48 protein-coding genes and 1 pseudogene (2 of these 49 cut by a window edge) are annotated in these 57,671 nt (G+C 60.2%); 27 read left to right on the top strand and 22 right to left on the bottom strand.

The genetic code is table 11. The features are described 5' to 3' along the window. The 11 genes from alg8 to JJD74_RS02390 all read left to right on the top strand — a co-directional run. Positions 1-383, top strand: partial view of a mannuronan synthase gene (gene alg8 / locus JJD74_RS02340; RefSeq protein WP_390896409.1) — the 3' end only. It extends 1,102 nt beyond the left edge of the window; the window shows 383 of its 1,485 coding nt (coding positions 1,103-1,485); its start codon lies off the left edge, out of view; its stop codon occupies positions 381-383. A 35-nt stretch (positions 384-418) separates the two neighbouring features. After that, positions 419-1,588 (top strand): alginate biosynthesis protein Alg44, encoded by a 1,170-nt coding sequence (locus JJD74_RS02345; RefSeq protein WP_042557754.1) that lies wholly within the window; start codon positions 419-421, stop codon positions 1,586-1,588. A 9-nt stretch (positions 1,589-1,597) separates the two neighbouring features. Continuing rightward, positions 1,598-3,106 (top strand): alginate biosynthesis TPR repeat lipoprotein AlgK, encoded by a 1,509-nt coding sequence (gene algK, locus JJD74_RS02350; RefSeq protein ID WP_200611014.1) that lies wholly within the window; start codon positions 1,598-1,600, stop codon positions 3,104-3,106. Beyond that, complete coding sequence (locus tag JJD74_RS02355) at positions 3,103-4,590, top strand: alginate export family protein (protein ID WP_042557753.1); 1,488 nt, start codon at positions 3,103-3,105, stop codon at positions 4,588-4,590. Before algK ends, JJD74_RS02355 begins: the two co-directional genes overlap by 4 nt. A gap of 26 nt (positions 4,591-4,616) precedes the next feature. Then, the gene (gene algG, locus JJD74_RS02360; RefSeq protein ID WP_200611017.1) at positions 4,617-6,188 is read left to right on the top strand and encodes a mannuronan 5-epimerase AlgG; all 1,572 of its coding nucleotides are present in this window, start codon (positions 4,617-4,619) and stop codon (positions 6,186-6,188) included. A gap of 10 nt (positions 6,189-6,198) precedes the next feature. Next, positions 6,199-7,659 carry an alginate O-acetyltransferase gene (locus JJD74_RS02365; RefSeq protein ID WP_200611020.1) on the top strand — a complete coding sequence of 487 codons (1,461 nt, stop codon included), beginning with the start codon at positions 6,199-6,201 and terminating at the stop codon, positions 7,657-7,659. Between the two features lie 8 nt (positions 7,660-7,667). Further along, a complete protein-coding gene (locus JJD74_RS02370; RefSeq protein ID WP_042557750.1) occupies positions 7,668-8,792 on the top strand; it encodes a mannuronate-specific alginate lyase in 1,125 nt (374 codons plus the stop codon). Positions 8,793-9,005: 213 nt separating this feature from the next. Next, positions 9,006-10,571, top strand: a complete 1,566-nt coding sequence (locus JJD74_RS02375) for an MBOAT family O-acyltransferase (RefSeq protein ID WP_200611023.1) — start codon at positions 9,006-9,008, stop codon at positions 10,569-10,571. Positions 10,572-10,581: 10 nt separating this feature from the next. Then, positions 10,582-11,757 carry an alginate O-acetyltransferase gene (locus tag JJD74_RS02380; protein ID WP_042557748.1) on the top strand — a complete coding sequence of 392 codons (1,176 nt, stop codon included), beginning with the start codon at positions 10,582-10,584 and terminating at the stop codon, positions 11,755-11,757. Between the two features lie 14 nt (positions 11,758-11,771). Next, the gene (locus tag JJD74_RS02385; RefSeq protein WP_042557747.1) at positions 11,772-12,428 is read left to right on the top strand and encodes an alginate O-acetyltransferase AlgF; all 657 of its coding nucleotides are present in this window, start codon (positions 11,772-11,774) and stop codon (positions 12,426-12,428) included. Positions 12,429-12,530: 102 nt separating this feature from the next. Continuing rightward, positions 12,531-13,982, top strand: a complete 1,452-nt coding sequence (locus JJD74_RS02390; RefSeq protein WP_200611026.1) for a mannose-1-phosphate guanylyltransferase/mannose-6-phosphate isomerase — start codon at positions 12,531-12,533, stop codon at positions 13,980-13,982. Between the two features lie 83 nt (positions 13,983-14,065). Here the strand turns inward: JJD74_RS02390 and JJD74_RS02395 are convergent, their stop codons facing one another. Continuing rightward, the gene (locus JJD74_RS02395; RefSeq protein WP_200611029.1) at positions 14,066-16,888 is read right to left on the bottom strand and encodes an RHS repeat domain-containing protein; all 2,823 of its coding nucleotides are present in this window, start codon (positions 16,886-16,888) and stop codon (positions 14,066-14,068) included. A gap of 182 nt (positions 16,889-17,070) precedes the next feature. Between JJD74_RS02395 and JJD74_RS02400 the strand changes: the two genes are divergently transcribed. Beyond that, a complete protein-coding gene (locus JJD74_RS02400; RefSeq protein WP_200611042.1) occupies positions 17,071-17,535 on the top strand; it encodes a multidrug transporter in 465 nt (154 codons plus the stop codon). A 34-nt stretch (positions 17,536-17,569) separates the two neighbouring features. Continuing rightward, a complete protein-coding gene (locus JJD74_RS02405; protein WP_200611044.1) occupies positions 17,570-18,394 on the top strand; it encodes an SDR family oxidoreductase in 825 nt (274 codons plus the stop codon). A 26-nt stretch (positions 18,395-18,420) separates the two neighbouring features. Here JJD74_RS02405 and JJD74_RS02410 read toward each other — a convergent pair whose 3' ends face one another. Next, entirely contained in the window at positions 18,421-19,302 is an 882-nt protein-coding gene (locus JJD74_RS02410) for a LysR family transcriptional regulator (protein ID WP_200611047.1), read from the bottom strand. A gap of 109 nt (positions 19,303-19,411) precedes the next feature. On the opposite strand from JJD74_RS02410, the gene JJD74_RS02415 reads away from it, so the two are divergent. Both JJD74_RS02415 and JJD74_RS02420 read left to right on the top strand, forming a co-directional pair. Beyond that, positions 19,412-20,782, top strand: coding sequence for an MFS transporter (locus JJD74_RS02415; RefSeq protein WP_200611050.1), 1,371 nt, complete (start codon positions 19,412-19,414; stop codon positions 20,780-20,782). Further along, positions 20,779-21,177 carry a DUF4440 domain-containing protein gene (locus tag JJD74_RS02420; RefSeq protein WP_200611053.1) on the top strand — a complete coding sequence of 133 codons (399 nt, stop codon included), beginning with the start codon at positions 20,779-20,781 and terminating at the stop codon, positions 21,175-21,177. Before JJD74_RS02415 ends, JJD74_RS02420 begins: the two co-directional genes overlap by 4 nt. Before the next feature lie 144 nt (positions 21,178-21,321). Here JJD74_RS02420 and JJD74_RS02425 read toward each other — a convergent pair whose 3' ends face one another. From JJD74_RS02425 to JJD74_RS02440, 4 genes are all read right to left on the bottom strand, one after another. After that, positions 21,322-22,188, bottom strand: coding sequence for an efflux RND transporter periplasmic adaptor subunit (locus tag JJD74_RS02425; protein WP_115146319.1), 867 nt, complete (start codon positions 22,186-22,188; stop codon positions 21,322-21,324). Positions 22,189-22,198: 10 nt separating this feature from the next. Next, a complete protein-coding gene (locus tag JJD74_RS02430; RefSeq protein WP_042557739.1) occupies positions 22,199-22,399 on the bottom strand; it encodes a DUF1656 domain-containing protein in 201 nt (66 codons plus the stop codon). After that, positions 22,389-24,581 (bottom strand): FUSC family protein, encoded by a 2,193-nt coding sequence (locus JJD74_RS02435; RefSeq protein ID WP_047299818.1) that lies wholly within the window; start codon positions 24,579-24,581, stop codon positions 22,389-22,391. The genes JJD74_RS02430 and JJD74_RS02435 overlap by 11 nt, the downstream gene beginning before the upstream one ends. Positions 24,582-24,723: 142 nt before the next feature. Then, entirely contained in the window at positions 24,724-26,223 is a 1,500-nt protein-coding gene (locus JJD74_RS02440) for an efflux transporter outer membrane subunit (protein WP_200611056.1), read from the bottom strand. A 292-nt stretch (positions 26,224-26,515) separates the two neighbouring features. On the opposite strand from JJD74_RS02440, the gene JJD74_RS02445 reads away from it, so the two are divergent. The 3 genes from JJD74_RS02445 to JJD74_RS02455 all read left to right on the top strand — a co-directional run bounded on the left by JJD74_RS02445 (position 26,516) and on the right by JJD74_RS02455 (position 30,446). Continuing rightward, positions 26,516-27,484 (top strand): LysR family transcriptional regulator, encoded by a 969-nt coding sequence (locus tag JJD74_RS02445; RefSeq protein WP_042557736.1) that lies wholly within the window; start codon positions 26,516-26,518, stop codon positions 27,482-27,484. A 411-nt stretch (positions 27,485-27,895) separates the two neighbouring features. Beyond that, on the top strand, positions 27,896-28,270 hold the full coding sequence (locus tag JJD74_RS02450; protein WP_200611059.1) for a DUF6124 family protein: 375 nt from the start codon (positions 27,896-27,898) through the stop codon (positions 28,268-28,270). A 1,201-nt stretch (positions 28,271-29,471) separates the two neighbouring features. Continuing rightward, positions 29,472-30,446, top strand: coding sequence for a 2-hydroxyacid dehydrogenase (locus JJD74_RS02455; RefSeq protein WP_200611062.1), 975 nt, complete (start codon positions 29,472-29,474; stop codon positions 30,444-30,446). 114 nt (positions 30,447-30,560) lie between these two features. On the opposite strand, the gene JJD74_RS02460 is transcribed toward JJD74_RS02455, so the two are convergent. Further along, positions 30,561-31,463: a DMT family transporter gene (locus JJD74_RS02460; protein WP_115146316.1), complete on the bottom strand. Its 903-nt coding sequence runs from the start codon at positions 31,461-31,463 to the stop codon at positions 30,561-30,563. Positions 31,464-31,602: 139 nt separating this feature from the next. Here JJD74_RS02460 and JJD74_RS02465 point away from each other — a divergent pair, with 139 nt between their 5' ends. Then, a complete protein-coding gene (locus JJD74_RS02465; RefSeq protein ID WP_200611064.1) occupies positions 31,603-32,478 on the top strand; it encodes an AraC family transcriptional regulator in 876 nt (291 codons plus the stop codon). A 95-nt stretch (positions 32,479-32,573) separates the two neighbouring features. On the opposite strand, the gene JJD74_RS02470 is transcribed toward JJD74_RS02465, so the two are convergent. The 6 genes from JJD74_RS02470 to JJD74_RS02495 form a co-directional block, all read right to left on the bottom strand. Beyond that, a complete protein-coding gene (locus tag JJD74_RS02470) occupies positions 32,574-35,003 on the bottom strand; it encodes a TonB-dependent siderophore receptor (protein ID WP_200611066.1) in 2,430 nt (809 codons plus the stop codon). A 286-nt stretch (positions 35,004-35,289) separates the two neighbouring features. Continuing rightward, positions 35,290-36,279: a FecR family protein gene (locus JJD74_RS02475; RefSeq protein ID WP_200611068.1), complete on the bottom strand. Its 990-nt coding sequence runs from the start codon at positions 36,277-36,279 to the stop codon at positions 35,290-35,292. Beyond that, on the bottom strand, positions 36,276-36,842 hold the full coding sequence (locus JJD74_RS02480; RefSeq protein WP_042557729.1) for an RNA polymerase sigma factor: 567 nt from the start codon (positions 36,840-36,842) through the stop codon (positions 36,276-36,278). The genes JJD74_RS02475 and JJD74_RS02480 overlap by 4 nt, the downstream gene beginning before the upstream one ends. Position 36,843: 1 nt before the next feature. Beyond that, positions 36,844-37,170, bottom strand: a complete 327-nt coding sequence (locus JJD74_RS02485) for a DUF3325 domain-containing protein (protein WP_200611070.1) — start codon at positions 37,168-37,170, stop codon at positions 36,844-36,846. Then, positions 37,170-38,756, bottom strand: coding sequence for a PepSY-associated TM helix domain-containing protein (locus JJD74_RS02490; protein ID WP_200611072.1), 1,587 nt, complete (start codon positions 38,754-38,756; stop codon positions 37,170-37,172). Before JJD74_RS02490 ends, JJD74_RS02485 begins: the two co-directional genes overlap by 1 nt. Next, positions 38,753-39,058, bottom strand: coding sequence for a DUF3649 domain-containing protein (locus tag JJD74_RS02495; RefSeq protein WP_042557726.1), 306 nt, complete (start codon positions 39,056-39,058; stop codon positions 38,753-38,755). The genes JJD74_RS02490 and JJD74_RS02495 overlap by 4 nt, the downstream gene beginning before the upstream one ends. 191 nt (positions 39,059-39,249) lie before the next feature. Here JJD74_RS02495 and JJD74_RS02500 point away from each other — a divergent pair, with 191 nt between their 5' ends. From JJD74_RS02500 to fecA, 3 genes are all read left to right on the top strand, one after another. Beyond that, on the top strand, positions 39,250-39,738 hold the full coding sequence (locus tag JJD74_RS02500) for a sigma-70 family RNA polymerase sigma factor (RefSeq protein ID WP_200611074.1): 489 nt from the start codon (positions 39,250-39,252) through the stop codon (positions 39,736-39,738). Beyond that, positions 39,735-40,667, top strand: a complete 933-nt coding sequence (locus JJD74_RS02505; RefSeq protein ID WP_200611076.1) for a DUF4880 domain-containing protein — start codon at positions 39,735-39,737, stop codon at positions 40,665-40,667. Before JJD74_RS02500 ends, JJD74_RS02505 begins: the two co-directional genes overlap by 4 nt. Positions 40,668-40,843: 176 nt before the next feature. Beyond that, on the top strand, positions 40,844-43,177 hold the full coding sequence (fecA, locus tag JJD74_RS02510; protein WP_200611079.1) for a TonB-dependent Fe(3+) dicitrate receptor FecA: 2,334 nt from the start codon (positions 40,844-40,846) through the stop codon (positions 43,175-43,177). Between the two features lie 420 nt (positions 43,178-43,597). On the opposite strand, the gene JJD74_RS02515 is transcribed toward fecA, so the two are convergent. Then, positions 43,598-44,002, bottom strand: a complete 405-nt coding sequence (locus JJD74_RS02515; protein ID WP_042557722.1) for an HPF/RaiA family ribosome-associated protein — start codon at positions 44,000-44,002, stop codon at positions 43,598-43,600. Between the two features lie 200 nt (positions 44,003-44,202). Further along, positions 44,203-45,150 carry a LysR substrate-binding domain-containing protein gene (locus JJD74_RS02520; RefSeq protein WP_042557721.1) on the bottom strand — a complete coding sequence of 316 codons (948 nt, stop codon included), beginning with the start codon at positions 45,148-45,150 and terminating at the stop codon, positions 44,203-44,205. A 135-nt stretch (positions 45,151-45,285) separates the two neighbouring features. Between JJD74_RS02520 and JJD74_RS02525 the strand changes: the two genes are divergently transcribed. After that, complete coding sequence (locus JJD74_RS02525; protein ID WP_200611082.1) at positions 45,286-46,662, top strand: L-serine ammonia-lyase; 1,377 nt, start codon at positions 45,286-45,288, stop codon at positions 46,660-46,662. Between the two features lie 245 nt (positions 46,663-46,907). Next, on the top strand, positions 46,908-47,225 hold the full coding sequence (locus JJD74_RS02530; protein WP_047299804.1) for a DUF3509 domain-containing protein: 318 nt from the start codon (positions 46,908-46,910) through the stop codon (positions 47,223-47,225). On the opposite strand, the gene JJD74_RS02535 is transcribed toward JJD74_RS02530, so the two are convergent. Continuing rightward, on the bottom strand, positions 47,222-47,722 hold the full coding sequence (locus JJD74_RS02535; protein WP_200611084.1) for a phosphate-starvation-inducible protein PsiE: 501 nt from the start codon (positions 47,720-47,722) through the stop codon (positions 47,222-47,224). The genes JJD74_RS02530 and JJD74_RS02535 overlap by 4 nt on opposite strands. A 326-nt stretch (positions 47,723-48,048) precedes the next feature. Between JJD74_RS02535 and JJD74_RS02540 the strand changes: the two are divergent. Then, positions 48,049-48,303, top strand: a pseudogene (locus JJD74_RS02540) (YebG family protein); the annotation flags it as partial. A 145-nt stretch (positions 48,304-48,448) separates the two neighbouring features. Here JJD74_RS02540 and JJD74_RS02545 read toward each other — a convergent pair. Beyond that, positions 48,449-49,468, bottom strand: coding sequence for a Leu/Phe/Val dehydrogenase (locus JJD74_RS02545; RefSeq protein WP_042557716.1), 1,020 nt, complete (start codon positions 49,466-49,468; stop codon positions 48,449-48,451). Between the two features lie 185 nt (positions 49,469-49,653). Here JJD74_RS02545 and JJD74_RS02550 point away from each other — a divergent pair, with 185 nt between their 5' ends. Beyond that, complete coding sequence (locus JJD74_RS02550; RefSeq protein ID WP_200611087.1) at positions 49,654-50,457, top strand: SirB1 family protein; 804 nt, start codon at positions 49,654-49,656, stop codon at positions 50,455-50,457. Positions 50,458-50,558: 101 nt separating this feature from the next. Here JJD74_RS02550 and JJD74_RS02555 read toward each other — a convergent pair whose 3' ends face one another. From JJD74_RS02555 to hmgA, 4 genes are all read right to left on the bottom strand, one after another. Then, positions 50,559-51,914 (bottom strand): MFS transporter, encoded by a 1,356-nt coding sequence (locus JJD74_RS02555; protein ID WP_200611090.1) that lies wholly within the window; start codon positions 51,912-51,914, stop codon positions 50,559-50,561. 147 nt (positions 51,915-52,061) lie between these two features. After that, positions 52,062-52,697 carry a maleylacetoacetate isomerase gene (gene maiA, locus JJD74_RS02560; RefSeq protein WP_042557713.1) on the bottom strand — a complete coding sequence of 212 codons (636 nt, stop codon included), beginning with the start codon at positions 52,695-52,697 and terminating at the stop codon, positions 52,062-52,064. Positions 52,698-52,709: 12 nt separating this feature from the next. Continuing rightward, on the bottom strand, positions 52,710-54,014 hold the full coding sequence (gene fahA, locus JJD74_RS02565; protein WP_200611093.1) for a fumarylacetoacetase: 1,305 nt from the start codon (positions 54,012-54,014) through the stop codon (positions 52,710-52,712). A gap of 3 nt (positions 54,015-54,017) precedes the next feature. Then, a complete protein-coding gene (gene hmgA, locus JJD74_RS02570; RefSeq protein ID WP_200611097.1) occupies positions 54,018-55,322 on the bottom strand; it encodes a homogentisate 1,2-dioxygenase in 1,305 nt (434 codons plus the stop codon). Positions 55,323-55,486: 164 nt separating this feature from the next. On the opposite strand from hmgA, the gene JJD74_RS02575 reads away from it, so the two are divergent. Continuing rightward, positions 55,487-56,266 carry an IclR family transcriptional regulator gene (locus JJD74_RS02575; protein ID WP_200611100.1) on the top strand — a complete coding sequence of 260 codons (780 nt, stop codon included), beginning with the start codon at positions 55,487-55,489 and terminating at the stop codon, positions 56,264-56,266. A 105-nt stretch (positions 56,267-56,371) separates the two neighbouring features. Here the strand turns inward: JJD74_RS02575 and JJD74_RS02580 are convergent, their stop codons facing one another. Next, positions 56,372-57,671: the 3' portion of a helix-turn-helix transcriptional regulator gene (locus tag JJD74_RS02580; protein ID WP_200611103.1), read on the bottom strand. Its footprint extends 1,256 nt past the window's final position; only the last 1,300 of its 2,556 coding nucleotides appear in the window; its start codon lies beyond the right edge, outside the window; its stop codon occupies positions 56,372-56,374.

Raw genomic sequence — 57,671 nt, forward strand, 5'->3', positions numbered from 1 at the left:
TCGACCAGCGCGTGTCGATGTGGACATCGCTGCTCGGCCTGACCGTGGCAATCATCGCCAGCTTCAAGTACGGCACCGCGTTCATCCTGGTGTACCTGCTGTGGATCGGCATCACCCGCCTGATTCTGACGCTGCTGCTGTCCTGCTCCGGTCACCGGATCGGCCCGGCCTACCCGGCGATTCTCTATTACAACCAGATCGTCGGTGCGCTGGTGAAGATCTACGTGTTCTTCCGCCTCGACCAACAATCCTGGACTCGCCAGCCCACTTCCCTGACCCGTGATCTCGCCAGCTTTCAACGTTGGTTCAACACTTGGTCGTCTCGGACCATGACCTTCTCCGCCGGCAGCATTTTCGTCGCCGTGCTGCTGATGATGGTCTGACCCGCCCCTATTGAATTAACAAGGAAATCGCCCCTATGAATACCGCCGTCAACGCCAACGTAGTGCATGAATCCGAAGCCCAGCGCCAACACGCCCGAGTGAAAATCCCGGCCAAACTGCGCTTCTTCGGCCCTGACCGGACGCCGCTGGAAACCCGCGTGCTGGATCTGTCCGCCGGCGGCCTGGCGTTCAACGCCGGGCAGATGCCGCTGACCATCGGCCAGGTGCACAAGGCTCGCCTGCAGTTTGTGATCGACAACCTCGGTCTGGCCATGGACGTCGAGCTGCAGGTGCGCTCCTTCGACCGCCAGACCGGCCGCGTCGGTTGCCAGTTCCAGAACCTTGAGCCGCAGGATATTTCCACCCTGCGCCACCTGATCACTTCGCACCTGGCCGGCGACATCGTCAGCATGGGTGAAGTACTGGCGACCCTGCAGCGCGACAACTTCACCAAGGCGCGCAAGGTCAAGGACGGCGGCCACGGCATGACCCCGTTCGGGCGTCTGAAAGCCGTGACGTTCAGCGCCGGGATCTTCGCGGTCGGCCTGGTCGCGGCGGGTTTCATTGCCAAATCGGTGTATGGCATGTACTTCGTCAGCCACGCGCAGGCCGGTCTGGTCAGCGTACCGGGCATGAACATCACCATGCCGCGTGACGGCACTGTGCAGAGCCTGATCAAGTCCGACGGCGTTGCGGCCAAAGGCGCGCCACTGGCGACCTTCAGCACCAGCATGCTCGACGTGCTCAAGGGCCACATGCAAGAAGATCAACTGTCGCCCGCCAAGGTTGAAGAACTGTTCGGCAAGCAAATGACCGGCACCCTGACTTCGCCGTGCGATTGCACCGTGGCCCAGCAACTGGTGGCTGACGGTCAATACGCGAGCAAGGGCGATGTGATCTTCCAACTGGTGCCGCGCAACACCGAGGCCAATGTGGAAGCACGCTTCTCCTATCGCCAGTTCGGCGACGTGCGTCCGGGCACCCCGGTGAGCTTCCAGATCGCCGGCGAAGACAAGATCCGCACCGGCAAGATCGTCAGCAGCACCAGCCTGAAAAGCGCCGACCTGTCTTCCGATATCCGCGTACAGATCAAGCCTGACGAGTCGCTCGACAGCAGCCTCGCCGGCCGCCCGGTGGAAGTGAACAGCGACCGTGGCCCGAACCTGAACTGGCTGATCGACAAAGCCATGGCTGCCGGTCTTTAAGTCGAGGACATGCCTGTGACTACTCATATCTTCAACACACCGCCGAACCTGTGGGAGCGAGCCTGCTCGCGAAAAGGTCAGCGCGGTTTGTCTGATGTTCCGGGTCGACCGATTCGCGAGCAGGCTCGCTCCCACATGGGGCTGGTGGTGTGCTCGCTGGCACTGGCAGTGTCTCTGGCCGGTTGCGCCGGCCTGCCCGATCAGCGCCTGGCCAACGAAGCGCTCAAGCGTGGCGATACCGCCACCGCTGCGCAGAATTATCAGCAACTGGCCGATCTGGGCTACAGCGAAGCGCAAGTGGGCCTCGCTGATATCCAGGTCGACAGCCGCGACCCAGCGCAAATGAAACAGGCCGAAGCGACTTATCGCGCAGCGGCCAGTGTTTCGCCGCGCGCTCAGGCACGTCTGGGGCGCCTGCTGGTGGCCAAGCCCGGTTCGACCGAGGCCGAGCACCACGAAGCCGAAACCCTGCTGAAAAAAGCCGCCGCCAATGGCGAAGGCAACACGTTGATCCCGCTGGCGATGCTCTACCTGCAATACCCGCGCAGCTTCCCGAACATCAACGCTCAGCAGCAGATCGATCAGTGGCGCAAATCCGGCTACCCGGAAGCAGGTCTGGCGCAGGTACTGCTGTACCGCACCCAGGGCACTTACGACCAGCATCTGGATGACGTGGAAAAAATCTGCAAAGCCGCGCTCAACACCACTGACATCTGCTACGTCGAACTGGCCACGGTCTATCAGAAACGTGCCCAGCCAGAACAACAGGCCGAGCTGATCAAGCAAATGCAGGCCGGTTACAGCCGTGGCACCGTCACCGCTCAGCGTGTTGATTCGGTTGCCCGTGTGCTGGCCGACTCGACCCTGGGCAAGACTGACGAAAAAACCGCGCAGTCGCTGCTTGAGCCAATCGCTCCAGGCTACCCGGCGTCGTGGGTCACCCTCGCGCAATTGCTCTACGACTTCCCGGAACTGGGCGACGTCGACCAGATGATGAAGTACCTGGACAACGGCCGCGCCGCCGACCAGCCGCGCGCCGAGCTGTTGCTGGGCAAGCTCTACTACGAAGGCAAAGTGGTCCCGGCCGACGCCAAGGTCGCCGAAGAACATTTCCAGAAAGCCGTCGGTCGTGAAGTGGCCGCCGACTATTACCTCGGCCAGATCTATCGCCGTGGTTACCTGGGCAAGGTCTATCCGCAAAAGGCCCTTGACCATCTGCTGACCGCTGCGCGCAACGGCCAGAACAGCGCCGATTTCGCCATTGCCCAACTGTTTTCCCAAGGCAAGGGCACCAAGCCCGACCCGCTCAACGCTTATGTGTTCAGCCAATTGGCCAAAGCTCAAAACACCCCGCAGGCCGATGAGCTGGCGACCACTGTCGCCGCCCAATTGCCGCCCGAGCGTCTGGCCGAAGCCCAGCGTCTGCTGCAACAGGAGCAGGCCAGCCGTGGCGCCCTGAACCCGAACACGCTGCAGCTGCACGCCCTGCAAGAAGAAGACGGCGAGGAAAAACTATGAAGCTCAATCCATTCGTGAAGGCCGGTATTGGCCTCACCTTCGCGCTGATCTGGTCTTGCCCGACACTGGCCGCGATGACTGAAAGCAAAAACTTCGGCCTGGAAGTGAAAGTCACCGGACAGTCCGAAGACGACCGTGACCTCGGTACCGCCAGTGGCGGCGACGTCAGCGGCGTCGGCCTCGACCTGCGTCCGTGGGTCTACGGCGAGAGCGGCGCGTGGAGCGCCTACGCGATGGGTCAGGCGGTGACCTCGACTGACATCATCGAGACCGACACCCTGCAGCAGTCCGACAGCGACGGCACCCAGACCACCGACAACGGTGATCGCAAGACCAAGAAAAACTACCTGGCGATGCGCGAATTCTGGGTCGGCTACAGCGGCCTCACGCCTTACCCCGGCGAGATGCTCAAACTCGGTCGCCAACGCCTGCGCAATGACGACGGCCAATGGCGCGACACCAACATCGAAGCGCTGAACTGGACCTTCGACACCACCCTGTTGCGTGCGAACGCCGGTGTTGCCGAACGCTTCAGCGAATACCGTACTGACCTCAAAGAGCTGGCGCCCAAAGACAAGGATCGCCTGCACGCCTACGCCGATGCCGCTTACCAGTGGACACCGGGCAACTGGGTCGGGATTCGCGGTCACCATACTCACGATGACGGCAAACTCGACTATCCAGAACCCGGCGTTGCCGGCGATTCGCTGGACAAGAAAGAGAATGGCGACATCAGCTGGATCGGCCTCACCGCCGACAGCGATGCCTACAACTGGCGCAACACCAACACCGTCAACTACTGGGGCAGCATCACCGGCATGAGCGGCGACCGCGACACGGTCAACGCGCTGAACGCCGATGGCAGCCGCCCGACGCAAGCCAAACGCAGCGATGACGTCAACGGCTGGGCCACTGACATCGGTGTGCGTCTGCGCCTCGATCCGCAGTGGCAAGTCGGTGCCGCCTATGCCCGCGCCAGCGCCGATTACGAACAGACCGGTCTGGAAAGCAACCGCTCGAACTACACCGGTACACGTTCACGCGTTCACCGTTTCGGCGAAGCGTTCCGTGGCGAAATGAACAACATGCAGACCGCTACGTTGTTCGGTTCGTGGATGCTCAATGACGAGTACGACGCCAGCCTGATCTACCACAAATTCTGGCGCGTCGACGGCAACAAGCCAGTCGGCAGCAACGGGATCAACGCCGTCGAGAACAACACCGACGACGTCACCGGCGCCATCTTGTCCAGCACCTCGTTGCCGCTTGAAGACGGCAACAAGGACATGGGTCAGGAGATGGATCTGGTCGTCACCAAGTACTTCAAGCAAGGCCTGTTGCCGGCGGCATTGAGCCAGTCGATCGATGAGCCTTCGGCCTTGGTGCGTTTCCGTGGCGGCGTGTTCAAGCCGGGCGATGCCTACGGCAAAGAAGTCGACTCGTACATGCACCGCGCGTTCATCGACGTGATCTGGCGCTTCTGATGCCAACCGCCAAGGGAGTGCCCGACATGAACAGTGCCCGCAAAGGCTCACTCAGCCTGCTGGCCGGCGCGATGCTGCTGGCCTCGGCAGGTGCCTTCGCCAGCGTGGAGCCGGCCAAGCCAGCGACCACGGCGAAAGAGCTGCAACAAGCCAAGACGTATACCGTCAGCAGCGCACCGACCGAGGCGCTGAACCTGGCCGCGCCGACACTGCCGGACATCTCCGGCTACACCGCCGAAGCCGCCGCCGCGAAGATCGTTCGCAGCAAAGCGGGCAAGGTCAGCGTGCGCCGGATGATGCAGGAAGACGCGCTGAAAGACTTTATCGGCGGCGACAACAAGATGGCCGAGTGGGTGGTGCGTCAGCACGGTATTCCGCAGGCGATCTTCGTCGACGACGGCTACATGAACCTCAAGGATCTGGCGAAGAAACTGCCCAAGCAGTACTTCAGCGAAACCTCGCCGGGCGTGTACCTGGCGAAGTTGCCGATCGTGGTTGGCCGCAAGGGCATCCTCGAAATCGACGGCCAGACTCAGGAATTGCGCCTGTCCCAAGAGGCCGGGTCGTTCCTGGTCAACGACGGTCAGCTGTTCGTGCGTGATACCAAAATCACTGGCTGGCGCGAGAAGGAAAACGGCCCGGCCACCTTCCGTTCGCCGAAAGAATTCCGCCCGTTCCTGCTCGCCTGGGGTGGCACCGAGACTTACATCGTCAACAGCAAGATGGCCAGCTTCGGCTACGCCAACAGTAAGTCGTACGGCGTCAGTATTTCCCAGTACACGCCGAACATGGCCAAGGTCCTCAAGCGCGCCGAGCCGACTGGCTGGATCGTCGGTTCCGAGTTCTCGGACATGTGGTACGGCTTCTACTGCTATGAAACCCGCGACTTCGTGGTCAAGGGCAACACCTACAAAGACAACATCGTCTACGGCATCGACCCGCACGACCGTTCACACGGCCTGATCATTGCCGAGAACACCGTTTACGGGACGAAGAAGAAGCACGGGATCATCATTTCCCGCGAAGTGAACGACAGCTTCATCTTCAACAACAAAAGCTACGACAACAATCTCTCGGGCCTGGTGATCGACCGTAACAGCCTCAACAACATCATCGCCTACAACGAGATCTACAAGAACCACACCGACGGCATCACCCTCTACGAGTCTGCCGACAATCTGCTGTGGGGCAACAAGGTCATCAGCAACAAGCGCCACGGCATCCGCATTCGTAACAGCGTGAACATTCGCCTCTACGAAAACATCGCCATGGCCAACGGTCTGACCGGCGTCTACGGTCACATCAAAGACCTGACCGACACCGACCGCGACATCAAGCTCGACCCGTTCGATGCGCAGGTGTCGCTGATCGTGGTCGGCGGTGAGCTGGCGGCCAATGGCAGCGGCCCGCTGTCGATCGACTCGCCGTTGAGTGTTGAGCTGTATCGCGTATCGATGCTGGCGCCGACCAAATCCAGCGGCATCAGCTTCAACGGCATCCTGGGCGAGCGCCAGGATGAAATTCTTGACCTGCTGGTGCGCCAGCAGAAAGCCGTGCTGATCGACCCTGTCGAACGCCAGACCGAAATGCAGGACTGAGGATAATTTTATGCACCCACACTTGATCAAATTACTCAGCCTGTCGGCCCTGACCATGGGCATTCTGGCGGCCAGCAATGGTGCCCGCGCAGATCAAGCCAGCGCCGTCACACCGCCCAAATTCACCGCTGATCCGTGCTGCAACCTGTGCCCGGAAGCCCACGACGCAAAGAACTACACCACGCGTTATCAGCAGAACTTCACCACGCTGGTACAGGCGCAAGGCGAATGGCTGTTCCGTACGCAAGAAGACCTGCGCACCGAATTCAACACCACCCCGGCCGGCTACAAACGCATGCAACAGCTGCACGATGCGTTCAAGAGCAAAGGCGTCGAGCTGGTAATCGTTTATCAGCCGACCCGTGGTCTGGTGAATCGCAACAAGCTCAACCCGCAGGAAAAAGCCGCGTTCGATTACGAAAAAGCGTTGGGCAACTACAAGACCATGCTCGGCCGTTTCGCCAAGATGGGTTACGTGGTGCCGGACCTGTCGCCGCTGACCAATGAATCGCTGCCAGACACCCTGCCTGCCCACGATTTCTACTTCCGTGGCGACCAGCACTGGACGCCATACGGCGCACAGCGCACGGCAAAAATCGTCGCCGAGAAGGTCAAGCAGATCCCGGCCTTCGCCGACATTCCCAAGCGTGAGTTCGAGACCAAGAAGTCCGGCCGCATGGGCAAGACCGGCACCCTGCACAACATGGCCGGGCAACTGTGCGGCACCAGTTACGCGATCCAGTACATGGACCAGTTCACCACCGAGCCGAAAGGCGAAGCGGGCGATGGCGACCTGTTCGGTGATTCCGGCAACCCGCAAATCACCCTGGTCGGCACCTCGCACAGCGGCAAGAACTACAACTTCGCCGGTTTCCTCGAGGAGTCGATTGGCGCCGACATCCTCAACGTCGCGTTCCCGGGCGGTGGTCTGGAAGGTTCGATGTTGCAGTACCTGGGCAGCGACGAATTCCAGAAAACCCCGCCGAAAATTCTCATCTGGGAATTCTCGCCGCTGTATCGCCTCGACCAGGAAACCATCTACCGCCAGATGATGGCGCTGCTGGACAACGGCTGCGAAGGCAAAGATGCACAGATGACCGGCAGCGCCACACTGAAGCCGGGCAGCAAACAAGAACTGCTGGTCAACAGCAAGAACCTGAACCTGCAGAACAGCAGCCATCAGGTCGACATTCGCTTCGCCGACACCTCGGTGAAAACCCTGCAAGCCACCCTCTGGTACATGAACGGTCGCCACGAGGACATCAAGATCGAGAAGCCGGAAACCTCCGACACCGACGGTCGTTTCGCCTTTGAGTTGCGCACGGACGAAGACTGGGCCTCGCAGAACCTGCTGGCAGTCGAAGTCCAGGGCCCGGAAGCGGGCGCCGCGCCACAGAAAGTCGAAGCGAAAATCTGCAAACGCAACGTATTCCCGGGCGCTGGGCAACAAACCGCTCAGGTCGGGCAATGAGGTCTGCTATGCGAAATCCGAAATTGAAAACTTTTTTAGCGCCGACGCTGCTCGGGCTGGCGATCTTCGCCGGCACCGCGCAGGCCGCCGCGCCATTGCGTCCACCTCAGGGCTATTTCGCCCCGGTGGATAAATTCAAGACTGGCGACAAAAGCGAAGGCTGCGATGCAATGCCGACGCCGTACACCGGCGCGCTGCAGTTTCGCAGTAAATACGAAGGCTCGGACAAGGCCCGTTCGACCCTGAACGTGCAGTCGGAAAAAGCCTTCCGCGACACCACCAAAGACATCACCACGCTGGAACGCGGCACCGCCAAACGCGTGATGCAGTTCATGCGCGACGGTCGCCCGGAGCAGCTCGAATGTACGCTCAACTGGCTGACCGCTTGGGCCAAGGCTGACGCCTTGATGTCGAAAGACTTCAACCACACCGGCAAGTCGATGCGCAAATGGGCGCTGGGCAGCATGGCCTCGTCGTACATTCGCCTGAAATTCTCCGACTCGCATCCGCTGGCGCAGCATCAGCAGCAAGCGCAGTTGATCGAAGCCTGGTTCAGCAAAATGGCCGACCAGGTCGTCAGCGATTGGGACAACCTGCCGCTGGAAAAAACCAACAACCACTCGTACTGGGCTGCCTGGTCGGTAATGGCGACGTCCATCGCCACCAACCGCCGCGACCTGTTTGACTGGGCGGTGAAGGAATACAAGGTCGGCGTGAATCAGGTTGATGCCGACGGTTTCCTGCCGAACGAACTCAAGCGCCAGCAACGCGCCCTCGCCTACCACAACTACGCCCTGCCGCCGCTGGCGATGATCGCCAGTTTTGCCCAGGTCAACGGTGTCGATCTGCGTCAGGAAAACAACGCCGCGCTGAAGCGTCTGGGTGATCGGGTGCTGTCGGGTGTTAAAGACCCGGATGAATTCGAGAAGAAGAATGGCAAAGAGCAAGACATGGACGACCTCAAGGTCGACTCCAAATTCGCCTGGCTCGAACCGTTCTGCACCCTCTACACCTGCCCGGCCGATGTGATCGAGAAGAAGCGCGATATGCAACCGTTCAAGACCTTCCGCCTTGGCGGGGATCTGACCAAGGTCTACGACCCGTCCCATGAAAAGGGCAACAAAGGTTCGTAAGACCAGACGCAAAACCTGTGGGAGCGAGCCTGCTCGCGAATACGGTCTGACATTCAAAAGTGATGTCGACTGACACGACGCTTTCGCGAGCAGGCTCGCTCCCACAGGGGCCAGTGTCAGGTTTAGAGATTTGTGAGTTGGCCCTCCGGTTTTTCGGTGGGGGGTTTGGGGGGCTTTGGCCCTTGACTGTTGGTTAAAACTGGAGAGATCGGGATGGTATTTTCATCCAACGTGTTCCTGTTTCTGTTCTTGCCGATCTTTCTCGGCATGTACTACCTGAGCGGGATTCGTTATCGCAATCTGCTGCTGCTACTCGCCAGCTACGTGTTCTATGCGTGGTGGCGGGTGGACTTCCTGGCGCTGTTCGCTGCCGTCACGTTGTGGAACTACTGGATCGGCCTGAAAGTCGGTGCTGCCGGCGTGCGGACCAAACCGGCGCAACGCTGGCTGTTGCTCGGCGTGGCAGTGGATCTGTGCATCCTCGGCTACTTCAAGTACGCCAACTTTGGTGTCGACAGCATCAACGCGATGATGACCTCGGTCGGTCTGTCGCCGTTCATCCTGACCCACGTGCTATTGCCGATCGGGATCTCGTTCTACATCTTCGAGTCGATCAGCTACATCATCGACGTGTATCGCGGTGACACCCCGGCGACGCGCAACCTGATCGACTTCGCGGCCTTCGTGGCGATCTTCCCGCACCTGATTGCCGGCCCGGTTCTGCGTTTCCGCGACCTCGCCGACCAGTTCAACAACCGCACGCACACCCTCGACAAGTTCTCCGAGGGCTGTACGCGGTTCATGCAGGGTTTCATCAAGAAGGTCTTCATTGCCGACACCCTGGCGGTAGTTGCCGACCACTGCTTCGCGCTGCAAAACCCGACCACGGGCGATGCCTGGCTGGGTGCGCTGGCGTACACCGCGCAACTGTATTTCGACTTCTCCGGTTACAGCGACATGGCGATCGGTCTGGGTCTGATGATGGGTTTCCGCTTCATGGAAAACTTCAAGCAGCCGTACATCAGTCAGTCGATCACCGAGTTCTGGCGTCGCTGGCACATCAGCCTGTCCACCTGGCTGCGTGACTACCTGTACATCACCCTGGGCGGTAACCGTAAAGGTACGTTGATGACTTATCGCAACCTGTTCCTGACCATGCTTCTGGGTGGTCTGTGGCACGGCGCGAACATCACCTACATCGTCTGGGGCGCCTGGCACGGCATGTGGCTGGCTATCGAGAAGGCGCTGGGCCTGAACACCTCGCCACGCAGCCTAAACCCGATCCGCTGGGCCCTGACGTTCCTGCTGGTGGTGATGGGCTGGGTGATCTTCCGCGCAGAGAACCTGCACGTTGCCGGTCGCATGTACGGCGCGATGTTCAGCTTCGGCGAATGGTCGCTGTCGGAACTCAATCAGGCCAGCCTCACCGGTCTGCAAGTGGCAACTCTGCTGGTGGCGTACGTGACGCTGGCGTTCTTCGGCCTGCGTGATCTGTACACCAATCAGCCACCGGTCAAGGCCAAACCTGAAGTCAACGTCGAGGCCGACGGCCCTGGCACTGCGACCCCGGGAATGATCAAAGCGGTGCCCGGCGACAACCCGGCAAGCATCCACGAGCCAGGCTACACCGTCGGCGTCGAAGCCCAGGTGCAACCGGCCTACTGGACCGCTGACTGGTCGCGCTACGCAATGCGCGCCGTGATTCTGCTGCTGTTCATTGCCTCGATTCTCAAACTCTCGGCGCAAAGCTTCTCGCCGTTCCTTTACTTCCAGTTCTGAGGGATCTGACATGACCCGCTCATTACGCATCTTCTACATCGCCCTGTTTTTGGTGACCCTGCTGGTCCTGGGTCTATGGTCGGTTCGCAGCTTCTTCGGCTTCAGCACCAACGCCGAAGCGACGGTGCTCAACGGTCGCTGGACCAAGGCTGTGGAGACTCATTACGACGAAGAGTTTCCGATCAAGCGCCTGGGTACCAACCTCTGGGCCGCGCTGGATTTCAAACTGTTCAACGAAGGTCGTCCGGGCGTCGTGCTCGGTCGCGATCAATGGTTGTACAGCGATGAGGAATTCAATCCGATCGTCAACGAAGAGCTGAACCTGCAAGGCAATTACGCGCTGGTCGAAGGCGTGCGCCAGACCCTGAAAGACAAAGGCGTGAAACTGGTGATGGCGATCGTGCCGGCCAAGGTTCGTCTGTACCCGGAACACCTGGGTGAAGTGAAACCGGCAAGCATTCACGCCAACCTTTACGAGGACTTCCACGCACGGGTTGCGGCGGACAAGATCCTTGCGCCCGATCTGCTCAAACCGTTGCAACAGGCCAAGCAGAACGGTCAGCAAGTGTTCCTGCGCACCGACACTCACTGGACGCCTGAGGGTGCCGAAGTTGCCGCCAACACCCTGGCCAAGACCATCGCCGACAAGTTCCCGCTCAGCGGCGAGCCACAGCGTTTCGTCACCACGCCAGCGGAAAAGGTCACGCACAAGGGTGATCTGCGTCTGTTCCTGCCGCTTGATCCACTGTTCGAAAACCTGATGCCGGCGCAAGAGCCGCTGCAAAAGCGCAACACCGTAGCCGCTGGCGAGCAACCTGGCGGTGATGACGCTCTGTTCGCCAACAGCGAAGTGCCGGTCGCGCTGATCGGCACCAGCTACAGCGCCAACCCGAACTGGAACTTCGTCGGTGCGCTGAAACAAGCGCTGCACAGCGACGTCGTGAGCTACGCCGAAGACGGCCACGGTCCGATCCTGCCGATGCTCAGCTACCTCAAAAGCGATGACTTCAAGAACAGCCCGCCACAAGTGCTGATCTGGGAGTTTCCTGAACGTTATCTGCCTGTGAACAACGAAATCGGTGACGCCGACCCGCAGTGGGTCGCAGAGCTTAAACAAGCCGGCGCACGCCAACAAAACGTAGCTGCAAACACTAAATCCGAGACGCCCGACCGGGCGCAAAACTGAAAGAGAGGTACACCATGACTTTCACTACAACTCCTCGCCGTCTCGCTAAAAGCTTCGCTCTGGTTGCTGGCCTCAGCGTGCTTTCCGTACCCGCCTTCGCGGGTGGCGATGCTGCCCTCTACGGCCCTACCGCGCCAAAAGGCTCGAGCTTCGTGCGCATCTATAACGCCAGCAACGCTGAAGTCAGCGCCACCGTTGGCAGCACCAACCTGAGCGATGTTGCGCCACTGGCCAGCAGCGATTTCAGCTTCATGCCGGGCGGCGACTACAGCGCCAAGGTCGGCAGCCAGACCCTACCGGTGAAACTCGCCGGTGATCACTACTACACCCTGGTCAACAACGCGTCCGGCGCGCCGCAACTGATCGAAGAGCCGCCGTTCAAGAACAAGCAGAAATCCCTGGTGCGCGTGCAGAACCTCAGCGACAAGCCGCTGACCCTGAAGACTGCCGACGGCAAGACTGAAGTGGTTAAAACCGTGGCGGCCAAGGGCCGTGGCGAACGTGAAATCAACCCGGTGAAAGTCAGCCTGGCGCTGTACGAAGGCGACAAGAAAGTCGGCGACGTGAAGCCAGTCGCCCTGGAGCGCGGTGAAGCAGCGGTGCTGTACGTCACCGGTTCCGGCAGCAGCCTGTCGCCAGTCTGGGTGAAACGCCCGGTGTCGACGCGCTAATCGCGCGAGCTATCAGCTACAAGCCTCAAGCTGCAAGTGAAGTGCTTCTAACTCACCGCTTGCAGCTTGCAGCTCTCAACTGCATTTTATGGAGTAAACAATATGATTCCGGTGATTTTGTCAGGTGGTAGCGGCTCACGTCTTTGGCCGCTTTCGCGCAAGCAGTTCCCTAAGCAATTCCTCGCCCTGACCGGCGAACACACGCTGTTCCAGCAAACCCTGGAACGCCTGGTGTTCGAAGGCATGGACACCCCGATCGTGGTCTGCAACAAAGATCACCGCTTCATCGTCAACGAGCAGTTGGCCAACCGCAAACTCGAGTGCCAGCGCATCCTGATGGAACCGTTCGGCCGCAACACCGCGCCGGCCGTGGCGCTGACCGCGATGATGCTGGTCAATGAAGGCCGTGACGAACTGATGCTGGTGCTGCCGGCCGACCACGTGCTGGAAGACCAGAAAGCCCTGCAACGTGCATTGGCCCTGGCCACCGTCGCTGCCGAAAACGGTGAAATGGTGCTGTTCGGCGTACCGGCGACCAAACCGGAAACCGGCTACGGCTACATCAAGTCCACCGCTGATTCGCTGCTGCCCGAAGGCGTCAGCCGCGTCTCGCACTTCGTCGAAAAACCTGACGTCAAACGCGCCACCGAGTACGTGCAGTCCGGCGGTTACTTCTGGAACAGCGGCATGTTCCTGTTCCGCGCCAGCCGCTTCCTTGAAGAGCTGAAAAAGCACGACCCGGACATCTACGACACCTGCCTGCTGACCCTTGAGCGCAGCGAGCATGACGCCGACACCGTCACACTGGACGAAGCCACTTTCTCCTGCTGCCCGGACAACTCCATCGACTACTCCGTCATGGAAAAAACCCAGCGTGCCTGTGTAGTACCACTGAGTGCGGGCTGGAGCGATGTCGGCTGCTGGTCGTCGCTGTGGGAAGTCAACGACAAAGACGCCAATGGCAACGTCACCAAAGGTGATGTGGTGATTCAGGACAGCAAGAACTGCATGATCCACGGCAACGGCAAACTGGTGTCGGTGATCGGTCTGGAAAACATCGTTGTGGTCGAAACCAAGGACGCGATGATGATTGCCCACAAGGACAAGGTCCAGGGCGTCAAGCAGATGGTCAACACCCTCAACGAGCAGGGCCGCAGCGAAACCCAGAACCACTGCGAAGTCTATCGTCCGTGGGGTTCATACGACTCTGTGGACATGGGCGGGCGTTTCCAGGTCAAGCACATCTCGGTCAAACCGGGCGCGTGCCTGTCGCTGCAAATGCACCACCACCGCGCCGAACACTGGATCGTGGTCAGCGGCACTGCCGAAGTGACTTGCGATGACAACGTGTTCCTGCTCTGCGAAAACCAGTCGACCTACATCCCGATCGCCTCGGTGCATCGCCTGCGCAACCCGGGCAAGATCCCGCTGGAAATCATCGAAGTGCAGTCCGGTTCGTACCTGGGTGAAGACGATATCGAGCGTTTCGAAGATATCTACGGCCGCTCCACCCCGATCGAGCGCGGCGTGTCGGTGAAAACCATCGCGCAGTAAACGATCCGCAAAACAAGAAGCCCTCGCCCTGCCTGTTGCGTTCCCTATCCGCAGCGGGTTGGGCGGGGGCTTTTTTCCGGCAATCACTTGCCTTTATTTCGGAACGCCATCAACAACCCTGGGTACGAATCGGCGTTATGCAAAATCACATTTCTTCGAGCCGCCAGATTTGACTTGAACAACGTCAGTCGTTGCGCAGCGGATGTCACTGCCCCCCCTCCAGATGCCGCTTGGAATCCATCTATGATTCTTTTGTAATCGGCGCGTCCATTGCCGGGCATTTTTGCTTCATCTGGCCCATCCTCAATTCTTTCGGCGGACGTTAGCAACGCGGTCAACGCAAAGTTTTCGATATCTTGTTCGGATGCTTGCTCCGATAACTTACCGATCCTCAAATACCAAATGTCATCAACCCTTTGGGGGCTACTGTAGTTGTACATCGCATGGGCGGATTCATGGACAAGCGTGCGCGCCAAGCTAAAAACATGTGCACTCTCTACATGATCGCGACTCAACCAGATCTGTTTCTTTTGCGTGTTGTTATAGACGGTTCGTCCTACAGCATGATTGGAGAGCTTTTGCACAAGGCTCAGGCGCCAACTGTCTGCACCTTTTAGCTGCTGCATGTAGCTACCCAAGCGTTGCAGTGACCCCAGCAGGGCCGTGCGCAATTCTTCTGATTCGTTTCGATTGGCTGCGTACTCGGCTCCGAAAACCAAGTTGAGATACTTCTGCGATGACGCGCTCAAGTCTTTCGAAGATAGCGCAGATTGCGCGTTCTGAATCCAGCTCAGGCCCTCATCCAACCCCGCCACAACCTTCTCATGCAAAGGTTGGGGAAAATAATCCAGCCCTCGAGCATCGAAGTGCATGCCTTGATTCAGTGCATTCGTTTCCGACTCGTTCAAGACGTCAAACCTTGGCGATTCGGTGACTGAGCTACCCTGCATGCCCTGCTCGTCCCGATAGACAAGGGGGGAGTTATTGACCATCTGGTACAGGTTCAATCCGTCCACTCCACCCAAAGGGTCCGGATTCAACCAGCGTTGTAACCACGGCATGTAATAGCGATAGCCGTAGTAATACAACCCGGTCGCATCGCGCTCTTTGCCCGAATAACCAACCGTTTGGTAACTGACCTCCGTCTTGGCACTCCACGCCGTCTCGCCAAATGGATAAAAGGTTTCCTGACTGATAAGCCGGGTATCCTCGGCCAGCTCCAGACAGGTCGACCCGAGGTGATCGGTAAAGTTGAAGCGATAACGGTCATTGCTGCCATCGGGTGGAGTACTTTCCCAGTGAAGAACATTGACGCTGTTAAGCCCCGACTGTGCCGTGATGACCTGCAACACCTCACCTGCGCTATCTATGCGCAACTCCAGCCCTGGCAGGTATCGCACCTGAGCAACCACCACGCGTGCATTCGTGTGCAATTCACGCGTCTTGCGCACACGCTGTCCGCCACCGTCGTAAACGTATTGCTCGATGTCATTGAGCCCACTCGCCCGCTCCACCGGCGTAACCGACCGCAACTCATTACGCAGATCCCACGTCAACGAGCGCCCGGCTTCCAGCGCCCGCAGATTTCCACGGGGATCGAACGCTGCAGCGATTTGCTCTTCCGTGGGCGGTACGTCGTTGCGATAAGGCAGGCAGCGATTGCTAAGCCGCGCGGCGACAAGCTTGAGTCCGCTGCGCATACCCACATGCTTGAGCTCCAGCAGGTTGCCGGATTCGTCGTAGCGATAGCTCTGGCGGTAATTGCTCGACGCCGCCGGATCATTGCGATGCAGAGACTCTGGCCCCTGACTCGCGGCCCCCGCCTCCCACCCGGTTGCCTCGCTCAGTTGGTACAGACTGTCGTACGTAAACCGGCTGATGGGGTCGATACGCTGATTGGCGAAATAACGAATCGGCAGTGCCTTGTCCTCGATGCTCAGCACATTGCCCACCCGGTCATATTCGTAGCGAAGGAGCTGCAACGCCGCGCCGTTGGCCTTTACAGCGAGGCGCTCAAGCAGGCGACCATCTTCGGGCCGATAGGTCAGTGCTGTCAGCACCCCGTTGCCCGCCAACTCCTGCGTGACTTGTCCGTCAGCGTTGTGGGCTATATCAGAGACCAGCGTTTGCGGCCCGGTTTGATGTTTCAGTTGCAGATGACTGGCGCGCAGACGGCCATCGAGGGTGAACTCGCTGAAATGCCGATTGCCCCGCGCATCGATCTGTTCGATCACCTGGCCCTGTGGCCCGAAACGCCATCGGGTCGTAGCGCCCTCGCCGGGCTCCAGCAAGCGTGCCCGTTCATCAATCGGTTCGGGCCAGTCCGGGAGAACGGGATCCAGGGTGAAATGTCGATTGTTTTCGCTGCATTGGCCGCTGATGGAAAAGCTTTCGAACAAAAGACTGCCCGCCGGATCATCATGGCGAAGCAACTGGCCGAGCTGGTTGCGGGTCGGGTCAGCCGTATCGGGCTGGCCATACATGAAACGCTCGACGCATAGCCGAGGTTGCGAGTCGCCTTCTTCAAACACCGCCAACGGACGCAGCATCAGATCGTGTTGCGTTTCGCGACGAGTGCCACGACTGTCCCAATCGAACAGCACGTGCGCCCCCACACCGTGCAAGGCGATCTGCATGCCGGCATCAACGCTGTCCGAGCGCAGCACCTGGCCGTTCAGCAAATACACCGAGGTCAGATTCGCCGGAGTCAGCGGATCGCTCATGTGCAGCGACCATAAACGAGGATCCCACTGGGCGACAGCGCGCCCGGCTACGTCACGCAGCGTGCGGTTGATGCGGGTTTGCGCAGGTTCAACCGCCTCGGTGCGCCAATAGTCGACCGTACGAACCGGCAACCCACGCGGGTCGTGCGCCGAAAGCGTCGGTGTTCTGCTGTGCACGTTCATGTGGTTGCTCCGCACGGTCGCGACGTCCCTTTCGTCTGTCAGCATCAAAGCAGTCGGACGGCATGAATGCCTACTGTCAGAAATTACAGTTCCGACCAACGGTGCATTCGCTTGCGCAACGAATGTCTATTGGGGCGTCCCTTAGGTAGGATGGTGTGCAAGAGTTCAAGGAGCGTTCAAACATGTTCATCGGCGTCCTGCTGGTCATCACCTGGCTGATCCTGTTGCTGCGCTATCCCGCCAAGGCTCTACCGGTTTCGGTCGCAGCGGCTGTCGGTCTCGCGCTGGTGGCGATGTGGGTGGTGTGGCTGGACAACCGCGAGGTCAAGCAACTGGCACGTCTGGAACTGCGCATCAGCTATGCGCCAGAACAATGCCCGGCAGATCGACCGCTGCAACTGAAGATGAACAACGGCAACGACGTCCCGCTGACCGAACTGCGCTGGCGCATCGCGGCCTACGCACCGGGCGATACCGTCAATCTGGCCGATAACCAATACACCGCGCCACGCTATCGCGGCCCCGGCGAGTTGCAGGCTGGCGGCAGCTGGGAAGATTGCCTGCCGATGCCGCCCCTGCGGCCCGGTTATCGCGCACAAACCCTGGAGTTTCGCGCCGAGCGATTGCAGGGCAGCTTCTCCGATTGATCCCCTTCCCACCGTTTTGCACAAGGAACGCGCCATGCCTGTTGCGTTGATCACCGGTTGTTCCAGCGGCATCGGCCGCGCCCTGGCGGATGTTTTCACAAGCGCCGGTTACGAAGTCTGGGCCACCGCGCGCAAGTCTGAAGATGTCGCCGCGCTGACATCAGCCGGGTTTATCGCGGTGCAGCTCGACGTCAATGACGGCGCGGCACTGGAGCAACTCGGCGAGCGAATCAATCAGCAACACGGCGGCCTCGATGTGCTGATCAACAACGCCGGTTACGGCGCCATGGGCCCGCTGCTCGACGGCGGCGTGCCCGCCATGCAGCGTCAATTCGAAACCAACGTGTTCTCGATTGTCGGCGTCACCCGCGCACTGTTTCCGGTGCTGCGCCGGGGCAAAGGGCTTGTCGTGAATATTGGCAGTGTGTCCGGTGTTCTGGTCACGCCATTCGCGGGCGCCTACTGCGCCTCGAAAGCCGCCGTACATGCCTTGAGCGACGCGTTGCGTATGGAGCTGGCACCGTTCGGCATCCGCGTGATGGAAGTCCAGCCTGGGGCGATTCAGTCGAGTTTCGCAAAGAATGCCGGGCATGAGGCCGAGCAGTTGATCAACGAGCAGTCACCGTGGTTTCCCCTGCGTGAAGCCATTCGCGCAAGGGCCAAGGCGTCGCAGGACAAACCGACGCCGGCCAGCGAATTTGCGGCGCAATTGCTGAAGGCTGTGCAACAAAGCAAACCGCCGCGGTTGATCCGCATCGGCAATGGCAGCCGGGCATTGCCGATGCTGGCGGCTTTACTGCCAAAAGGTTTGCTGGAATCGACGTTGATGAAGCGGTTCGGCTTGCGTGGGCAACTCTGAGACCGGGTTGAGCCCATCGCGAAATCTCAACCCCAGCCCTTCATGAAATCAATGAACGCCCGCACTTTAAGCGGCAAATGCCGGGTGTCCGGGTACAGCGCGTACACGCCTTGCTGAGCAAAACGGTAGTCCGCCAACAAGCGCTGTAACCGTCCGGCGTCGAGATCTTCCTGGATCAGCCACTGCGGCAGAATGGCCACGCCCTGCCCGGTCAATGCAAATGCCCGCAGCGTTGCCGAGTTGTCCGCAACGATCGCGGTCGTCCCCGGTTTTGGCTGATAGAAATGCTCGCTGCCGGCGGGGCCGGTGACCGTCATTTCCGGTACGCGTCCATGCCCCAGTGTCGGCATCGACTCCAGCACTGCCAGGGTGCTGACGGGAGCAAACTGCTCGACCAACGCCGGCGCCGCCACTGCAAACACCTCGAACGTCGACAACTGCACCGCGCGCAGATTGGAATCGTGCATGCGCCCGAGGCGAATCGCCAGATCAAAACGTTCAGAGATCAGATCCGCGTGGGTCGAGGAAGTGGACAGGTGAATATTCAATTGCGGCTGCTGCTGACGAAACACTTCCAGCGCCGGTACTACCTGCGCCAAAGCAAATTCCACGGTGGTGGTGATGCGCAACGTGCCTTTTAGCTGTGAGTGCTCGGAACGGGCCTCCTCGATCGCCAGTCGCGCTTCATCCAGTGTGCGCAAACAGCGCCGATAGAAGCGCTCGCCAGCATCGGTCAGCGCCAGTTGCCGGGTGTTGCGGGTGAGCAACGTGACGCCCAGCTCCTCTTCCAGCCGTTTGAGGTTGAAGCTCACCACCGCTCGCGTCTGCCCAAGCGTATCGGCGGCAGCGGTCAACGACCCGGCCTCGACCACGGCTTTAAAAGTGTCAAAACGGTCCAGGCTGACCATGTACACGGCGCTCCTTGTCAAAATTATTTTGACAAACTAGCAGCCAAACCAGCGTTTTCCTATCGCCAGAAGCGCCCTACCCTGCACGCCTCATCACAGGGAAGTCGCCATGGCCTACCGCTCAAAAGTCGCGCTGGTGTATCTGCTGGGGTTCGCCCTCGATCTGCTCAACATGTTCGCCGCCAGCATTGCCTACCCGGACATCGCCCGGCAGTTGCACGCCTCGGTGACGCAACTGGCGTGGATCACCAACGCCTACATGCTCGGGCTGACGCTGATCATTCCGATGAGCGTGTGGCTGGCGGCACGCGTCGGCGAGCGCCGGCTGATCCTTGGCTCGTTGCTGGTGTTCGCCATCGCGTCCGGACTGGTGGCCCAGGCCGGCTCGATTGAAAGCCTGATCGGCTGGCGGTTGCTGCAAGGGCTGGGGGGCGGGTTGCTGCTGCCGGTCGGTCAGGCCTTGGCCTACCGAGAGTTTCCTGCGACGCAGCGCGCGCACTTCACCGGTGTGGTGCTGCTGGTGGCGCTGATGGTGCCGGCCCTGTCGCCGGCGGCCGGTGGACTGATTGTTCAAGCGCTGTCGTGGCGCTGGATTTTTTACCTGAACATGCCGATGGCGCTGCTGGCGTTCGGACTCGGCCTGCTTTGGTTGAAGCCCGACCAACCCACCCGCGAACGACCGACACTGGACGCACGCGGCCTGCTGTTGGCCGTGTCGGCCCTGAGCCTGTTGCTGATTGCCGTAAGCCTGGCAAGCGCAACCGCAACCCGCCACCTGGCTGGCGCCGTGCTGCTGCTCAGCGCCATTACCTTGTGCGTGTACGTGCGCGATGGCTGGCGAAAACCTGGTGCGGTTCTTGACCTGCAACTAATCAAGAACCCGTCATTGCGTCTGGCCATGCTGATCTACCTGTTTGTGCCGGGCATCTTTACCGGCACCAACATGCTTGCTGTGCTGTACCTGCACGACCTCGGTTTCGGTGCGGCGCAAACCGGTGCACTGATGCTGTCCTGGGCGGCGGCTTCGGGACTGGCGATCATGCTTGGCAAACGCAGTTTCAACCGAGTCGGTCCCAAGCCGCTGCTGATCGCGGGAATGCTTTTGCAAAGCCTGGGCATTGTCATGCTGATGCAGATCGAACAGCCCGCAGCCGGCCCGTTGATCCTCGCCTATGCCCTGATGGGCCTGGGCGGCAGCCTGTGCAGCGTCACCGCGCAAACCCTGGCGTTTGTCGGCATGAGCACGGAAAAAATGGGTCACTCCAGCGCCCTCTGGAACATCAATCGCCAGCTCGGTTTCTGCCTCGGCGCGGCGCTGCTCAGTTCATTGCTGGGCGCCTTGGGCGCCAACGGTTTCAGATACTGCTTTCTCGCCGCCGCGCTGCTCACGCTCTTGCCGATGGCCGCCGTGCTGCGTTTCGATGCGAGCAAAGTGCTCGCGCTGCTGAACTCACCTGCCCTTCAGGAAAAATCCACATGACTGACCACACCGACTACTTTGCCGAAGTTATCGAAGCGCACGAGGCCATCGAACGATGGTTTGCAGTGGCAGAGGACGAGACCGCTCTGGAGCGATTACTGACACGCTTTTCACCCCGGTTTTCAATGATTACGCCGCTGGGTCGAGTGCTTGATTTCGAAGCCTTGCGGGGATTGTTTCAAATGGCCGGAGGCAAGAAGAACGGGTTCAGGATTGAACTCAGCGAACTGCGCGCGATTGCCTTGCACGACCGTGGCGCGACGGTGAGTTACCGAGAACAACAGACGGATGCGAGCGGTTTGCACACGGACCGGCGCTCGACGGTCGTGTTTGAAAAACTCGAATCCGGGCGGCTGGTCTGGGTGCATTTGCAGGAGACGTTTTGCGGCGTTTAGACGTTCGGCATTTTCTTGCAGGACCGAGGCGTCCGCATCGCGGGCATGCCCGCTCCCACAGGTTTTGCGGCGCTCTCAAAAATCTTGTACACGACAGACTCTGTGGGAGCGGGCTTGCCCGCGATGGCCGCGACTCGGTCTGCCTCAGTTATCCACACTGTCCTGCTTGACCACAACCGTACAAGTAATCCCCGCCGCCAACAGCACACCCTCCGGCACTTCATCGATGTGAATGCGCACCGGCACCCGCTGCGCTAACCGGACCCAATTGAACGTCGGATTCACATCGGCAATCAGCTCGCGGCTTTCAGGGTTGTCGCGGTCGTAGATGCCGCGGGAAATACTTTCCACATGGCCCTTCAACACTTCGCCGCTCATCAGTTGCATGTCGGCCTTGTCGCCGACGCGCACGTGGGGCAGTTTAGTTTCTTCGAAGAAGCCGTAAACCCAGAACGAATTCATGTCGACCACGGCCATTTTTGCCTCGCCGATGCGCGCGTAGTCGCCGCGATGCACATTGAGGTTGGTCACGTAGCCGTCCACCGCCGCGCGCACTTCGGTGCGTTTGAGGTTGAGTTCGGCGGCTTCCAGTTGCGCCTGCGCGTGTTGATAATCGGCCAGTGCGGCGTCTGCGATGTTGCTGGCGTCGTCGCGGTTTTCCCTGGAGATCACCAGCGCATCCATGTCGGCGCGACGATGCGCGTTGACCTTGCGCATCTCCCATGTCGACTTGCGTGAAGCGACCAGCGACTGCGCCTGTTTCACCGCGATGCGGTAATGCTCCGGGTCGATCTGCATCAGCAAATCGCCCTTCTTCACCAATTGGTTGTCGCGCACCGGCACGTTCACCACTTCACCGGTGACGTCGGCGGCGACGTTGATGATATCCGCACGCACCCGGCCGTCGCGGGTCCACGGCGTGTCCATGTAGTGCACCCACAAGGTCCGCCCGATCCACAGCGCAAGGGCCAGCACCAGCAGCGTCGCAAGCAGGCTGAAAAACTTTTTCATCAGGACGTTCTCAACGGTAGACAGTCAGCGACATCGCGCCGAACAGACAGGTAAACAGACTCAGGCGCAGCAGCGCCGGGTGCCAGAAGAAGCGGTACAGATCGAACCCCGACAAAAACCGGTCCACCGCCCAGGCCAAGGCCGCGGCGATGAAAAACATCAGGGTCATGGTTGGCATGTACACGCCGTGGAAGGCGATTTCACGAGGCATGGGCAAGTCCTTCGGGCTTGGCGGGCGCGAGCATGGCAAGCGGTGATTGCGGGTCGAGCAAGGACGTGCGGATAAAGTGCAGATAGCTCTTCACCCGGCGCAACGCCGAGGTATCGAAGTGCGGCGCGAACGGTTCATCGGTGGCCGCGACACGACTGATCGCGTGGTCGACCGCGACCAGTGCGCGCTCCAGATTGCTGGCGTTGGGGTACAGAAACAGACGCACCAGTGCACGCCCCATAACGCGGATTGCCTGACGCCACGGCTGCGACTCGGCGTACGCCGGATGCACCGGCAGAATCGCCTGTTCCTTGCGCAACTCGATGATCGCGTGGCCGACTTCAAGCACCACGAACATCCAGCGCAGCAGACTCTTTTGTACCTTCGGCTCACCGGCCGCCAGACCGTAGGCCTGATGCAGCAGATCGCGGGTCCGGCTCTCGAAACTCGAGGCCAGCCCTTTGAGTTTGCCGCTGATGGCATAGACCACTTGCCCGCGCAGATCCTGCTCCAGCCGTTGCCACAACCAGCGGCTGTTCGGCGGCAGAATAATCGCCCCGGCAGCCGCGCAGACCAGCATACCGATGACCATGGCGATGTAGTCATTGATGAAGGTATACGGGTTGTAGACCGTCAGGTTATCCGGCACGGAACCGGTGCTGAAGAAGATCAGCAAGCCGAGACCGACACCGGCGTATTGCGGCCGCGACGTAAGAAACGAACCGAGCACGATCACCGGCGCGAGCATCACGCACAGCAATGGAAAACCGTCGATCCACGGGAAGATGAAAAACATCTCGAAGAAGCCGATCAGCGCGCCGAGGAACGTCCCGCACGCCATCTGGAATGCCATGCGTTTCGGGTTCGGCGTAGCGGCGGACAGGCCCACCGTGGCGGCGGCAATCAGGGTCATGGTCGCGCCGCTCGGCCAAGCGGTGGCCACCCAATAACTGCCCAGCACGATCAGGATAAACGAGGCGCGAATCCCCGACGCCGCCGCTGCCCACCAGTTGGTTTGCGGGGTGAACGGCTCGTCCCAACGCTCGCGTTCGTGACGGTGATCGGCCAAGGACGCATGGGTCTGTGCATAACTGTGCAGGTCATCGACGAAGCGATAGAGCAACTCGTAAGCGGTGTGGAAATCCAGTTGCTCGGCATCGCTCGGCTCACTCTCCTGAAACGTCGCGCGCAGGCTACGCACCCGCGCTGGCAGTCCTTCTTTATAGGTCGCAAGCGCGGTCGCCAGGCGTGCGGCATCGGGACTGGTCAGGGCACGACCGCTGAAGCTGTCGAGCACTTCGGCCAGGTCCTGCAGACCCGGCCTGATTGCCGCCACGACGTGTTCCTCGCCATTGCCGCGCAGGCGTTCAAGCAACTGGTGCAGGGCGTTGAAGCGCGTGGTGATGCCCATGAACTCACTGTTCAAACGGCTGAGGCGACCATTGCGCCGGCGCATGTGCGGGTCTTCGAACACGGTCACGCTGCGCAGCCCTTCCAGCCCCACCGCTTCGGCAATGAAGCGTACGTTGGTCGCCTCAAAGGATTCGGTTTTGCTACGCCCGCGCAAGCCATCGGTGACGAACAGCGCGAATACACCGAAACGCTGATACAGAGCGTTGCGCATCGCCGCGCTGGCGGTTTGCGGCAGGATCGCGGCGCTGACTACGGTGGCGCAGAGAATCCCCAGTGAGATCTCCAGAACCCGCCACACAGCGGCCATAAACGCGCCGTCGGGGTGCGCCAGCGCCGGCAACCCGACCATTGCGGCGGTGTAACCCGCCAGCACGAATCCATAGGCGCGGAAGTTACGGCAACGCGCGGCACCCGCCGAGCAGATGCCGACCCAGATCGCCAGCGAGCCGAGGAACAGTTCGGTGTTCTGCGCAAACAGCGCGATCAACGTGACCATCATCGCCGAGCCGGCCAGCGTGCCCAGAAAGCGATAGAAACTCTTGGCGAAAACCTGCCCGCTTTGCGGCTGCATGACGATGAACACGGTGATCATCGCCGTGCGCGGTTGCGGCAATTCCAGACGCATGGCCAGCCACAGGGTCAGGAACGCTGCAAGCAACACCTTGAAGATATAAACCCAGGTCACGCCATCGCTGCGCGCCCAGTCAAAAAAGCCGCGGCGCCATTCCAGGGAGTAGAGCCAGCGCAGAGGTGCGGGCAAGGGAGTCATTCAAATGTGCTCAATGAGATTCGATCTGGTCGCAGAACCTGTGGGAGCGAGCCTGCTCGCGAATGCGTTTTCATATTCAACGTTGATGTCGACTGATAAACCGCTTTCGCGAGCAGGCTCGCTCCCACATTGGGTCGTGTGTTCAATGCAGGAGAGCCGGGGTTTTCGGGGCTTGGGTTTTTTCGGCACTCGGCACGTCATTCCCCGCACCCAGCCCACCACCCAGCGCCGTCACCAACTGCGCATGCGCACTCAAGCGTGCCGCCTGCACCTGCTGTTGCACTTGCTGCTGTTTGAACAGCAACGTTTGTGCGTTGAGCACGTTGAGGTAATCGGTGAGGCCGCGCTGATAAGCGATCATCGCGATGTCGTAAGTCTTCTGCGCGGTGGCCACGGATTCGGCGGCGAACCCTTGCTGCTTGTCCATCGACTCACGGCGAATCAACTGGTCGGAAATATTCTTGAGCGCATTCACCAGTGTCTGGTTGTAATGCGCCACAGCGATGTCATAACCGGCCGACGCTTCACCAAGTTCGGCACGCAGTCGCCCGCCATCGAAAATCGGTAACGAGATTGCCGGGCCCACGTTGTAATTGAGTTTCTTGCCGGTCAAAAACTCCAGCGCCCCACCGCCAGTGGCCATGAAACCGAGGCTGCCGACCAGGTCGACGTTGGGATAAAAACCGGCGTGCGCCACATCGATGCCACGCGCCTGCGCCGCCACTTGCCAGCGGCTGGCGACCACATCCGGACGCTGACCGAGCAATTGAGCGGGCAGTGCCGAAGGCAGCTTCAGCGCCGCACCAAGGGACAGCGTCGGCCGCTGCAATTGCGCACCCGCCCCCGGCCCTTTGCCTGCCAGTGCGGCGAGCTGATTGCGACTGAGGGCGATCTCTTCGTCCAGCGCATCGAGTTGCCGATGAGTCTCCGGCAACGGCGTTTGCGCCTGGCTGACTTCAAAGTGCGTGCCGATCCCGCCGTCCAGACGCTTTTGCGCCAGATCGAGAATCTGCTGTTGCTGCGCAAGCGTGGCCGCGACGATGTCGCGCTGGGCGTAATGCAGCGACAGCGCGATGTAGGCGCGCACGATGTTGTTCTGCAACTCCAACTGCGCCAACCGCGCCTCGGCAACGCTCATGTGCGCCAGATCCACCGCCCTTTCGCTGGTATTGCTCTCGCGGCCCCAAAGGTCGAGGGCGTAGCTGAAACCCAGCGCGGCGTTGTTGTCCCAAGTGGTGGTATTGGCCAGCTCGCCCGGGCCGTAGAACTGATCAGTCGGCCAGTTGTGGCGCTTGAGGGTCGACTCGCCATTGATCTGCAATGACTCGGCCGCTTCAGCGACACCGGCCATGGCTTTGGCCTGACGCACCCGCGCGGCGGCCATGGCCATGCTCGGGCTGCCTTGTATGGCGAGGTCGATCCAGCGGTTCAGTTGCGGGTCGCCGTAGGCTTGCCACCATTGTGCGGCGGGCCAATTGGCGTCACGGGCGGCGTGGGCGATGGCGTCGTCGGTGGCCAGTGCATTGGCTTGCAGAGCCTTGCCCTGCGGGGAAATACCTTCGGTTGATAAGCAGCCGCTGAGACCCAGGGCGAAAGCCAGAACACTGAGCGGCAAAAGCGCTCTGTTGATGCGACGCGGCACAGCTGCGAATTCCTGAGAAGGGGATATGGCGGGACATGTTTTATGTAGGAGCTGCCGAAGGCTCGGGCCGCGATCGGACGATCTTTTGATCTTGATCCCTTAAAACAAAATCAAAAAATCGCAGCCTGCGGCAGCTCCTACAGGGAACGGCGCAATTCTAGGTGGGCGCCTTGGCCGCGATAAGCTGGGAATCCTGTGAATCTTTGTTACCGTTAACGAGATAATCCCTTGGTCGGGGGTTTCGACCCTGAAACTTCGTGTCACAATTTGCCATCTCCCTTGAGAGCACCCCATGGACACTTTGCAAAACATGCGCGCCTTCAGTTGCGTGGCCGAAGCCGGCAGCTTCACCGCCGCCGCCGTGCAACTCGACACCACCACCGCCAACGTTTCGCGCGCGGTCTCCAACCTGGAAGCCCACCTGCAAACCCGACTGCTTAACCGCACGACCCGGCGCATCGCCCTGACCGAGGCCGGCAAGCGTTATCTGCTGCGCTGCGAACAGATCCTCGCCTACGTCGAAGAAGCCGAAGCAGAAGCCAGCCAAGCCCACGCCCGCCCCGCCGGACAGCTGAAAGTGCACACCATGACCGGCATCGGCCAGCACTTTGTCATCGACGCCATCGCCCGCTATCGCAAGACACACCCAGACGTGACCTTCGACCTGACCATGGCCAACCGCGTGCCAGACCTGCTCGATGAAGGCTACGACGTCTCCATCGTCCTGGCGCGCGAACTGCCGGACTCGGGCTTCGTCTCGCAGCGCCTGGGCATCACCTACAGCATCGTTTGCGCCTCACCGGCCTACGTGAAAGCCAACGGCTGCGCGCAAAAGCCCAGCGACCTGCTCAACCACGCCTGCCTGCGCCTGGTCAGCCCGGTGATCCCGCTGGAGAAATGGGCGTTCGACGGCCCGGAAGGTCAGGAAATGGTCACCATCAACAGCTCGCCATTCCTGGTGAACTCTGCCGACGCGATGAAAACCGCAATCATCAGCGGCATGGGCGTCGGCGTCCTGCCGGTGTACGCCGCCATCGAAGGCCTGCGCAACGGCACGCTGGTGCGGGTGATGCCGAACTACCGCTCGCAGGAACTGAACCTGTACGCGATCTACCCGTCGCGCCAATACCTGGATGCGAAGATCAAAACGTGGGTCGAGTATCTGCGCGGCTCGCTGCCGGAAATTCTCGCGGCACATCAGGCGGAATTGTCGGCCTATGAGCTCAGCGGCAGCCTCGCCGGAGCGCGCGTCGCCAATTGATTTTCAACACACCGTGAAACCTTTAGGAGCTGCCGCAGACTGCGATCTTTTGACCTTGATGTTTAAAAATCAAAAGATCGCAGCCTACGGCAGCTCCTACATTTCCGGGTTTTCGCGGAAGTTTCCGACGTGTTTTGAAGGTTGTCCGTCGGAAGTGCGGTGGATAGGCTTTGGGTGTCGCTGACGAATCAGCGACCGGGTCTGGAAAACCCGATTTCAACTACCAAAGCTCATGGCATACTGCGGCGCTTTTTCTGCTCACGATGTTATGGCGGCTGTGCGCGGGAGGCCCTTGGGCCTGCCGGTTTTGGTGAGTTGGCCGGTTTTTCCAGTCCGCGCACGGCTGCCACCCTTACGTCTGGAAAACGAAAAGTGGCGGCTTCAACTCAACTTGCCATGAGTATGTTCCCCATGAAAAAGCCAACACCAAATCCGCCCGAAACGGATAACACCTCCCCCTACGAATCCCCCGATTCGAAGAAATTCCACGAAGCCGCCGAGCGCGCCCTCGACCACTACCTCAAACCCAATGCCCTGGCGCTGCGCTTCCACAAACCCAGCACCATGTTCCAGGTCGCGCCCGATCAAGACAACGAAAGCCTGCTGGTCCACGCCTGCGAATCACTGGCACAAGCCAGCCTCATGAGCAGCGACATCGCCGCCTACGTCGACCTCCCGCAACGCCGCACAATACTGGCGATTCAGCAGATCATCATGCTGGCGGAACTGGCCGTGAATCGCGTCCTGGATAACGTCGACATCCCCCAACCCGCGCCACACAGCTGACCCCTTGCAGGAGTGAGCCTGCTCGCGATTGCAGGCTCACTCCTACAATGTGAATCGCATACAACCTGCTAAAAATCGATCGGCTGTCAGGCCGCCATCGCTGGCAAGCCAGCTCCCACATTTGAAAGGAGTACATCCGCCAAAGACCGGTCGGCTGTCAGGCCGCCATCGCTGGCAAGCCAGCTCCCACATTTGAAAGGAGTACACCCGCCAAAGACCGGTCGGCTGTCAGGCCGCCATCGCTGGCAGGCCAACTCCCACATTTGAAATGAGCACACCCGCCAAAGACCGGTCGGCTATCAGGCCGCCATCGCTGGCAGGCCAGCTCCCACATTTGAAATGAGTACATTCGCCAAAGACCGGTCGGCTGTCAGGCCGCCATCGCTGGCAGGCCAGCTCCCACATTTGAAACGAGTACATCGGCCAAAGACCGGTCGGCTGTCAGGCCGCCATCGCTGGCAGGCCAGCTCCCACATTTGAAAGGAGTACATTCGCCAAAGACCGGTCGGCTGTCAGGCCGCCATCGCTGGCAGGCCAGCTCCCACATTTGAAAGGAGTACATCCGCCAAAGACCGGTCGGCTGTCAGGCCGCCATCGCTGGCAGGCCAGCTCCCACATTTGAAATGAGTACATTCGCCAAAGACCGGTCGGCTATCAGGCCGCCATCGCTGGCAGGCCAACTCCACACAAAAGCAACAGCAAGATCAAAAGATCGCAGCCTTCGGCAGCTCCTACAAAGGAGGCAAGGACAACCCGCACGCGGCGAATGCCGCCCCACTCAACAGGATGAGCGTTAGCTCGGCTGCAGCTTTTGATCTTGATCCACGGGCGACGTCGGAAGGCTGAGCGGAGGGATTGATCCGGGTGTGGGAGCGCAGCGACCGTTTGGCGAAGCCAAACACAGCGAAAGGAGGTGCAGCGAAGCAAACCGTAGACGCTGCGCCCGGATCGATCCCGGAGCGAAGGAACCCCGAGCCCCAGCGAGCGGGCCGCACGTAGGAGCAAGCGTTTTTTTGCTTACTTTTTTTAGGCGTTTGTAAAAAAAGTGAGTCGCCGTAAGGGCGAAACCTCAAGCCGCCATAACAAACAAAACGGATATGCCCCCCCCACCAAACCCTGGTCGGCCCAGAGGCCGCCAAGACACCCCAAAACAAAAAATGTTAGCTTGCTTGGCATCAAGCCCGAACAAGAGCCAAAAACGATGAAAAAAACAGTCCTGGCCTTCAGCCGCATCACCCCAGCCATGATCGAACGCCTGCAACAAGAGTTCGACGTCATCGTCCCCAACCCGAAGGCCGGTGACATCAACGCCCAATTCAACGAAGCCCTGCCCCACGCCCATGGCCTCATCGGCGTCGGCCGCAAACTCGGCAAGGCCCAACTCGAAACCGCCGCCAAACTCGAAGTGGTCTCAAGCGTGTCGGTCGGCTACGACAACTACGACCTCGACTACTTCAACGAACGCGGGATCATGCTCACCAACACCCCGGACGTGCTCACCGAAAGCACCGCCGACCTCGCCTTCACCCTGATCATGAGCAGCGCTCGCCGCGTCGCCGAACTCGACGCCTGGACCAAGGCCGGCCAATGGCAAGCCAGTGTCGGCGCCCCGCTGTTCGGCTGTGACGTCCACGGCAAAACCCTCGGCATCGTCGGCATGGGCAACATCGGCGCCGCCGTCGCCCGCCGGGGTCGGTTCGGTTTCAACATGCCGATCATCTACAGCGGCAACAGCCGCAAGACCAAACTTGAGCAAGAACTCGGCGCACAATTTCGCAGCCTCGACCAACTCCTGGCCGAAGCCGACTTCGTCTGCCTGGTGGTGCCACTCAGTGACAAGACGCGCCACCTGATCAGCCATCGTGAACTGGCCCTGATGAAGCCGAGCGCGATTCTGGTCAACATTTCCCGTGGCCCGGTGGTCGATGAACCGGCACTGATCGAGGCGCTGCAAAACAACCGCATCCGCGGTGCCGGCCTCGACGTCTACGAAAAAGAACCGCTGGCCGAGTCGCCACTGTTCCAGCTGAAAAACGCCGTGACCTTGCCACACATCGGCTCGGCCACCCATGAAACCCGCGAAGCCATGGCCAATCGCGCCCTCGCCAACCTGCGCAGCGCGCTGCTCGGCGAACGCCCGCAGGATCTGGTCAACCCGCAGGTCTGGCGCGGATAAAAAACAGGGCGAGTGCTCTGCAGCACTTGCCCGTTCATTTTCCCGAAACACCTGACTTGCAACCTGATCGCCACGCCTAAAAGTTGAGCGCTGAACGCGCAGCGCTCACGGGTTTCAGGCCAGTTTGCCCTGGCTCGGCAATACGGATGTGCGTGGTTTGCGAAACACCAGCACATTGCCCAGCATCACCAATACCAGGCCCGCCAGCGCCGGCGCCGTCCATTGATAACCTTCGGCAAATGCCGAAACGTTCAGCGCCACCACCGGGAACAGCACTGTGCAATACGCTGCACGTTCGGGCCCCATTCGCCCGACCAGCGTCAGGTAGGCGGTGAAGCCGATCACTGAGCCGGGAATCACCAGGTACAACAACGCACCGACATATCGCGAGCTCCAGTCCATTTCGAACGGGATGCCTTTGACCAGACACCACACCGACAGCATCGCGGCACCGTAAGCCATGCCCCAGGCGTTGGTGGTCAGCGGTTTGAGCCCGGCCTTCTGTTGCAGGCTCGAGAGCATGTTACCCGCCGAGAAACACAACGTACCGCACAGTGCCAGGCCAAGACCGAGCAAGGTTTGCGGCGTAGCCTGATGGCCGGCCAGTTCCGGCCAGAACAACAGGCCCAGGCCGAACAACCCCAATCCCCCACCCATCAGCACATTGCGGGCAATGCGCTGACCGAAGAACACCCGTGCATTGAGCGCATTCCATAAGGTGGCGGTGGAAAACACCACCGCCACCAGACCGCTGGGAATCCATTGGCTGGCGGTCAAAAAGCACATGAAGTTGACGCAGAACAGACACACGCCCTGCGCCACGCAGATCAGGTGCCCGCGCCGGTTCATCGGTTGCAACCGTCGGCTGAGCAGCAACAGCGCAAACAGCACCAGCGCGGCCAGGCCAAAGCGATAGACGATCGACACTGGAATCTCCACCACGCCCAATTGCCATTTCAAGGCAATCCAGGTGGTGCCCCAGATCAGCACGGTCAACAGATACAACGACAGGTTCATGATGGACACTCCTCAATTGGATTTCAGTGTCCGCTGCGGCCTGGAGACCACGCTTGCATAAACTTGCGCTTTTGTCGGCCGACTGGCTGGCAGCGCGAGGGCGACGGAGTAGGATGCAAGTCGTTGAAGAGAACCGATCATGGCCGCCATCGAAAACCTGCAAGTCTTCCAGGCACTTAACCGCTCGCCGAACGCATGCCTTGTGCACAGCGCCGAGCTCGGTGACGGCTTGTCTGCGGCCCTGTGGACCAATCACCACGACGCCCAGGAATACGAAGCGCCGAGCCATCACACACTCTCGTGCTATATCGCCGGTGGCACTGGCACGTTTCGTCGCGGTCAGCCGGGCCACAAGGGCGGGCCGGACAAGCTGTGCATCCTGCCGGCGGATCACGAATCAGGCTGGGTGATCAATGGCGACATCCGCTTGGCGCACCTGTATTTCAGCGCCGAACAATTTGCCCTCGGTTGCGTGACGTTGCTCGATCGCGAGCCGCGCGAGATGCAACTGCGCGAGCAGACCTTCCTCGAAGACCCGCAGCAAGCGCAGCGCTTTCGGCAATTGCTGAACCTGAACTGGGACGAGCCGGCCGAACGTTTGCTGACCAGTAGCATCGCCCATGAATTGATCAGCCATACCTTGCTCAGTCAGGTCGGTGCGCGTCAGGGTTTGCGCCTCAAGGGCGGGCTGGCACCGCACCAGCGCCGGCAACTGGTGGACTTCATCGACAGTCAGTTGGCCGAGCCGATCAGCCTCGGGCAACTGGCCGGGTTGTGCGCGTTGTCGGAGTATCACTTTGCGCGAATGTTTCGCATGAGCTTCGGGCTGCCGCCGCATCAATACGTGCTGGCCCGGCGCTTGAGTCGGGCGCGGGAGTTGTTGCGGGGGACGGCGTTGCCATTGGGTGAAATTGCCTTGGCGTGCGGGTTTGCCAGTGCGAGTCATTTCACCAATCGTTTCAGGCAGGTGTTGGGTGGGACGCCCGGCGAATATCGGCAGGCGTTTTTGCGTTAGAGCAAGATCAAAAGATCGCAGCCTTCGGCAGCTCCTACATTTGAAATGCATTCCCCTGTAGGAGCTGCCGAAGGCTGCGATCTTTTGCAGGCACCTCAAAATTCTAATGTGCTGGACAACGAAACCTGCCGCGAATCCCCCATCGACACAAAGAACCGGCTCGCCGACGAGGTGTAATAAGTGCGGTCGAACAGGTTCTTCACGTTGAGCTGAAACTTGACCTTCTGCCCCTCGATCCTGGTGTCGTAAGTGGCGAAAGCGTCGGCCACGGTGTAGCTCGGCAGATCGAAATCATTCACCGCGTTACCCGCCCGTTCGCCGACGTAGCGCGCCCCGGCGCCAACGCGCAACTGATCGCCGCCGATCACGCTGCCGAAGTCATACACCGCCGACAATGAGCCGCTGTTCTTCGCCACGTTTTGCAAACGCTTGCCCTTGTATTCCGGGTCTTCGGTGACTTCGGCATCGGTGTAGGCGTAGCTGCCGATCATGCTCCAGCGGTCGCTCAACTGACCGGTCATGTCCACTTCCAGACCCCGTGAGCGCACTTCACCGGCCGCGCTGTAAATCGTCGTCGGGCCTTCGGAATTGGCCACCAGCACATTGCGTTTCTTGATGTCGAACAGCGCGATATTGCCGGTGATGCGCCCCGGCATATCCAGCCGCGCACCCAGCTCCCACGACTTCGCTTCTTCCGGCGCGATGCTGCCGTCGAGCACGGTGCTGCTGCCGCTCAGCGGGGCGATGGTCGAGTTGGGTTTGAACGATTCGGTGTAGCTGCCGTAGAACGACAACTCGTCGGTATAGCGATACACCAGACCGGCGCGTGGCACCCACTTTTGCCCGTTGCTGTCGGTGTTGGCCTTGAACGGCACGCCTTTGCCGGCGTACTGGTCGTATTCCTGAAAACGCCCGCCGGCGACCAGAATCCACTGGTCGTTGAGGTGGATGGAGTCCTGCAAAAAGACCGAGTCGCTGCGCAGTTCATCGGTCTGAGCGCTGTCGGCGGCGCTGACCGTGGAGCCCTCGACTTCACGCCCATACACCGGGTTGGTGTAGCTGAAGGTGCTCAGGCTTTTCTGGCGGATCAGGTCGGCGCGGTAGATCTTGCGGTACTCGTCATCGACGCCGAACACCAGGTCATGCTGCATGCCCAGCACGTTGACTTTGCCTTCAAGGCTGGCGGTGGTGAAACGGTCGGTGCTGATCGCGCCGTGGGTGCCGTCCATGTTGCGGGTCAGCGTGCCGTTTTGGGTGTTTATGGCGGTCACGCGGACCTGGCTGGCGTCGTAGGTTTCGCGGTTCCAGCTGTAGCCGAAGTGGGCTTTCCAGTCGTCGTTGAGTTCGTGATCGGCTTCGAAGTGATACAGATCCGAACGCCCTTCCATGTCGTTGAACGGCTCGTCGAGACGCTGCTTGCGCGAGATGTCCAGCGGGTGATTAGTGCGCGGATCGATCAGCGTGCCACGGTCGAACGGGGTGAGAAATTCACGATGTTCATAAGCGAATAACAGCTGAGTACGTTCGCCATACCAGGCCAGCGAAGGGGCGATCAACGTTTCCCGATGAGTGCCGAAATTGCGCCAATAATCTTCGTCGACATGATCCACCACCATGCGATAGGCCAGCCCGGAATCGCCCAGTGCGCCCGTGCTGTCGAAGGTGCCGCCGCTGCCGTTCTTGCCGTCGCCGTAGGTCGACCCGGTGTAGGTCAAGGCGTTGTATTGCGTCAGTTCAGGTTTCTTGCTGACCAGATTGACCACGCCGCCCGGGTCCTGAATGCCATACAACAAGGAAGCCGGACCTTTGAGCACTTCGACGCGATCGACCGTGGCGTTCATGCCACGCCCCTGCACGATCGGCATGCCGTCGCGCATGATCGAGCCGTTGCGGTTATCACCGAAGCCGCGGGTCATCACCGAATCCTGGGTGCTGCCCAGCGTGTTGCCCTGGGTGATGCCGCTGACGTTGGCCAGCGCTTCGTCGAGATTGCGCGGCGCCTGATCGCGAATGACCTGCGCCGGGATGACATTGACGGTCTGCGGGATTTCCTGAAGCGAGGCCGAGGAACGCATCACCGAACTGGTTGGCGGCGGCTGGTAACTCGTCGACTCATCGCGCATCGAGGTGATGGTGGTGGCGCCCAGATTCAGCGCGCCTTCGGTGGGCTGCGGCTCAAGTGCCAGGGTGTGACTGTCGGTGCGGCGAAAGCTCAGGCCGGAACCGGCAAGCAGGCGTTGCAGCGCTTGTTCTGCATTCATCTGTCCATTGACGGCTGGCGCGGTGAGGCCGTACGGCGCTTCATCGGTGTAGACCACGCTTTGCCCGGTGACACGGCTGAAGTCGCTAAGGGCTTGCGGCAACGGTTTGGCAGCCAATGCGAAATTGAATTGCTTTTGCGCCTGGCTGCTGACGGTTTCAGCAGCGAACGCGACGCTCATCGGCAACAGCGCCAATGCCGAAAAACTTAACGCCGAAACGCCCAACCATTGTTTGACCGAACCCGATTTTGCCCTGGACTTCATTGCTCAATGACCTGTGTAGAACCGCAACGGATGCGAATGACTCGTAGTTTCAGTCACTACACGGATGGGGCTTGGGTTTACCTCACTATATTTCTGAAATTATTTTTCGAGAGATGTGTTGTCTGGTCTGACGCCCGCGCGAGCAGGCTCGCTCCCACAGGGATCGCATTTCAAAATGTGGGGAGATGTGTTGTCTGGTCTGACGCCTTCGCGAGCAGGCTCGCTCCCACAGGGGATCGCATTTCAAAATGTGGGAGCGAGCCTGCTCGCGAAGAGGCCGGCAACGTCAGCGCAGAATTATCAGTTGCCCCAAAACCCGATGCTGCTCAAACCCCAAGACTCCTTGCAGGGAATTGAGCACTGCCTGCGGATCCTTGCTCGGAAAACTGCCGCTGACCCTGCGCGCCGCCAGCTCATCGTTGAGCAAGACAATGCGCCCCGGGTAATAGCGGCGAAGATCCTGCACCACGTCCGCCAGCGTCGATTTGTAGTAAGTCAGCCAGCCTTGGCGCCAGGCCAGTTGCGCCTCGCTGTCCACGACATGCAGTTTTTCCGCAGTCCCATCACCGTAAGCCACTTGCTGGCCGGCGGTGAGAATCTGCTGCTCGCCCCCTTCATCGGCCGTCACGCCGACGCGCCCGGACAACACCGTCACCTGCGCTCCATGGGGTTGCAGACGCACTTCGAATTGCGTCCCGAGCACCCGCGCTTGGCCCTTCTCGGCCTCGACCACAAATGGATCGCCCGTGTGCGTGACGCTGAAAAACCCGGCGCCGCGACGCAACTGCACATGGCGCTCGCCCTGGCTGAAATCCACGGCAATGGCACTGTCGGCGTCCAGCGTCACTTGCGATTGATCGGCGAGGGTTACGGTGCGGACTTCGCCCGGTGCAGAAACATAGTCGGCATTGAGATCATCCAGCCAACGCTGCGGTTGCCAGCCCGTTCCGAGGCTGATCATCAGCAACAGACACGCGGCCATTGCCAACCCGCCGGACCAGCGCAAGAGCGGCGAGCGACGCGGGCGATCCATGGCGTTGAGATAGCCTTGCAGCGCGAAAGCCTCTTCATCGGCCAACGTTTTCGCCGGGCCTTCACTCAATTCCCAGATTACCTGCGCCTGGGCGTAAGCCTCGGCATGGGCGGGGTCGGCGCGCAGCCATTGGCTGAACGTGAGTTGATCCCCTGCGCTGGGCCGATCATGCAACAGGCTCAGCCAGGCAAAAGCGGCCTGCTCCTGGGCGGGCGTCGGAGTGACGCGGTCGGTGTGCTTCACGGTGCTTTCCCTGGCGTGCGTGGCGCGGGTTCGCGCAGGCTGGCCTTGCAGGCCTCGAGGGCGCGCATCATATGTTTTTCCACGGCGCTTTGGGACAGGCCCATGGCTTTGGCGATGTCCGCGTACTTGCGGCCGTGTATTCGATTGAGCAAAAAGATCTGCCGGGTGCGTTCGGGCAAGGCGCGCAATGCCGCTTCGACATGGCGCAGATCATTACCGGCTTCGAGCGCCGCTTGTGGTTCGCTGCCGTGGCTGTCCGGCTCGTCGGGTTGCCAGCCTTCGTTGACGCGCACCCGCGTGCCTTCACTGCGCAAATGGTCGATGGCGATGTTGCCGGCGCAGCGCAACAGGTAGGTGCTGAGTTCCTCGACCTGTACCAGCGGCCGGCGCCAGAAACGCAAAAACAGATCCTGCACCAGATCCGCCGCTGTCGCCCGGCAGCCAACGCGGCGGCTCACCAGCGCTTCCATCTGTGAACGCTGGGAGAGGAACACCTGAAGAAAATGCGCACGCGCGCCAAGCGGCTCGTCGTCGCGCGATTCCGGGGGATGACCGATCAGCACGTCAGCACTGCGCCCAGGCTGCGACCGGACTGGCCAACAGACTCAAACCGGCCAGCGCCAAAGCCAGACGCGGGCGATACGGCAGCAACAGCACCAACGCCAACGCACTGAGCATCAGCACCGCGAACCAATCGACCAGGCCCAGACTCCAACCGTTGGCTTTGACGGCCGCCCAAAGCGACAAACCCAGCAGCAGCCACCCCGCCAGCTTCAGGGCCTGACCCCGTCGCGTCGACGGTTTATGGCCGAGCAATTCATCGTGGTGCCGAGGCATGGACAGACACAATGCCGTGAACCCGGCGTAGCACAGCAATAGCGCCAGCAGCATCAGTTTGTCCCTTGCTCGAGCGTGACGGCCCGAGGCATTTCGCGGCGAGTTTTTTTCACGCTGACGGTGTTGCCGACGCGCTGCATTTTCCACGCGGCCCACGCCAGAAAAACGCCTGTCCCCAGACAGGTCAGGTCGAAACCGGCGAGCACCCAATCACCCTGCGCAAGCGTTACGCCAAGGTTCCACGGCGTGGTCAGCGCATTGATCAAAGGCACTGCAACAAACAGCAAGGCGCCCAACGCTAGCTGTTCAACCCAGGCTTTGCGTCCCGGGCGCAACAACGCATGCACGACGCTCAAACCCCAGGCGATAAAGAATGCATTCACTTCCCAATCGGCACGCCCGGCCAGACTCACGGGCAACAGCCGATTGGCCAGGAAGAACACCGCCACCGCCGTCACCAACCCGGCCATGCTGGCAATGTTCAGCACTTCCACCAGGCGCAATTCGAACGGCATGACGCCGCTCTTGGCGTGCTTGAGCTGACGCTTGCCGAGCCAGATCACCAGCCCGGTACCGATCATCGCCGTACCGGCCAGACCACAGATGAAATACAGCCAGCGCAATACCGGCCCGGCGAAATGGCCCATGTGCAAACCGTAGAACGCGCCACTCACGGCCATCGCCACAGGTTGCTCCGGCGTGCTGCCGAGCATCTGCCCAGTGACACCGTTGAAGGTCACCGCGCGACCGAAATCGTGCACCACACGATCGCCCGCGCGGGACAACACCACCGTGGCATTTGCATCGCCCGGATTGCTCACGGACAGTCGGGCGGTGGTGCCACCCGACCATTGCTCGCTGGCCTTGGCCAGCAGTGGCGCCATCGGTGCCAGTGCGGCAGGAATGTTGGCCCGTTCCGGCGCTTTCGAGGCCGGAAAAACCTCATCGTAAAACTTGCGCGCGTCGCCACCATAGGACGCCACGATGCTCGCGGGCATGACCATCGACATGAAAATCACCAGACTGCTGTAGGTGATCATCAAGTGAAACGGCAGCACCAGAACGCCCACGGCGTTATGCCCGTCGAGCCAGGAACGCTGGCCCTTGCGCGGGCGGAACGTGAAGAAGTCCTTGAAGATTTTTTTGTGGGTGATGATCCCGGTGATCAGCGCGACGAACATCATCATCGCGGCCATTGTGGCCAGCCAGCGGCCCCACGGATAAGGCATTTGCAGCTGAAAATGGAAGCGGTAGAAGAACTCGCCGCCCATGCTTTCGCGCCCCTGCACCTGGGCACCGGTTTGCGCGTCGAGGGTTTTCGATTCGAACCGGCCACGCTCGCCGGGTTTGGCTGGCGTCTGTTGCCAACGTACGGTCAGACCGGGATCACGGGCATTGGGCAAATCGATCAGCCAACGCGTGGCGCCGGCCGCGTGTTGCTGCAGATAATCCTGCGCCAGCGTCAGGCTCGCCTCGGCATTGATCGGCCGTGCGGGAATTTCCGGCTGCATCCAGTGACTGGTTTCGTCGTTGAAGTAAGCCAGGGTTCCGGTCAGGAAAATCGCAAACAGCAACCAGCCGAACACAAGCCCGGTCCAGGTGTGCAGCCATGCCATGGCCTGGCGGAAACCCTCTTTCATGCGAAACCCAACCCCCGCGCCGCGCCGGAAATGGTCGCCAGAATCACACTCGGCACCAGCAAACCGACCCATGCCGACCACGCCGTGCGACAGGCAAAACACCAAAGCACCGCGACCAGATAGACCAGAAAGGAAACGGTCATGCCCGTCACTACGGCTTCGGCGCGGCTCAATGGCAGCCACATCGTCAGGGTGACACTGGCCAGCGCGGCCACCAGATAGCCGCCAAACACCGCCGCCAGCACCCGCGAGGTAACGGCCAGACGATAGGACAGCGGGAGTGCGGCGAGTTTGGCTTTCATGTTTCGACCCTGAAACGAAAAACGTCCGGCTGACAAGCCGAACCAACAGGCGATCGAGTTTAATGATAAATATTCTCATATGCAAAAGCATCTGATTGCCGGCAAGCCACCTGCGCCCCTACAATGCGAACCATTCTTGTTCTCTAACGCATGCTTTCTGCCGCAGAGCGAAAGCGCCCGGAGCACTACCGTTGCCATCCGCCCATCCCGTCGAATCGCTTTATCAGGCTCACCACAGTTGGCTTACCGGCTGGCTGCGGCGCAAGCTCGGCTGCCCGGACAGCGCGGCGGATCTGGCGCAGGACACCTTTATCAAAGTGCTCACCGCGCGCGAGCCAGCGGTGATCATCGAACCACGCGCCTTCCTCACCACCCTCGCCAAACGGGTTTTGTTCAATCACTACCGCCGCCAGGATCTGGAGCGCGCCTATCTGGAAACATTGGCGCAGATGCCGGACGTGGTGGCGCCGTCGGAAGAAGACAAAGCGATCATCCTGCAAACCCTGATCGATCTGGATCAGTTGCTCGATGGTCTGCCACGTCAGGTCAAGCGCGCATTTCTATTGGCGCAGGTCGATGGCCTGACCTACCCGCAGATCGCCGCCGAACTGGATATTTCCGTGGCCACGGTCAAACGTCATCTGAACAAAGCGGCGCTGCGCTGCTATTTCGCGCTATGAACCAAGCGCCGGATTTTTCCTCGCAAGTGGCTGAACAAGCGGTGCACTGGCTGATGGAAGTGCAGCAAGGCGCGCTCACGGCGCGCCAGCAACTGGCGTTGCAGCAGTGGCTGGATGCCCACAGTGAGCACCGCCGCGCGTGGGAACACATTCAACGAGTCAACCAGCGTTTGCGCGGTGTTTCTTCACCGCTGGCGCATGCGGCATTGAACAGGCCGAAGTCCGGCAGCCGACGTCAGGCACTGAAACTGCTGCTGATTCTCGGTGCCGGTTCTGCCGCTACCTGGGGCCTGCGCGAGCACAATCCGCTGCCGTCGCTGCTCGCCGATTACCGCAGCCCGATTGGCCAGCGTCGCAAGATCGGGCTGGGGGCGGACGATCAGTTGCAACTGAACACGGGCAGTGCGGCAGACGTGCGCGTTGATCAACGTTTGATCCGCTTGCTGGAAGGCGAAATCCTCCTGACGGCCGCGCAACCGTTCGAAATACACACCGCGCAGGGCATTCTGAAAACCCGGGGCGCACGGCTCAATGTGCGGCAATTTGCCGATCGCACACAGGTTGCGCTGTTTGCAGGTCGAGCCGAACTGGCCACCAGCGAACGCGCGCCGATGCTGCTGCCCGTCGCTCGCCAACTGAGTTTCACCACGACTGCCGCCAGCGACGCCAAACCACTGGACGCCAACAGTGGTGCCTGGGCGGACGGCATGTTGGTGGCCGCGCATATGCGCCTCGGCGACTTCCTCGAAGAACTTGGCCGCTACCGGCGCGGGCAGCTCAATTGCGATGCCAAGGTTGCCGGGTTGCTGATCTCTGGAACGTATCCGCTGGACGACAGTGAGCGGATTCTCGATCTGCTGGAAATCAGCTTGCCGGTGAAGGTGAAGCGCTTTACCCGCTACTGGGTCAATGTTGAGGCGCGGGTTTAACGGCAAGATCAAAAGATCGCAGCCTTCGGCAGCTCCTACATGGGATTTGTGTTCACCCTGTAGGAGCTGCCGCAGGCTGCGATCTTTTGAGTTTGAAAATAAATGAGCCGTTTTTCAGATCTGGCGTGACAGAGAAGGAAAGCCCCCTTGATTCAACCTTCTCAGGATCATCCACCATGCACCCCACCCGCCTCACGCCACTGGCCCGCTGCCTGCGCAATCTCATCCTCGGCGCCAGCCTGAGCTTCAGCGCCCTGCCCGCTGCAATGGCCAGCGATGCCAAGGCGTATCACATCGCAGCGTCTTCGCTGGAAAACGCCCTTAATCAGTTCGGCCGTGAAGCCGGGGTGCTGATTTCTTTCGGTTCGCAAGTCACCAGCGGCGTGCAAAGCCGTGGTCTGGAAGGTAATTACACGACCGAGCAAGGTCTGGATGCATTGCTCGAAGGCACCGGTTTACAAGCCCGCGCCGAGGGCAACAACGCTTTCAGCCTGCAACCGGTCAATGATGCAGCGCTGGAGCTGGACACCTCGAAAGTCGTCGGCGACTGGCTCGGCGACGCGGCGCAGATCAACGTGTTTGAACATCCCGGCGCCCGCGACGTGATCCGCCGCGAAGAGTTCGAACGCCAGGGTGCGACTCAGGCACGCGATGTGCTCAACCGTATCCCCGGTGTCAACGCTCCGGAAAACAACGGCACCGGCAGCCATGACATGGCGCTGAATTTCGGCATCCGTGGTTTGAACCCGCGCCTGGCTGCACGCTCGACCGTGTTGATGGACGGCATCCCGGTGCCGTTCGCCCCTTACGGTCAGCCGCAGTTGTCGTTCGCGCCCATCAGCATGGGCAACATGGACGCCGTAGACGTAGTGCGAGGCGGCGGTGCAGTACGTTACGGCCCGCAGAACGTCGGCGGCGTCGTCAACTTCGTTACCCGCGCGATTCCTGATGAGCCGACGGTCAAGGGAGGCTTTCAGACCGAGACCAGCCCTTCGTCGAGCCACGACGGCTTCAAGACCAGCGCCAATCTGCTGGCTGGCGGCACCAACGCCAACGGTCTGGGCGGCGCGCTTCTGTATTCCGGCACCCGCGGTGGCGACTGGCGCGAACACAGCGACACCGAAATCGACGACCTGATCCTCAAGGGCAAATATCAGCTCGACGATGCCAACAGCTTTAACGCCATGGCCCAGTATTACGAAGGTAAAGCGGACATGCCCGGCGGTTTGAACGTCGCTGATTACGATGCCGATCCGTACCAATCGACGCGCCCGAAAGACCAGTTCTGGGGCCGTCGCACGATGTTCAACTTCGGTTATCGCTATCAGGAAGATCGCCGCGAATTCACCGCCAACACGTTCTTCACCAAAACCTTGCGCAGCGGTTATCTGGACCAGGGCACGTTCCTGTCGCTGTCGCCACGCGAGTATTGGGTGCGCGGTTTCGAAACCCGTTTCGCCCAAGGCTTCGACCTCGGCCCGACCAGCCATGAAGTCGGCGTCGGCTACCGCTACATCAACGAGGCCGGCCACGAATTGCGCTATCGCACGCCGATCGCCAGCAACGAATACCCGACCACCAACAGCCGTAACGACCGCGACACTCGGGGCGGCACCGAAGCCAATGCGTTCTTCGTCGACGACCGTATCGACATCGGCAAATGGACGATCACCCCGGGCGTGCGCTACGAGATGATCGAATCCCAGCAGACCAACAACCTGACCAACGTCAAGTACAAGGGCGACTACAACACCGCACTGCCGGCGTTGAACGTGCTTTATCACCTGACGGATAGCTGGAATCTGTACGCCAACACCGAAGGCTCGTTCGGCAGCGTGCAGTACAGCCAGATGCCCAACCGTGTGACCAGTGGTGAGGTCAAACCGGAGAAGGCCCGCACCTGGGAACTGGGCACTCGCTATGACAACGGCGCATTGCGCGCGGAAATCGGTGCGTTCCTGATCAACTTCGACAACCAGTACGAAAGCAACCAGACCAACGATTCGGTGATCGCCCGTGGCGAAACTCGCCATCAAGGCATCGAGACCAGCATCAACTACGCGCTCGATGACTTGAGTCCGGCACTGGCCGGCTTCGACGTCTATGCCTCCTACGCCTATGTTGACGCGTCCATCCGCGAAGATGGGCCGAACAAGGGTAATCGCGTGCCGTTCTCTTCCAAACACAAAGGCACGGTTGGCGTCGGTTATACCGAAGGGCCGTGGAAGTTGAATCTGGACAGCAGCTTCCAAAGCGACCAGTTCGCCGACAACGCCAACACCTCAAAAGAAAGCGCTGACGGCAGCACCGGCAAGATCCCGGGCTACATGCTGTTCAGCAGCCGTGCAGGTTACGACTTTGGGCCGCAACTGTCGGATTTGAATGTGGCGGTGGGCGTGAAGAACATCTTCAACACGCAGTACTTCACGCGGTCGTTCGATGACAACAACAAGGGGAAGTATGTGGGTGAGCCGCGCACGGTTTATGTGCAGACTTCTGTGGCGTTCTGACGTTTTGAAGAGCCCCTCACCCTAACCCTCTCCCAGAGGGAGAGGGGACTGATTGGGGATGCTGCAGAGATACGCCGACCTGATCCTGCTTCACCGAATCCATAATCGGCGCGGTATTTCAGGTCGAAGCAATAAACCAGACACCTCGATCGGCCCCCTCTCCCAGAGGGACAGGGGACTGATTGGGGGATGCTGCAGAGATACGCCGACGTGATCCTGCTTCACCGAATCCGTAATCGACGCGGTATTTCAGGTCGAAGCAATAAACCAGACACCTCGATCGGCCCCATCTCCCTCCGGGAGAGGGCTGGGGTGAGGGTTTGGGGCCTGAGCCCTGCACGACACTTGGCAACACCACAAACAAAAACGGGCCTGCTTTCGCAGGCCCGTTCTCATTGGGTGACTTGAATAATCAGCGCATCAACTGTTGATCGCTGCCTGTTCGTTCTCTAGAAACTCTTCTTCCAGCAGCGCGTCGTTCGCTTTGCTGAACGGCACCACAGCGGCGCGTGGTTTACCTCGCAGTTTGCCAAAAAGGTGTTCCAGCGCGTGCTCGAGTTTTTCGGCAGCGCCATCGATCGCCAGTTCCAGCGAATCAGCTTTATGGGTAACGGAAACCGGTTGATGGCCTTTTGGCCGCGCTTCCAGTTGGCAGCGCAAGTCATGGGGACCTGGTTTGTCACCGTTCTCGTCGCTCAGATGGACTTCGACACGGGTCAGGTCTTCTTCATAACGTTCGAGCGTGCTCTCAATGGTGGTGCGTACCCACTCCTCCAGTCGTTGACTACTTTGAATATGGTTATCGCTGTTGACTTGGATTTGCATAGTTCATCCCTTATTTCAGCTAGCTCGCGAGAGGCCTCGAATTGAATTTCCTGACCCCTTGGTTACAACAATCGGCCCGACCGTCGAACATTTCAACCCCTGAAAAAAGATAAATATTCATTCGCAAAAAAAGCCGGACAACCGGACAAAGCGCTGGTAAGGTCGGGAGTTGGGTCGACATGCCTTCCTGCAAAATTTGCTCACAATTGCCCGTCGTTCAACGGGTGCAAGCCGCGAAAAATCCCTGCCTCCTCTACCAGCCAGTCGTGCACTGCACGCACGCCCGGATGACTCAACGCGCCCGGCGCATACAGCAACACGTAACGTTTGTGATTAGGCACCGACAGCCCGAACGGCACAATCAACGCTCCCCGCTCCAGCTCATCATTGAGCAATGTGCGCCGCGCAATCGCGACGCCCATGCCGGCGATTGCCGCTTCGATGGTCAGGTGATTGCGATTGAAGGTATGCCCACGCCGCACGTCGGCGCCTTCGAAGCCGATCGCATTCAAATAAAATTCCCATTCCGCATATTCATAACTGCCGCGCCAGGCGGTGATGTCGTGCAGCAAGGGGAAATGCACCAGGTCCACCGGCCCGTGCAGCGGCGGGCGCCCGCGCAAGAGGCTTGGCGCGCACACCGGGAAAATCTGCTCATCGAGCAACGCTGTGGATAACAATCCTGGATAACTGCCGTCGTTCAGGTCGATGGCCAAATCGAAATCGCCCTCATGCAATGGCACGCTGCTGTCCTCGGCCACCAGTCGCAACTGAATGTCCGGGTAACGCTGCTGTAAACGCGGCAAACGCGGCGTCAGCCATTTGCTGAGGAAAGATGGAATGGAACGCACCCGCAGGATCCCGCTGATCATCCCGGCATCCAGTCGACGCAATTCAGCGTCGATGCTGCCGTACGCCTCATTCACCGTGATCGCCAGCCGCTGGCCTTCCGCACTCAACTCCACGCCCCGCGCACGCCGGTGAAACAGCCGAAAGCCGAGGCGCTCTTCCAGTTGGCGGATTTGCTGGCTGACCGCGCCCGGCGTGATGTGCAGCTCTTCAGCACAACGGGTGAAGGAAAGGTGCCGCGCGGCACAGGAAAACACCTGCAGCCAGACGTAGGTCTGCGCATGCAATTGACGACTCATCGTTTAGTCCTGCTAAAGGCTGTCTTAGGAAGTTTCGTTGGTCACGTCCGACCGAGCGAGGCAGTATCGCCGACATTGCGCTTGTCCGACAAAAAATGGCAGCGATTCCTCCTCCATTGCTTGTAAGGGTTTAGCATGACTATCAGTGTTTTCGATCTATTCAAAGTGGGCATCGGCCCGTCCAGTTCCCACACCGTCGGCCCGATGCGCGCCGCCGCGACCTTTGCTCAAGCATTGAGCGATCAACGTCTGCTCAATGATGTGTGCCGCGTTGAAATCCGTTTGTACGGGTCGCTGTCGGCCACCGGCGTGGGTCACGCCACCGACCGCGCCACCATCATGGGCCTGATGGGCGAATGGCCGGACAGCATCGACCCGACGACCATCGATGCGCGCATAGAGCAACTGCGCCACACCGGGCAACTGCCCCTTGCCGACGGACGGTCGATTGCCTTCGACTGGCAACGCGATCTCCTGCTGCTGGACGAGAGCCTGCCCTACCACCCCAATGCCATGTCGCTGACCGCCTTTGGCGAATCTGCCGAGCTGCTTACGCAGACGTACTACTCGGTCGGCGGCGGCTTCATCATCGAAGCGGCGGAAGCTGAGTCAGGTGTCGCGCCGTCGGGTGACGTGGTGTTGCCTTACGATTTTTCCAGCGCCGCCGAGTTGTTGTCGCTGTGCAAGCAGCACAACCTGCGGGTGTCCGAGCTGATGATGGCCAATGAACGTGCCTGGCGCAGCGATGCGGACATCCGTCAGGGTTTGCTGCATATCTGGTCGGTGATGCGCGAGTGCGTCGAGCAGGGCCTGCGCCACGAAGGCATCCTCCCCGGCGGTCTGAAGGTACCGCGCCGTGCAGCAAAACTGCATCGCAGCCTGCTGGAAATCGGCAAACCGAATGTGATCAGCTCGACGCTGTCGGCGATGGAATGGGTCAACCTGTTCGCCCTCGCCGTCAACGAAGAAAACGCTGCCGGCGGGCGCATGGTCACCGCGCCGACCAACGGCGCAGCGGGGATCATTCCGGCGGTTTTGCACTACTACATGAAATTCAACCCGGAGGCGTCTGACGATGACGTCGTCGCTTTCTTCCTGTCCGCGGCGGCCGTCGGCATTCTGTGCAAGAAAAATGCGTCGATCTCTGGCGCCGAAGTCGGTTGTCAGGGCGAAGTCGGCTCGGCCTGCGCCATGGCTGCCGCCGGTCTGGCCGAAATACTTGGCGCCACTCCCGAGCAACTGGAAAACGCAGCCGAAATCGGCCTGGAACACAACCTTGGCCTGACCTGCGACCCGGTCGGCGGCCTCGTGCAAGTGCCGTGCATCGAACGCAATGCGATCGCTGCGGTGAAGGCCATCAATGCCACACAAATGGCCCTGCGTGGCGACGGTAACCACTTCATCTCACTCGACCGGGTGATCCGCACCATGCGCGATACCGGCGCCGACATGCATGACAAATACAAAGAGACTTCACGAGGCGGTCTGGCGGTGAACTGGGTGGAGTGCTGATCCGCCTGACTGCACTGTCTGCGCTCACCTGCCCGAAAATCGACCAGAAATGAACAAGGCGAGCCCAGTGCTCGCCTTGTTGTTGCCGGATTCATTGTTCGACAATTTTCCCGGCATGCACCTTGCTACCTCTACACAGAGGCGATTTGGCGAAATGGCCACGGAATGGCCGATGGTCTGGTTGGGCGAACCAACCCGATGACGGCCGGTCAACAACTGCACGTTCAATCAGGCGGTGACGCATCATGGACAATCCTTTTCAGATCATTACCGATGCCTTCGCGCCGGACTATCAGATCAACCTGAGCATTCAAGGCCTGGACGGCAGCATCATGCTGACCCTGTCCAACAGCGGCCGGATCGTGGCCAAGCGGATGATCAGCGCCGAACAGCGCAATGACCCTAAGCGCCTCAAGCTGCTGGTGCAAAGCATTCAGTTCGGTATCGCCATCGAACAAGGCCACAGCGCCATGGCGATTCTCGAAGCCATGACCAGCGGCGACGGGCTGACCCCGCCACCGCCTCAGATCAAAGGCCAGCCACGGCCATCGGCCGGTCTTTAGAGTTCGCCCTTCTCGACATCGGGATGCTCACTCGAACCCGTACCGACTTTGCGTTGCGGGTATTCGATTTTCACCGAGGGAAATTGCGACGACGCGTAACGCACCACCAGAATCGAAAATGCCAGCAGCAGAATGCCGCCGCACAGGTAGATGATGCCCATGTCCGGCGGATTGTGGTGCGAGACATTGGAGATCAGCAGTCGCGTCAGCGCAGTGATCGCCACGTAGATCAGGAAGCGCACCGGCATGTGGTTGGTCTTGAAATAAATCCCGACTATCGCCCCCAGTTCCAGATAGATGAACAGCAACAGAATGTCATCGATCTTGATGTGCCCGACTTCGAGCATCCCGAGAAACTCCATCACCGCTGCATACGCGGTCACCGCACCAATGGCGAACAGCGCCAGGTAGTGAAAAGTCTCGACGAACAGGTTGCCCAGGGACTCGGCCAGTTGATGCACTTGTTGCCGCAGTTTCTCGGCCCAGTTGATTTTCACGATGATGTTCCTTAGCCCGATTCGAGCGGATGATGCGTGTTGGACGTGACGGTTTTCTGCACGCGCCTGATTTCATGCAGAAACAGGGCCACGCATCATGGCGATGTGCCGCAAAACCCGCGCTGTGGCGTTTGGTCGCACATGCCCTGCTCAGGTGGGGTGAGCCTGCTTGCGAATCGCAGTCACACGGCTCGACTGACAAACCCTGAATTCGGTCTACATTGAAATGCCACTACCCAAAGCGCGGGGATTCGCTTATCCTTTTCGCTGTATATAGATACAGTAGTCGCAAAGACAACTAAATGTGAAGGCATGTGAGGTGGTGAATGGCCGTCGAAGTGGTATACCGCAGCAGCCGAGATCTGGAGCGCTTGTTCATGGATAAAGCCGAAGCTGACCGTCATGACAAAATGCTCGAACTGGCCGAATATCTGGCCGATGTGTTGCAAAAAGCCGTTCCGTCCCTGACTGAACAGCAAGTGGAAGAAGCCGGGATCTACATGGCGAAGAACCGCGATGTATTCGCCCGGGCCTTCAAGAGCCAGCCTGATGCACTGTCGGAGCTGATCAATGCGCCGGCCGAGCCGGTCGAAAAAGCCGAGTCGGAAGAATCTGCCGAAGCGCCGGTCAAGCCAGCCAAAGCGGCGAAAGCTGCAAAGTAGTTGATGCCCGAATTGAATAGGCCCTGAGTCAAATGGCTCAGGGCCTTTTTCATGCCTGCGAAACTCAGCGATACAAAACTCTTTCCGCCAACTCATCCGCCACCCGTGCCGGTGAACGTTTTTCCGCCTGAGCATGGGCAAAAACTTCAGTCAGCCGCGAGCTGATTTTCGACAGGTGCGCGGTAATGGTGGTCAATTCCTCACCACGATGTTTCAGCGAGACGTAAATCAGCCCACCCGCATTGATCACATAATCCGGCGCATAAAGAATGCCGCGCCGTTCCAGCTGATCGGCCACATCCAGATGCGTCAGCTGATTGTTCGCCGAACCGGCCACAGCCGCGCAGCGCAGTTGCGCCACCGAATGGCTATTGAGCACACCGCCCAGACCACACGGCGCAAGGATGTCGCACGGCGTGCTGAGCAACGCATCGTTGGCGATAGGGTGAGCATTAAGCTGTTCCATCGCCAGTTGCACCTTGCCGTGGTCGATGTCGCTGACCAGCAACTCGGCGCCGGCGGCGTGCAGTTGCTCGGCCAATGCATAACCGACATTGCCCAGGCCCTGAATCGCCACGCGCAAGCCTTCGAGGTTGTCACTGCCCAGGCGCGCCATTGCCGTGGCACGAATGCCGGCGAACACACCCATCGCCGCGTGTGGCGCCGGATCGCCGGCCGAGGTGGTGCTGGTGACGTGTTGGGTCTGTTGGGCGATGCAATCCATGTCCGCCACCGAAGTGCCGCTGTCGATGGCGGTGATGTAGCGACCGTCGAGCTGGTCGATACAGCGGCCAAAGGCTTCGAACAGCGCTGCACGATTTTCAACATGAATCGGGCGCACGATGACCGCAACCCCACCGCCCTGCGGCAAACCCGCCAACGCGGCCTTGTAGCTCATGCCCTGAGCGAGGCGAACGGCGTCTTCGACGGCGGAGTCGTCGTTGGGGTAGGCAAGATAACGACACCCGCCCAGGGCTGGGCCCAGGCGGCTGTTATGGATGGCAATGACCGCCTTCAACCCGCAAACCGGGTCGACGCTAAGGTGCAGCGATTCCAGGCGAGTGCTTTGCATGAGCGCAAACATCGTTGGGCTCCCGAATCACTTCTTGTAGAACGCCAGTATAGGCTTGCGCCTGAAAATTGCTGGAGCGCACCGGAATAAGCAGGCGTGCAGACGACGGCTTTACGGCATATCTCTCGACCTGTTCACCGAGCCACTGGACGAATGCCACGGACGGGGCTAAAACGAGGCATTCCACGGAGATTTCGATGAGTCCGCGCCAACGCTTTTTCGAGTGCCTGCACCGTTCACCGCCCGCGCTGTTCGAAGCCGCGCTGTGGATGGCCGCCGAGCACGAAAAAGCGGTCGATCCCGAAGCGCTGCTTGTGGAGTTCAAGGATCTGCAACAGCGTGTCAGCTATGGTTTGCTGATGTTGCCAGTCAGCGAGTTGGCGCAGCCGTTATTGCGGCGCATGAATGATCTGGGCTTTGCCATGGATGACTTCACCCCGCTCCGTCCGCAGGCCGCTTTAATACATAAAGTCTTGCAGACCCGTCGCGGTCAACCGCTGGCGCTGGCATTGATTGCACTGGAACTGGCGCGTGGTCTGGAGATTCCCCTGGTCGGGGTCAACTTCCCCGGGCACTTCCTGTTGCGCGTGCCCGGTGCCGATCATCTGCTCGATCCGTGCGGCGGTCGCCGCTTGTACCCCAACGACTGTCGTGAGCTGTTGCAGCGCCAGTACGGGCCCAACATGAAACTCAATGCCGAGCATTTGTTGACTGCCACGCCGGTGCAGATGCTGCAGCGCCTGTCGCGCAATTTGCGCCAGCTTCACCTGACTCAGGATGACTTCATCGCCGCGCTGATTGACGCCGAACGCGTGCTCGAACTGGGCGATGCCGGCGCCGCCGATTATCTGGCCCGGGCCAGCCTGTATCAGCGGCTCGACTGCCCGAACGCCGAGCGGTTTGATCTGGAACATGCGCTGTTGCTCAGCGATGACCCGATCCAACGGCTGCGCCTGACCGAACGACTCGGGCATCTGCCGCCGAATTCAGTCGTCCACTAACAGCAAAAGATCGTCCGATCGCGGCCCGAGCCTTCGGCAGCTCCTACATTGGGAAGGTGTACACCCTGTAGGAGCTGCCGCAGGCTGCGATCTTTTGATCTTCAGCTTTTCAGTGCTTGCTCCACCACCGGCTGCCCGGCGGTTTCCGAGGGCGAACGCACCTGGATGATCAGCAGTGCGGCGATGACGGCCGGAATCGCGCAGAAGAAGAAAATCTGCTGCACCGGAATGTGCATCGCCAGCAACAGGCTGCCGAACAATGGCCCGAGAATCGAACCAAATCGCCCCACACCCAATGCCCAACCGGTGCCGGTGGCGCGCACATGCGCCGGGTAGAAGTTACTGGCGAAAGCGTTCAGCGTCAGTTGCCCGCCAATGATGCAGAACCCGGCGGCAAACACGCAGGCCACCAGATAACGCGGATTGTCGTGGTTAAGCCCCAGCACAATCGTGCACAGCGCAGCGCCTGCAAGCACGCCGGACAACAGTCGCACCTTGCGTTTCAAACGGTCGGCGAACCAGGCCATGCAAATCGCTCCCAGGGTGCCGGCGAACAGGAACATCGACGTCACCAGATTGGCTTCGTTAAGTTTCAGGCCACTTTCCAGCAGCAGCGACGGCAACCAACTGATCATGAAGTACAACAAGATCAGGCTGACGAAGAACGTCGCCCAAATCAGTAAGGTTGGCCGTGCATAACCATTGCGGAACAGTTCGACCACGGTCAGTTTACTGCCCTGCTCGCGTTCATTCTGTTCGACCGAGGCCAGCGGAGGTTGCCAGTCCGGCAACATTCGGCCGGTAACTCTGCGCAGGCGCGCATAAGGTGGCTGATCACGCAGCAGGCGCGGCAAGGATTCGGGCAGCACCCACCAGAGAAACGGAAACAGCAGCAGCGGCGTCACACCGCCGGCGAGGAACACGGCCTGCCAACCGAACTGATCGATGAAACCGGCGGCAACAAAACCACCTGCCGCACCACCAAACGAGAAGCCACAAGCTGCCAGCGTGACCATCAAGGTGCGCAAACGTGGTGGCGAATAATCCGACATCAGCGCCATCGCGCTAGGCATTGCACCGCCCATGCCGATGCCGCAGATAAAGCGCGCGACCATCAGGGAATTGAGGGAGTCGGCGAACACCATCAGCAGCGTCAAACTGGCGTAGATCAGCACGCAAGCAAGCAGAATTCGCCGCACACCAAAACGGTCGGCCAGCGGTGTCACTGCAAGGGAGCCAATGGTGAGGCCTAGCAGGTTGGCACTGAATACAGGTCCGAAGGCGGATTTTTCCAGACCCCAATCCTGCGCCAGCGCCGGCACCACGTAGCCGAGCACCTGGGCGTCATAACCATCGGTGACCAGCAACAAGGCGAGCAGGATCAAGAGCAACCACTGATATCGGGACACAGGACGGGCGTCGAGTGCCGCCCGAAAGCTGGCAATCTGGTTGTGCATCGCGAGGTACCTTTTTGTTTTTATGGTTTTTGGTGTTTCACCGCCGAACCTTGTGGGAGCGAGCCTGCTCGCGAATGCGGCGTGTCAGCTATATGAATGGAGACTGACACTCAGCCTTCGCGAGCAGGCTCGCTCCCACACGGGGGCTTACGGTGTATCTGGCTGATTGGACGGGTGAGCCTGGATGAACGCTGGATGTTCGGCCGCCAATGCCCAAACACGGCAAATCCGCGGATAAGCCTCAAGCGAAACATTGAAGCGCTCGGCCGCGTACAACTGCGGAATCAGGTACACGTCCGCCACGCACGGCCACTCACCGAAACAGAATCCGCTATCGCCAATCAACTGTTCCACCGTCGTCAGCCCCTGGCTGATCCAATGACTGATCCACTCCATGACCTGCGGTTCGTCATGCCCCGACTGCCGCAGTCGATTGAGCACGCTGACGTTGTGCAGCGGATGCACATCGCAACCGATCACCGCCGCCACGCCGCGTACATGGGCGCGGGCAGCGAGGTCTTCGGGGAGTAGCGGCACCTGTGGATAACGTTCCTCCAGGTACTCGATGATCGCCGGTGACTGGATCAGCAGCTCGCCGTCATCGGTGCGCAAGGCCGGCACGCGGCCCTGTGGATTGATAGCCAGATACGCCGGCTGCCGATGTTCGCCACCGGGCGCCGCGATCAAGTTGACCGGCAACGCCTGATAGTCGAGACCTTTTAGCGCCAGTGCGATCCGCACCCGATACGACGAGGTCGAGCGGTAATAGGTGTAGAGATCCATGAGCCGCTCCTGTCAGCGCGCCGCCAGCACTTTGCCGCGGCATTCGCCAAAGCCGATCGAGGCGAAACCGTCACGGGCACAACGCGCGCGCAGAATGATTTCGTCGCCATCTTCAAGGAATTTACGCACTTCGCCGGACGCCAGTTCGATCGGCTTTTTACCACCCTCGGTGATTTCCAGCAGGCTGCCGAACTGACCGTTTTCAGGACCGGACAGCGTGCCCGAACCGAACAGGTCACCGGCCTGCAACTGGCAACCGTTGACGCTGTGATGCGCGACCATTTGCGCGACGGTCCAGTACATGTAGCGGGTGTTGCTCAGGGTCAGGCGATGAGCCGGCAGATTCTGCTCGCGCATGGTTTCGGTGAGCAGCAGCACTTCAAGTTCGATGTCGAATGCACCGCCGTCCTGATCGCGCTTGTCGAACAGGTACGGCAGTGGCTGCGGATCGCCTTGCGGACGTGCCGGTTGTGCGGCGCGGAACGGCTCCAACGCTTCGGCAGTGACGACCCACGGCGAGACGCTGGTGATGAAACTCTTGGACAGAAACGGCCCCAGCGGCTGGTATTCCCAGGCCTGGATGTCGCGCGCCGACCAGTCGTTGAGCAGGCAGAAACCGGCGATGTGTTCGGCGGCATCACCGATGGCGATCGAGTCGCCCATCTCGTTGCCCTGACCGATCCAGATGCCCAGCTCCAGCTCATAATCCAGACGCGCGCATGGGCCGAAAGTCGGCTCGGTAGCACCGGCCGGCAGGGTCTGGCCTTTAGGACGACGGACGTCGGTGCCGGACGCACGCACAGTGGACGCGCGACCGTGATAGCCGATCGGCACGTGCTTGTAGTTTGGCAGCAGCGGGTTGTCCGGACGGAACAGTTTGCCGACGTTCTGCGCGTGCTCGATACCGACGTAGAAGTCGGTGTAATCGCTGATGCGCGCCGGCAGATGCATCTGGCAATCGGCGGCCAATGGCAGCAGCTTCGCACCTTGAGCTTCGATGTCGCCGCGCTGGGTGCTGGTTTCGCTGAACAGTTCCAGCAGACGTTCACGCAGGGCAACCCGCGCCTCACGACCGAGGTCGAAGAAGGCATTCAACTGGCCGCCACGGGTGGCTTCCACAGCGCTGCGAGCGGCTCCTTCGAACAGACCGGCTTCAAGGGCAACTTGCAGATCGAAGATGTGGTCACCAATGGCCACACCGCTGCGCGGTTCTGAACCGTTGATGCTGAACACACCCAGTGGCAGATTCTGCAGCGGGAAATCGGCGTGGCCGTTGGCCGACGCAACCCAGCTGCGGGTGATGGAATTCTGAGTCATGGGTTATCTCCGGGTCGGGTCGAACGTGGCGGGCAATGTGGCCCAGCAGGCGTCGTAATGGGGTTGCAGTTGTGGGCAGTCGAGGGCGAAGCGGCTTGGGCGCAACACTTGGCTGGTCTCGAACATGAAGGCCATGGTGTTGTCGATTTTCGCGGGTGCAAGCTCGGCGTTGATCGCTTTGGTGCAGGTCTCGCCGTCCGGGCCGTGAGCACTCATGCAGCTGTGCAGCGAGGCGCCGCCGGGCACGAAGCCTTCGGCCTTGGCGTCGTATTCGCCCTGAATCAGGCCCATGAATTCGTTCATCAGATTGCGGTGGAACCACGGTGGACGGAAGGTGTTCTCGGCCACCATCCAGCGTGGCGGGAAAATCACGAAGTCGAGGTTGGCCAGGCCATGCACGCTGGTCGGCGAGGTCAACACGGTGAAGATCGACGGGTCGGGGTGATCAAAACTGACCGTACCGATGGTGTTGAATCGGCGCAGATCATATTTATACGGCACGTTATTACCGTGCCAGGCCACTACGTTCAGCGGCGAATGATTGAGCTCGGTGGCCCACAACTGGCCGAGGAATTTCTGCACCAGCGTGGTGGGTTGTTGCAGGTTTTCGTAAGCGGCGACCGGGGTGAGGAAGTCACGCGGATTGGCCAGACCGTTGCTGCCGATCGGCCCCAGGTCCGGCAGGCGCAGCGGCGCGCCATGGTTCTCGGCAACATAGCCGCGCGCTTGCGGGTCGAGCAATTCGATGCGGAATTTCAGGCCCCGTGGCAGCACGGCAATTTCCAGCGGCGAGACTTCCAGCACGCCCAACTCGGTGGCAATGCGCAGACGCCCCAGTTGCGGCACCAGCAGCAGTTCGCCGTCAGCATTGAAAAACACCCGCTCCATCGAGCGGTTGGCCGCGTAGTTATAGATGCTGATGCCCGAAGGTTTCTCGGCGCCGGAATTGGCCGCCATGCTCACCAGTCCATCGATGAAATCGGTCGGTTCGGCCGGCATGTCCAGCGGATTCCAGCGCAGGCGATTGGGGGTTACTTCACCCAGAGGCCCACCGGCCAGTTGCCGCTCCAGTTTGACGAACGCCGGGTGATTGGCCGACGGCTGAATCCGGTACATCCAGGTGCGCCGCGCTTCGCTGCGGGTCATGGTGAACGCAGTGCCGGAAAACAATTCGGTGTACAGGCCGTAGGGAGCTTTTTGCGGGGAGTTCTGGCCGACCGGCAGCGCGCCGGGCAACGCTTCAGTGCTGAATTCGTTGCCGAAACCGGACTGATAAGCCAGCGTCGACGCGGTTGAATCGAGGTTCATGGAGCCTCCTGAACAGGGAGTCGGCAGTGGCCCATCGCTCTGGCTCAGAGGTTTCGGCACGCCGGGGTTGTTATTATCGTAATTCGATTACGCATAACGTAATTTGCTCGCTATCCAGCGTCAAGCTATAAAGACGCCCATTCGTATTGGAACCCGGCCGCACCATGGAAAAAACCAGCGACAGTAACGGCAAACAGAAAGTCCGCTCCGCCGAGGTCGGCACCGACATCCTCAAGGCTTTGGCCGAGTTGTCGCCGTCCACCTCGCTGTCGCGCCTGGCCGAACACGTGCAGATGCCGGCGAGCAAGGTTCACCGCTACTTGCAGGCGTTGATTGCCAGCGGCTTCGCCGAGCAAAACCCGGCGACCAACCACTACGGTCTGGGCCGCGAAGCCCTGCGCGTGGGCCTGGCGGCACTCAACAGTATGGACGTGCTGAAAGTCGCCGCCCTGCCCCTGTCGGAACTGCGCGACGAACTCAACGAAACCTGTTTCCTCGCGGTGTGGGGCAATCAGGGCGCAACCGTGGTGCACATCGAACCGGCGGTGCGTGCAGTGACGGTGGTCACGCAATTGGGTTCGGTGCTGCCGCTGCTCAGTTCCTCGACAGGACTGGTGTTCAGCGCCTACCTGCCGCATCGGGAAACCGACGAATTGCGCGAGCGGGAAATCGCCGTCGCCGAGCATCCGTTGAAGGACGAAGAAGCCTACGCGACGTTGTGCGAACAGATCCGCGCGCGCGGCCTGCATCATGTCCACGGCTTGCTGATGCCAGGTGTGGATGCCTTGTCGGCACCGGTGTTCAATGCCGTCGGACAAGTTGCGGCGGTGCTGACCATCGTCGGCCCGACTTCGTTGTTCCATGCCGACGAAAACGGCCCGGCGGCGCAACGGTTGTTGGCGGCGACGCGGGCCGTGAGCTGGCGGATGGGGTTTGACGCCTAGGCGCCTGCGTCGATCCGCCGATCAGCGACGTTGTGAAGGGTTACAGCAACACCGTTTTGCTGTCGCCCGCCGCGTCCTCTTGCAAAGCTTCTTTGATAACCCTTGCTACAGCTCAAGCCCCAGCAGCTTGGCACTGGCTACAGCCTGGGTTCTTCGCTCGACGCCCAGTTTTCCGTGTATCCGCCTGGCGTGAGTCTTTACCGTGTGCAGGGAAATAAACAGCTCATCTGCAATCTGTTGATTGGAATGGCCCCTGGCAATCAAGCGCAACACCTCCAGCTCACGTTGACTGAGCAAACCACTGCCGCTCGCCACTTCAACAGTGACCGGCTCCGAAACCGTGTTTGCCAGTACTTGCGACAGCCCCGGGTGGCGCAGTTGCAGCTCACGCAACGCCTGATGCAGCCCATATTGACGGCCCAGCGCCAGACCCTGCTGTAAGCAGGCGCACGCCGAAGTCTGATCACCCTGGGAAAAGGCAACTTCGGCCATCGCCAGATGCAAGTCGGTTTCCAGAATGAGCATCCTGCAGCGCTGCGCCGTTTCGAGCAGACGCTGTAACCGGCCCATCGGATTGCGAGCCGATCCTGAACCTACCTCGGCAAGGATCAACAAGTACTCGACGCGGGGTATCAACTCGAGTGTCGCCGGCGGCGCCTGCAAGGCGTCCGCCCCTTGATAGTGCCGTAACAGGCGTGTCATCGCCTCGCACGCCAGCTCATAACGGCCCTGCTGCAGCCAGAAAAGACTGCTGACTTGCAACACCACGCCGCGATAAACCGTGTCCGGAATCTGCCGTTGCTGCATCATTCGCTCCGCATCACGCAGCCACACGAACGCTTTCTCGTAATCCGCCTGATTGGCAGCCAGTTGCGCCAGCCCCAGATAGCCGTAGAGGGCACGCTTGTCATGATTGCGCCCGCAACCGTCCAACCCGGACTGGAAAAAATCCGCCGCCAAGACATCCAGGCCCTGACTCAGCGCAAGACGCCCGCGACGCAGCGCAATCCGTCCCAACAGTGGGGTCAGGCGGTTCGGTTGCCGGACGAGTAAATCATGCACGCCCGCCAAAAGACTTTCAGCCCGAGGCGCTGCACCGCGCTGTTCGAGCAGTTGCCCGTGATCAAGCTCCAGCAGAGCTTCGAAAACCAGCGAGCCTTGCGCCCGTGCCAGACACAGTGCCTGCCGATTACGGGCATGGGCGACGTCCAGCTCGCCACGCAACAAAGCCTGCTGGGTCAACCCTGACAAACACATCACCCGAGCGATCCAGTTATCGAAATCGAGTGCCTCCAACGCTTGCGAAAAGTATTCGTGAGCGCTCTCCATCCGCCCTTCCAAATGCAGTAACCAGCCTTTCAACGTTTGCCAACGCGCAATCAATTGCCGCTCATGAGCTGGCGAA

This window comes from Pseudomonas sp. MF6776, from assembly GCF_016613125.1.
Lineage (GTDB): Bacteria > Pseudomonadota > Gammaproteobacteria > Pseudomonadales > Pseudomonadaceae > Aquipseudomonas > Aquipseudomonas iridis.

What these genes read in the sequence shown, in the direction of transcription:
- JJD74_RS02345 (WP_042557754.1), top strand. Translation starts at nt 419, where the DNA reads ATGAATACCGCCGTCAACGCCAACGTAGTGCATGAATCCGAAGCCCAG.
- algK (WP_200611014.1), top strand. Translation starts at nt 1,598, where the DNA reads ATGCCTGTGACTACTCATATCTTCAACACACCGCCGAACCTGTGGGAG.
- JJD74_RS02355 (WP_042557753.1), top strand. Translation starts at nt 3,103, where the DNA reads ATGAAGCTCAATCCATTCGTGAAGGCCGGTATTGGCCTCACCTTCGCG.
- algG (WP_200611017.1), top strand. Translation starts at nt 4,617, where the DNA reads ATGAACAGTGCCCGCAAAGGCTCACTCAGCCTGCTGGCCGGCGCGATG.
- JJD74_RS02365 (WP_200611020.1), top strand. Translation starts at nt 6,199, where the DNA reads ATGCACCCACACTTGATCAAATTACTCAGCCTGTCGGCCCTGACCATG.
- JJD74_RS02370 (WP_042557750.1), top strand. Translation starts at nt 7,668, where the DNA reads ATGCGAAATCCGAAATTGAAAACTTTTTTAGCGCCGACGCTGCTCGGG.
- JJD74_RS02375 (WP_200611023.1), top strand. Translation starts at nt 9,006, where the DNA reads ATGGTATTTTCATCCAACGTGTTCCTGTTTCTGTTCTTGCCGATCTTT.
- JJD74_RS02380 (WP_042557748.1), top strand. Translation starts at nt 10,582, where the DNA reads ATGACCCGCTCATTACGCATCTTCTACATCGCCCTGTTTTTGGTGACC.
- JJD74_RS02385 (WP_042557747.1), top strand. Translation starts at nt 11,772, where the DNA reads ATGACTTTCACTACAACTCCTCGCCGTCTCGCTAAAAGCTTCGCTCTG.
- JJD74_RS02390 (WP_200611026.1), top strand. Translation starts at nt 12,531, where the DNA reads ATGATTCCGGTGATTTTGTCAGGTGGTAGCGGCTCACGTCTTTGGCCG.
- JJD74_RS02395 (WP_200611029.1), bottom strand. Translation starts at nt 16,888, where the DNA reads ATGAACGTGCACAGCAGAACACCGACGCTTTCGGCGCACGACCCGCGT.
- JJD74_RS02400 (WP_200611042.1), top strand. Translation starts at nt 17,071, where the DNA reads ATGTTCATCGGCGTCCTGCTGGTCATCACCTGGCTGATCCTGTTGCTG.
- JJD74_RS02405 (WP_200611044.1), top strand. Translation starts at nt 17,570, where the DNA reads ATGCCTGTTGCGTTGATCACCGGTTGTTCCAGCGGCATCGGCCGCGCC.
- JJD74_RS02410 (WP_200611047.1), bottom strand. Translation starts at nt 19,302, where the DNA reads ATGGTCAGCCTGGACCGTTTTGACACTTTTAAAGCCGTGGTCGAGGCC.
- JJD74_RS02415 (WP_200611050.1), top strand. Translation starts at nt 19,412, where the DNA reads ATGGCCTACCGCTCAAAAGTCGCGCTGGTGTATCTGCTGGGGTTCGCC.
- JJD74_RS02420 (WP_200611053.1), top strand. Translation starts at nt 20,779, where the DNA reads ATGACTGACCACACCGACTACTTTGCCGAAGTTATCGAAGCGCACGAG.
- JJD74_RS02425 (WP_115146319.1), bottom strand. Translation starts at nt 22,188, where the DNA reads ATGAAAAAGTTTTTCAGCCTGCTTGCGACGCTGCTGGTGCTGGCCCTT.
- JJD74_RS02430 (WP_042557739.1), bottom strand. Translation starts at nt 22,399, where the DNA reads ATGCCTCGTGAAATCGCCTTCCACGGCGTGTACATGCCAACCATGACC.
- JJD74_RS02435 (WP_047299818.1), bottom strand. Translation starts at nt 24,581, where the DNA reads ATGACTCCCTTGCCCGCACCTCTGCGCTGGCTCTACTCCCTGGAATGG.
- JJD74_RS02445 (WP_042557736.1), top strand. Translation starts at nt 26,516, where the DNA reads ATGGACACTTTGCAAAACATGCGCGCCTTCAGTTGCGTGGCCGAAGCC.
- JJD74_RS02450 (WP_200611059.1), top strand. Translation starts at nt 27,896, where the DNA reads ATGAAAAAGCCAACACCAAATCCGCCCGAAACGGATAACACCTCCCCC.
- JJD74_RS02455 (WP_200611062.1), top strand. Translation starts at nt 29,472, where the DNA reads ATGAAAAAAACAGTCCTGGCCTTCAGCCGCATCACCCCAGCCATGATC.
- JJD74_RS02460 (WP_115146316.1), bottom strand. Translation starts at nt 31,463, where the DNA reads ATGAACCTGTCGTTGTATCTGTTGACCGTGCTGATCTGGGGCACCACC.
- JJD74_RS02465 (WP_200611064.1), top strand. Translation starts at nt 31,603, where the DNA reads ATGGCCGCCATCGAAAACCTGCAAGTCTTCCAGGCACTTAACCGCTCG.
- JJD74_RS02470 (WP_200611066.1), bottom strand. Translation starts at nt 35,003, where the DNA reads ATGAAGTCCAGGGCAAAATCGGGTTCGGTCAAACAATGGTTGGGCGTT.
- JJD74_RS02485 (WP_200611070.1), bottom strand. Translation starts at nt 37,170, where the DNA reads ATGCTGCTGGCGCTATTGCTGTGCTACGCCGGGTTCACGGCATTGTGT.
- JJD74_RS02490 (WP_200611072.1), bottom strand. Translation starts at nt 38,756, where the DNA reads ATGAAAGAGGGTTTCCGCCAGGCCATGGCATGGCTGCACACCTGGACC.
- JJD74_RS02495 (WP_042557726.1), bottom strand. Translation starts at nt 39,058, where the DNA reads ATGAAAGCCAAACTCGCCGCACTCCCGCTGTCCTATCGTCTGGCCGTT.
- JJD74_RS02505 (WP_200611076.1), top strand. Translation starts at nt 39,735, where the DNA reads ATGAACCAAGCGCCGGATTTTTCCTCGCAAGTGGCTGAACAAGCGGTG.
- fecA (WP_200611079.1), top strand. Translation starts at nt 40,844, where the DNA reads ATGCACCCCACCCGCCTCACGCCACTGGCCCGCTGCCTGCGCAATCTC.
- JJD74_RS02515 (WP_042557722.1), bottom strand. Translation starts at nt 44,002, where the DNA reads ATGCAAATCCAAGTCAACAGCGATAACCATATTCAAAGTAGTCAACGA.
- JJD74_RS02520 (WP_042557721.1), bottom strand. Translation starts at nt 45,150, where the DNA reads ATGAGTCGTCAATTGCATGCGCAGACCTACGTCTGGCTGCAGGTGTTT.
- JJD74_RS02525 (WP_200611082.1), top strand. Translation starts at nt 45,286, where the DNA reads ATGACTATCAGTGTTTTCGATCTATTCAAAGTGGGCATCGGCCCGTCC.
- JJD74_RS02530 (WP_047299804.1), top strand. Translation starts at nt 46,908, where the DNA reads ATGGACAATCCTTTTCAGATCATTACCGATGCCTTCGCGCCGGACTAT.
- JJD74_RS02545 (WP_042557716.1), bottom strand. Translation starts at nt 49,468, where the DNA reads ATGTTTGCGCTCATGCAAAGCACTCGCCTGGAATCGCTGCACCTTAGC.
- JJD74_RS02550 (WP_200611087.1), top strand. Translation starts at nt 49,654, where the DNA reads ATGAGTCCGCGCCAACGCTTTTTCGAGTGCCTGCACCGTTCACCGCCC.
- JJD74_RS02555 (WP_200611090.1), bottom strand. Translation starts at nt 51,914, where the DNA reads ATGCACAACCAGATTGCCAGCTTTCGGGCGGCACTCGACGCCCGTCCT.
- maiA (WP_042557713.1), bottom strand. Translation starts at nt 52,697, where the DNA reads ATGGATCTCTACACCTATTACCGCTCGACCTCGTCGTATCGGGTGCGG.
- fahA (WP_200611093.1), bottom strand. Translation starts at nt 54,014, where the DNA reads ATGACTCAGAATTCCATCACCCGCAGCTGGGTTGCGTCGGCCAACGGC.
- hmgA (WP_200611097.1), bottom strand. Translation starts at nt 55,322, where the DNA reads ATGAACCTCGATTCAACCGCGTCGACGCTGGCTTATCAGTCCGGTTTC.
- JJD74_RS02575 (WP_200611100.1), top strand. Translation starts at nt 55,487, where the DNA reads ATGGAAAAAACCAGCGACAGTAACGGCAAACAGAAAGTCCGCTCCGCC.